Here is a 54274-nt window from a genome sequence, read left to right as displayed (position 1 = left end):
GTTCGCCATCACCCGCGCGCTGCGCATCGCCGACGGTCCGGACGAGGTGCACCTGCGCACCGTGGCGCGCCGGGAGCTGGCCAAGTACAAGGAGGAAGCGGCATGACCGTCCTAAAAGGTCGGGTCGCGGTCATCACCGGCGGGTCCCGCGGCATCGGGCTGGCCATCGCGCACGCGTACCGGGCGGCCGGCGCGCACGTGGTCCTCGCCGCCCGCAAGGCCGACGGCCTCGCCGCCGCCCGCGCCGCACTGGAGGCGGTCGAGGCGCCCGGTGGCGTGCACACGGTGGTCGCCAACGCCGGCGAGCCGGACCAGGCGCAGTCCTGTGTGGACGAGACGATGGCCCGGTTCGGCCGCCTCGACATCCTGGTCAACAACGCGGCCACCAACCCGTACCACGGCGACCTGATCGACCTGGACCTGCCGCGGGCGGAGAAGACCGTGCGGGTCAACCAGTACGGCATGCTCGCCTGGATCCGCTGCGCCTGGAAGGCGTCGATGGCCGAGCACGGCGGCGCCGTCGTCAACATCGCCTCGGTCGGCGGGCTGATCGTCGACCCGCACATCGGCTACTACAACGCCACCAAGGCCGCCATGATCCACATGACCCGGCAGCTGGCGTACGAGCTGGGGCCCAAGGCCCGGGTCAACGCCATCGCGCCCGGCCTGATCAAGACCGAGCTGGCCCGCGCGGTCTGGGAGGTACGCGAGCCGATCCTGACCGCGAAGCTGCCGCTGCGCCGGCTCGGCACGCCGGAGGACGTCGCGCACGCGGCCGTCTTCCTGGCCTCGGACGCCTCGTCCTGGATCACCGGCCAGACCCTGGTCATCGACGGCGGCGCGCTCGCGCTGCCCATCGGCGTCGAGTCATGAACAGTGAGCTCTTCTCGCTGTGCGGCCGCACAGCGGTGGTCACCGGCGCGTCGTCGGGGCTCGGCGCCCGCTTCGCCGCGGTCCTCGCCGCCGCCGGCGCGACCGTCTTCGCCGCGGCCCGGCGGGTGGAGCGGCTGGCCGAGGTCGCCGCCGCCGACGCCCGCATCCACCCGGTGGCGTGCGACGTGAGCAGCGAGGCGGATCGCGCCCGGCTGGTCGAGACGGTCCTGGCGGCCACCGGCCGGTTCGACGTGCTGGTCAACAACGCCGGCATGTCGGGCGCCCCGCGCGCGGCCGACGAGACCCCCGACGACTTCGCCGACGTGCTCGCGGTCAACCTCGTCGCCCCGTTCCATTTGGCCCGGCTCATGGCGGAGGCGGCGGGCCCGGACACCAGCCGCAGCATCGTGAACGTCGCCTCGATCCTCGGCCTGGTCTCCGGCGCCCCGATGGGCGGCGCCAGCTACGCCGCGTCCAAGGCCGGGCTGCTCGGCCTGACCCGCGAGCTGGCCGGCCAGTGGGGCCGCACCGGCGTGCGCGTCAACGCCCTCGCCCCCGGCTGGTTCCGGTCCGAGATGACCGAGGCGCTGTTCGCGGACACCCGCTCCAGCGCCTGGGTCGAGCGCAACACCATGCTGCGCCGCGGCGGCGAGGGCGGCGAACTGGACGGCGCGCTGCTGTTCCTCGCCTCCGACGCCTCCTCGTACTGCACCGGGCAGGTCCTGGTCGTCGACGGCGGCTGGACCGCGCGATGAGCGAGCCGGTCACCCTCGACGTGCGCGACGGCGTCGCGCACGTGCGGCTGCGCCGCCCGGACCGGGGCAACGCCATCGACCTGGCCACCGCCCGCGGCCTGCTCGCGGCCGCGACCGCGTGCCAGCAGCATCGGGTACGCGCCGTCGTGTTGCGCGGCGCCGGGCGATCCTTCTGCGTGGGCGGCGACCTGCGCGAGTTCGCGTCGTTCGAGGGTGACGCGCTGGCCCGGCATCTGGTCGAGGTGACCGGCGCCCTGCACGCGGCGCTGCGGGCCTTCGCCGCCTTGGACGCCCCGCTGGTGGCCGCCGTGCACGGCGCGGTGGCCGGCGCGGGCGTGGGCCTGGCCGCCGCGGCCGACCTCACGATCGCGGCCGACGACGCCACGTTCGTGTGCGCCTACACCGGCATCGGCTACACCCCGGACGCCGGCGTGACCTGGACGCTGCCCCGGCTCGTCGGCCCGAAGCGGGCGTTGGACCTGCTGCTGACCAACCGGCGGCTCGGTGCCCGGGAGGCGGCCGAGATCGGGCTGGTGTCCCGGGTGGTGGCGCTTTCGCTCCTCGACGGCGAGGTGGAACGGGTCGCCGCGGCGCTGGCAACCGGCGCCACCGCCGCTTTCGGCGCCACCCGCCGGCTCGTCGCGGCCGGCCTGTCCGCCGATCTGGACGCACACCTGGACCGCGAGGCGGAGGCGCTGGCCGCCGCCGCGATCTCCCCCGAAGGCCGCGCGGGCGTGGCGGCCTTCCTGAACAGACGCAAGGAGTAACCGATGCCGGAAGCCTTCATCGTCGACGCCGTCCGCACCCCGGTGGGCCGCCGGGGCGGCGGGCTCAGCGGCGTACACCCCGCGGACCTCGCCGGGCACGTGCTCGCCGCGCTGCTGGACCGGACCGGGGTCGACCCCGGCGCGGTGGACGACGTCTACCTCGGCTGCGTCGGCCAGATCGGCGCGCAGACCGGCAACATCGCGCGCACCGCCTGGCTGGCCGCCGGACTGCCGCAGCACGTGCCGGGCACCACCATCGACCGGCAGTGCGGGTCGTCGCAGCAGGCGGTGCACTTCGCCGCCCAGGCGGTCATGTCCGGCGCCGCCGACCTCGTGGTCGCCGGCGGGGTGGAGGTGATGAGCCTGGTGCCGATCGCCAGCCCGGCGATCCTCGGCGCCCGCGAGGGGATGGGCAACCCGTACGACGGGACGGGCTGGCGCACCCACTTCGGCGACCAGGAGGTGTCCCAGTTCCACGGCGCCGAACTGATCGCCGAGAAGTGGGACGTGTCCCGCCCGGATATGGAGCGCTTCGCGCTGGCCAGCCACCAGCGGGCGGCCGCCGCGTGGGCCGCCGGGGCGTTCGCGGACGAGGTGGTGCCCGCGTTCGGCGTGGCGGCCGACGAGGGCCCGCGTCCGGACACGTCGCTGGACAAGATGGCCGCCCTGAAGCCGCTGCGCGACGGCGGCCGGCTCACCGCGGCGGTGTCGAGCCCGATCTCCGACGGCGCCGCCGCGCTGCTCGTCGCCTCCGCCGACGCCGTACGCCGCCACAACCTGGCGCCGGTGGCCCGGGTGCACGCGATGGCGGTGGTCGGCTCCGACCCGATCTTCATGCTCACCGGCCCCATCCCGGCGACCGAGAAGATCCTGCACCAGTCCGGTCTCGCCATCGACGACATCGACCTGGTGGAGATCAACGAGGCGTTCGCGCCGGTCGTCCTGGCCTGGCAGAAGGAGCTCGGCGCCGACCCGGGGCGCACCAACGCGTACGGCGGCGCGATCGCCCTCGGGCACCCGCTCGGCGCGACCGGCGCCCGGCTGATGACCACGCTCGTGCACCAGCTGCGCCGCACCGGCGGCCGGTACGGCCTGCAGACCATGTGCGAGGGCGGCGGCATGGCCAACGCCACCATCGTCGAACGCCTCTGACGCGAGCCAACTGGAACCGAGTTCAGGTCGCGTCTACGCTGTCGTTCCAAGACGGACAACTCGGGGAGCTTAGATGCCTGCGACGCGGATCGTAGAACCGGACGAGGGGCCTCGCTCCAAGCGTGCCGCGATCCTGTCCGCGGCGATCAAGAGCTTCGGCAAGAACGGGTACGACGCGACGAAGTGGTCGGCGGTGGCGGACCAGGTCGGCATCGGCCAGACCGCGCTCTACCACTACTTCGAGTCCAAGGCGCACTGCCTGCTCACCATCATGCGGATGGAGTTGCAGCGCTCGCACGAGATGTTCGTCAAGGCGACCGCCGGCGAGACCGACCCGATGGCCGCGCTGCGGGCCGCCGTGCGCGCCGCGTACGACGTGTCCGGGCACGACGTGCTGCGCATGCGGATCCTGGAGAACAACGTCGACCTGCTGGCCAACCGGCGCGCGTCCGCCCGGGAGGAGACCGAGCGCGCGGCAGCCCGGGAGCTGGTGCAGCAGATCGAGACATCGTGGACCGAGCTGGTGCAGCGGGGGATGGACGCGGGCGTGTTCGTGCGCCGCGACGCCCGTACCCTCGCGCTGTCCATGCTCGGCATGATCGTCAGCGTGTGGCGCTGGTACCGCCCGCGCGGCACCACCCCGCTGGCCGAGGTGCGCGACCTGATCGAGGACGCCTGCGTCCGGGTTGTGCGGCCGTAGCAGCGGCGTTACAGTCCTAGTAACTGAACTGAACTCAGTTACGGGAGGCTCCGATGGTGCTGCGCGAGTACCTGGCCTGCATGGACAGCTCCGATCCGGACAAGGCCCTGGACTGGGTCGAACCGGACTTCCAATTCCTGATCGCGCTGCCGGGGCGCGAGGTGACCGGCCGGTCCCGGGACGACTTCGCCGCCTACATCGCCGGTCGGGCCGCCACCGAGCGCGTGCACCACGTCCTGCGCGCCGCCGCCGACGGGGACTTCGAGACGGTGTACGGCGTCGTGACGGACGCCGGCGAGCGGGTCGGCGCGTTCCACTCCGCGGCCGTCGTCTCGCCCGCCGGGCGGATGGCGCGCTACCAGGCGTACTTCAGCACGTCGTTCGAGCTCTTCGAGTAGGGGCACGAAGTGCGACAGGTAGTGAGCGAGTTCCGGCGGCGGGACCCGGACGCCGTGGCCGTGATCGACGACTCCGGCTCCCACACCGCGCGGGACCTGCTGCGGCACGCGGACGCCGGCACGCTCTCCGGCACCGTGCTGCTCCAGGCCGACAACTCCTGGCGTACGGTCGCGGCCACGCTCGCGGTCGGGATGAGCGGGGGGACGCTCGCCCTCGTCAACCGGCACAGCACGGCCGCCGAGTTCGCCGCCGCGTTCGAGGACATCCAGCCGGACGTCGTGGTGGCCGAGCCGGCCGCGTTGGCCGAGTGGGCGGTGCCGGGGGACCGCGACGCTCCGGCGCTCGACGGCTGGGTGGCGCGTACCACGGCGGGCCGGCGAGATGTGTCGCGGTGGGGCGGCGGTGTCCTGATCGGGCTGACCTCCGGCTCCACCGGCCGGGCCAAGGGCGTCGTGCAGTCCGAGGCCGCGCTCCGGTACGCCGCCGAGCAGACCATCGCCGTCAACGGACTGCGCCCCGGCGACGCGGTCGCGGCGATCGTGCCACTGTCCTCCACGGCGGCGTACTGCTTCGGCGTCTACCTGTCCCTGCTGCTCGGCGGCCCGCTGGTGCTGTGGGGCCGGTGGGACCCGGCGGCCACCCTGCCCCGGATGGCGCAGACCGAGGCCCGCTGGACCATGTGCGTACCCACGATGGCGCTCCAGTTGGGCGCGGCCGCGGCCGGATCCGGCGCCCTGCACGGCATGCGGGCCATGACGGTGGGCGGCGGCCCGATGAACGCCGGCGCGCTCGGCCGCGCCGAGCGGTCGCTGGGCACCCGGATCCTGCGGGTCTTCGGGATGTCCGAGTGCCTCGGGCACACCTCACCCGCGCCCGAGGACCCACCCGAGATCCGGCTCGGCCGGGACGGCCGCCCGTTCCCGGGCACGCAGCTGCGCGCGGTCGGCGGCGACGGCCGCCCGGTCCGCGCCGGCGAGGTCGGCCAGGCTCAGGTCCGCGGCCCGTCCCTGTTTCTCGGGTACGCCCGCGGCGGCAAGGTGGATCCGCCCGAGCTGACCGCCGACGGGTTCCTGCCGACCGGCGACCTGCTGGTGGTCGGCGACGACGGCACCGTCACGATCATGGGACGGGAGAAGGACGTCATCATCCGCGGCGGCCGCAACATCGACATCACCGAGGTGGAACGGGCGATCGCCAGCCACCCCGGGTCGCGCAGGTGTGCGTGGCCCCGTACCCGATGAGATCCTCGGCGAACGGGCGGCCGCGCTGGTCGTCGTCGCCGACGGCGGCGACCTGCCGCTCGGCGAGGTGACCGCGCACCTGCACGAGCAGGGCCTGTCCAAGGCCAAGTGGCCCGAGTACGTCTTCGCCGTTCCCGACCTGCCGCAGACGGCGGTGGGCAAGCTGTCCCGGGCCGGCGCCCGCTCGCTGGCCGCGTCGCTGGCCGACCGGGGCGCCGCGTGACGGAGCGCGCCGGCCGGGGGCGCTGGGCCGAGGCCGGCCCCGAGACCGTCCGGCCCGGCGTGCACCGGGTGCCGCTGCCGCTGCCCAACGACGGGCTCCGGGCGGTCAACGTCTACCTCCTCGAAGAGGACGGCGGCATCGTGATGGTGGACGGCGGCTGGGCGCTGCCGGCGTCCCGCCGGGCGCTCGAGGACGCCATGGCCGCCCTCGGGTACGACCTGGGCGCCATCACCCGGATCCTGGTCACCCACATCCACCGCGACCACTACACGCAGGCGGTGGCCCTGCGCCGGCTGCTCGGTGCGCGGGTGCTGCTCGGCGCCGGCGAGCGGCCCGGCCTGGAAATGCTCCAGCAGATCCGCACCCGCGCCCCGGTCACCTCGATGGACGTCCTGCGCCGCGCCGGCGCGCACGACCTCGCCGACCGGATCGGCAAGGCGCTCGACGGCGCCGACTTCGACGAGCGCGACTGGGAGGCGCCCGACGAGTGGCTCGGCGCGGGCGTGCTCGACCTCGGCGGCCGGGCGCTGCGCGTCATCCCCACCCCCGGGCACACCAAGGGCCACGTCGTCTACTTGGACGAGGCCGCCGGGCTGCTCTTCGCCGGCGACCACGTGCTGCCGCACATCACCCCGTCGATCGGCTTCGAGCTCGGCGAGCCCGGCCTGCCGCTGGCCGACTACCTGCGTTCGCTGCGCCTGATGACGACGTACGCCGACGCCCGGCTGCTGCCCGCCCACGGACCGGTGGCGGGCAGCACGCACGCCCGGGTCGCCGAACTGCTGGCCCACCACGACCGGCGGCTCGCGGCCACCCGGCGCACGCTGCGCGACGGGCCGGTCGACGGGTACGCGGTGGCGCGCCAGCTCACCTGGACCCGGCGGGAGATCCCGTTCGCCGACCTGGACGACATGAACCAGATGCTCGCCGTCTGCGAGACGGTCGCCCACCTCGACGTGCTGGCCTCCCGCGGCCAGGCCGTGTCCGACGGCGTGCGGTGGACGGACGGGGCGTAGGGTGACCCCGGTGACGTACGCTGACCCAGCGCAGTTGGCGCGCCAAGTTCACGACACGGCCGCCGAGCTTGCCCGCTGCCTGGCGACCGACGTGCGAGTCGACCCCGTGCAGGTGTTCGTGCCGCTGCTGAGTGCCACGCTGCGGCTCAGGGAAATCGCCGAAGAGCTGAGCCGCGCCGCGACATCCGTCGACGAGCCGGCCGCCCGTGCCGCGCACCGCGCCGGCGAGCTCTTCGCCGCGGCCGGTCACCAGCTCACCGTCGCCGTCTCCGGCCTGCGCGACCCCCGAGCGACCGACACCGGCTAGCCCAGGCGACCCGCGCGCACCCGGAGTCTGTCGGGATCGCGATAGGGGGCATTTCGCCGGCAACCGCTGGCGGCTGCGGGGCGGTTGCGCCATCCTCGCCCCGTGCTGGAGGAGCTGTGCGAGCGTCAATGCGGGGTGGTCACCCGCGCGCAGGCTCTGCGCGGCGGCATGACGCTGTCCGAGCTCCGCGCACGGCTGCGTTCGGGTCGGTGGCAGCGCGTATTCGACGGCGTGTTCGCGGCGTTCTCCGGGCCGCTGCCACGGATGGCGCGGCTGTGGGCGGTGCTGCTGCGGGCCGGTCCGGGTGCCGTGCTCAGCCACCACACCGCCGCCGAACTCGCCGGTCTGGTGCCCGCGCAGGATCCCGTCCATGTGACGCTGCCGCCGAGCCGGCGGGTGGCTCGGATTCCTGGCGTGGTGGTGCACGTGTCTCGCGCGGCCGGCGCCGGCCGCCATCCCACCCGGGTGCCTGCGCAGACCCGGGTCGAGGAGACCGTGGTGGACCTGACACAGTCGGCCCGTGACCTCGACGAGGCGATCGGTTGGCTGGCGCGGGCGTGCGGCCAGCGACTCACGACCGCGGCGCGTCTGAGCGAAGCCTTCGGCGCCAGGTTTCGGGTGCGGTGGCGCACGGAGCTGACGGCCGCGCTGCGGGACGTGGCTGACGGCTGCCACTCGGTGCTGGAGATGCGCTACCTGCGACGGGTGGAGCGCGCGCACGGCCTACCCCGTAGCACCCGGCAGCGGGCCCGGCGTCGGCCCGGCGGCCGGTGGTACGACGACGTCTACTACGCCGAGTACCAGGTCGTTGTCGAGGTGGATGGCCGGGCGGCGCACCCCGATGAGCGGCGCTGGCGTGACATGGAGCGCGACAACGCCGGGGTGGCCGCGGGGAGAGCGTCCTGCGCTACGGCCCAGCGGATGTGACGGGCCGGCCGTGCCGCGTCGCCGCACAGGTGGCCACGGTGCTGGCACGCAACGGCTGGACGGGCTCGCTACGCCGCTGCGGCCCTGGATGCGAGTTAACGTGAAGGATTTGAGTCGCTATAGCGACCCGATTCTTTCGCGTTAACGGGTGAGGGCGGTTTGGGCGGCGAGTTGGCCGAAGACTAGGGCTGCGGCTAGGCCGCCGGCGTACGCGTTGTGGTAGAGGCCGCCCGCGTCGGCGCCGGCCGCGAGTAGGCCGGGGATCACGCCACCCTCTGCGGCGCGAACGCGGGCGTCGGGGGTGATGAGGAGGCCGCCGAAGGTGAACGTGATGGCGGGGGCGGCCTCCAGGACGTAGAAGGGCGGCTCGGTCACCGGGCCGTCGAGGGCCTCGATCGCCGCCCGGATCTTCGGGCCGGGGTAGCCCCACTCGGGGGCATGTCGTCCAACTCGTCCAGGCTGTGCGCGACCGCGCAGCGGGCCCCGCGGCGGCTGGCGAGGGCGAACCTGTCCAGCTTCGGTGCGCCCTCCACATAGGACTGGGTGATGTGGTCCCGGTACGCGGCCGCGTCCGCGACGAGCAGTCCGCGCGCCTGCGGCTGGTGCACCAGGGCGATCGTGGTGAGGTGGTCGCCGAGCGTCTCGTCGATGAAGCGTTCGCCGTCGAGGTTGAAGAGCAGGGAGTGCTGGCTGAAGTACAGCGCCAGGTCGACGTACAGGGACGGGTCGCTGAGCGGGACGCCGGCGGGGATCAGGTGGCCGTAGAAGCCGGCCCCGTCGGTGCCGAACGCCGCGCCGGCCGCCTGGCCCAGCCGCAGGCCGTCGCCGGTGCTCCACGGGTTGCCGCGCAGTTCGATGTCGCGCGCCCGCGGGTGGATCAGGCTGGCCCGCAGGTCCGGGTCGCCCTGGTACCCGCCGGTGGCCAGCAGGGTCCAGCGGGCGTCGACCTGTTGGGTGGAGCCGTCCGGCAGGCGCAGGGTCGCCCCGGTGACCGCTGCGCCGGAGGACAGGAGCGACGTGACGCGGGTACGGGTCAGCACCTGCCCGCCGTGTTCCTTGATCCGCTGTTCGCAGCGTGCGATGTAGTGGTTCGTGTCGAACTGGTGGCCGCGGCCGTAGCCCAGGACGGTCACCGCGGGGCGGCAGTCGACGCCGAGCGAGCGGATCCATTCCACGCCGCCGGGAAAGCCGTCGACCAGCCGCGCGCCGAGGGCCTGGTCGCCGTCGGGGTTGACCTCGCGGAGCACGTCCACGGTCGGCGCGGTCCAGGCGTACCCGGCGTAGACGGCGGATCCGCCGGTGTGGTCGCCCTTCTCGGCGACCAGCACGCGGGCCCCGGCGGTGGCGGCGGTCGCGGCGGCGGTGAGCCCGGCCATGCCGCCGCCGATCACGAGCAGGTCGACCGTCATGATGAACCCCCAGCGTGTCGAGGCCCGCGTCCAGCAGGGCGGGTACGGCCGAGCCGACGGCGTCGAAGCCGGGGCCGACGGTCTGGCCGGCGAGGTGGCGGGCGTGGATGCCCTCGGCGATGACGGCCAGCTTCAGGTAGCCCAGCGCGCGGTAGAAGGAGAGCCGGCTCAGGTCGCGGCCGGAGCGGGCGGCGTACCGCGCGGCCAGTTCGGGGCCGGTCGGAAAGCCGGGGTTGGCGGTGGGGGCGTGGCGTACGCCCAGCACCGGCGCGCAGACCGGGTCCCAGTAGACGAGCATCAGCCCCAGGTCGGCGAGCGGGTCGCCGAGCGTGGCCATCTCCCAGTCCACGATCGCCCGGACCGTGCCGGGGTCGCCGGCGTCGAGGATGGCGTTGTCGAGCCGGTAGTCGCCGTGCACGATCGCCGCACCGCTCTCCGGCGGTGTCGCCCGCTCCAGCGCGCGGTGCAGAGCATCCAAGGTGGACAGTGAGCGGGTGGCGACCCGGGACCACTGGCCACGCCAGCGCCGCACCTGCCGTCCCAGGTAGCCCACCGGCCGGCCGAAGTCGGCCAGGCCCACCTCGTGAGGGTCGACCGCGTGCAGTCGGGCCAGCTCGTCGACCAGCGCCTCGGCGCACCGCCGGGCGTCGGCGGGGGCGAGCGTCGCGGCGAGGTCGCCGTCGCGCAGCACCGCGCCGTCCACAAAGGACATGACGGTGAACGGCGCGCCGATGACGTCGGGATCGGGGCAGTAGCAGACCGCCCGTGCCACCGGTACGCCACTGCGACCCAGCGCGGCCACCACGCGGTACTCGCGGGCCATGTCGTGCGCGGTCGGGGTGAGCGTGCCCAGCGGTGGCCGGCGCAGCACCCAGCGGCTGTGCCCGTCCGTCACCTCGTACGTGAGGTTGGACTTCCCGCCCGTGATGAGGCTGAGCGTGAGCGGGCCCCGCACGCCGGGGACGTGCGCGGCGAAGTACGACTCCAGCGCGTCCATCAGGTGAACGACCGCACCGCGCGCCGGGCGATGGCCCACCGGTGCGTCTCGGAGGGCCCGTCGTAGATGCGGAACGGCCGGACCTCGCGCAGCAGGCGGGACAGCGGCAGGTCCGCGGAGATGCCGAGGGCGCCGCACACCTGCACGGCCCGGTCCACGATCCGGCCCACCGCCTCGGACACGAACGTCTTGGTGATGGAGGTGTGCTGCGCGCCCGGCCGGCCCTGGTCCAGCTCCCAGCACGCCCGCCACAGCAGCGCCCGGCTGGCCTCGATGTCGATCTCCGTGTCGGCCAGCATCTGCTGCACCATGCCCAACTCGGCCAGCGGCCGGCCGAACGCGGACCGGCTCGCGGCGCGTTCCAGGGCGATGTCCCGGGCCCGGCGGGCGGCGCCCAGCCAGCGCATGCAGTGCGTCAGCCGGGCCGGGCCGAGCCGCACCTGGGCGTACGCGAAGCCCGCGTCGACCTCGCCGAGGACCTGCTCGTCCCCGACGAGACAGCCGTCGAAGGCCAGCTCGCTGTGCCCGCCGAACAGGCCCTCGTCGAGGGTCTCCAGGTTGCGGACGAGCTTCATGCCCGGGGTGCCGGCGTCGACGAGGAACATCGTCGCGCCGCCCGCGTCGCCGGGCGTACCACTGGTGCGGGCCATGCAGATCGCGAACGCGGCGCCGTCCGCGCCGCTGATGAACCACTTGCGTCCGTCGATCCGCCAGCCGCCGGCGACCCGGGTGGCGGTGGTGGCCAGGGCGCGCGGGTCGGAGCCGGCGCCCGGCGCCGGCTCGGTCATCGCGAAGCAGGACCGGACCTCGCCGGCGGCCAGCGGGCGCAGGTACCGTTCCCGCTGCTCCGCCGTCGCCACCGTGTGGAGCAGGTGCGTGTTGCCCTCGTCGGGTGCCGCGCAGTTCATGGCGAGCGGGCCGAGCAGCGAGTAGCCGGCCTCCTCGAAGACCACGGCCTGCCCGCGCAGGTCCAGGCCGAGGCCGCCAAATTCCCGGGGTACGTGCGGCGCGAACACGCCGGCGTCCCGGGCCGCCTGTTGCAGCCGGTGCCGCAGCGGCTCGGGGGCGTCGTGCACCGACCCGCCGCAGGCCCGCTCCTCGGGGATGACCACGTCCCGGACGAACTCGGCGGTGCGCCGGGCGATGCCGGCCACCTCGTCGCTGATGGAGAACGAAATGGTCATGTCACAACTTGTCGAAGATGTCGGAGCCGGCCACGGCCATCGCCACGAACACGCCGGCCCCCGTCACCAGCGTCATGACCAGGGCGATCGCGGCGACCAGGGGGTACGAGCCGTTGCCCCAGTAGTCGAACAGGATGGTGCCCATGACCTGCGTGGTGGGCGCCCGGACCAGCAGCGACGCGGTGAACTCGTGGGTCAGCAGCACGAACATCAGCGCCGCCGCCCCGGCGATGGTGGGGCGCAGCAGCGGCAGCATGATCTCCGTGGTGGTCCGCACCGGCCCGGCCCCGCTGGTCCGCGACGCCTCCTGGTACGCGTCGCCGAGCGCCACCATCCCGGCCAGCTGCATCCGGGTGGTGAACGGCAGCATGAGCGTCACGTAGACCAGCACGATCACCTCGCGGGTGCCGTACAGGATGAACGGCTCCCGGCTGTACGTGAGCAGGAAGCCGGCGCCGAAGACCACGGCGGGGATGCCCAGCGGCATGGCCACGATGAAGTCGACGGCGGCCCGGATGATCGGGAACTTGCGCCCCTTGAGCAGCAGCGAGGCGGCGACGAAGCCCACCGGGAGGGCGATCGCCACGGAGATGACCGAGATGGTGAGGCTGTTGACGATCGCGTCGGTGATGCCCGACTCGGCGAACACCTGCCGGAAGTTGGCCAGCGTGAAGCCGCCCGGGTCGACCGAGCCGCTCCAGAACGGGGACAGCGACACCAGCGCGAGCGCGCCGAGCGGCAGCCCGAGGGCCAGCACGCTGTAGGTGAGGATGCCGGCGACGGCCAGCCGCGAGGGCCGGCTCGTGGCCCGGAACGCCTTGCCGCCGTGCGTGACGAACCGGCTGTGGTCGCCCAGGATCACCTTCTGCAGGACGACCACCGCGATGCCGAACAACAGCAGCGGCGACCCGATCGCGGCCGCCCGGCCGTAGTCGATCGGGCTCTGCGAGACCGCCACGTACATGTCGGTGGTGAGCACGTTGATGCCGCCGGTGCGCCCCAGCAGCAGCGGGCCGGTGAACTGCCCCAGGCCCAGCAGCAGCGCGACGAAACCGCCGTACACCAGGCTCGGCCGCAGCAGCGGCAGCGTGACCCGGAAGAACACGCCGACCGCCGACGAGCCGCTCACCTGCGCGGCCTCGATCAGCTCGGAGTTGATGCCGGCGAAGCCGGAGCTGACGAACAGGTAGACGAACGCGGTCAGCCCGAAGCCGGTGATGACCACGATCCACGGCAGCGAGTAGACGTCGACCGGCCCCTCCTGCAGGTGGTTCCACCAGGGCAGGTTGCGCAGCAGCGCGTTCAGGTAGCCGGGGCGGGGGAGAACAGGAACGCCCAGCCGGTCACCGCGGCCACCGCCGGCACGACGATCGGCAGGATCGGCAGCGCCCGCAGCAGCCGCAGCCGCGGTGGCAGCCGGGTCGCCGCCCAGGCCAGCAGCGTGCCGAGGACCAGCGCGATGGCCAGCGAACCGAGCGCCAGGCCGACCGTCGTACGCAGCGTCTGCGCCACCTCCGGCCGGTCGAAGGCGGCCTCGTACCCGCGGGCGCCGTCCTCGAAGGCCAGCCGTTGCAGGCCGACGAGCGGCGCGATCACCAGGTAGCCGATCCCGGCGAGGAACGCGAGCGCGGCGAGCCGCGGCAGCAGCCGCCGCGTGCGGGTCAGCGCCAGGGGCATCGCGGGTGCGCTCATCACGCCCCCACTGCCGCGGCCGGCCGGTGCCCGGCGATCCGTTCGTCGCCGGCGCCGTAGTAGATGGCCGCCTGGTCGGCGTACCAGGCCGTCACCGGCTCTCCCGCCGCGAGGTGCCGGACCCAGGCGTTCCCGGCCAGGGGCGTCTTGGCGTGTAGGCGGGTGCCGCCGGCCGAGACCACCACGTCCATGTGCCGGCCGCCGAACTGCGCGTCGACGACCTGCGCGGGCAGGCCGATCGCGCCCGGGGGCGGCCGCTGGTCGGGCTGGGCCAGCAGCACGTCGTCGGGGCGCAGCCGGACCGCGACCTCGGCGTGCTCCCGCGGCACCGGAATGTCGCCGGTCACCGGCTCGTCGCCGGCGGCCCAGCCACCGCCGGTGCGGCGCAGGACCAGCCGGTTCGACATGCCGATGAACCCGGCGACGTACTCGGTGGCCGGCTCCTCGAACACCCGCTGCGGCGTGTCGAGCTGCTCGATCCGGCCCGCCCGCATGATGGCCAGGCGGTCGCCCAGGGCCAGCGCCTCGCTCTGGTCGTGGGTGACGAACACGGCGGTGAAGCCCAACCGCGCGTGCAGCTCGTGCAGCTGGGCGCGGACCTGGTCGCGCAGGCGGGCGTCGAGGTTGCTCATCGGCTCGTCGAACAGGACCAGGTCGGGCCGGGCCACCAGGCCGCGGGCCAGTGCGACCCGCTGCTGCTGCCCGCCGGACAGCTGCGCGGGGTAGCGGTCGAGGAGGCCGGCGCAGTCGACCAACCGCGCCGTCTCCTCGATCCACTCCCGCGACTGGTCGCGGCCCACCCGGCGGGCCCGCAGCGGGTACCCGATGTTGCGGCGTACCGTCATGTGCGGCCAGAGGGCGTACGACTGGAAGACCATCCCGATCCGCCGCTTGTTCGGCGGCAGGTTGACCTTTGCGCGCACGTCCAGCACGGTCTGGCCGCCCAGCGAGATACGTCCCTCGTCGGGCGTTTCCAGGCCGGCCAGGCTACGCAGCGTGGTGATCTTCCCGCAGCCGCTGGGGCCGAGCAGCACGACGAACTCGCCCGACTCGATCTCCAGCGACAGGCCGTCCACCGCGACCGCCGGCGGCTTGCCGGCGAACCGCTTGGTCAGGCCCTCGATCCGCACCTGGGACATCGGAATCCTTACTGGAAGAGGGACTTCCACTTCTTCTGGTACGCGGCCACGGCGTCCGGCGTGAGCTTGGACGGGTCCTGGAGGCGGACCTTGTCGTTCGTGATCAGCGTGCCCGGCACGTTGGCCAGCACGGAACCGGCCGACGGGGTGATCAGCTCCTGCCCCTTTTCGGTCACCATGAAGTTGGCCAGGAGCTGGGCGGCGTTCGGGTGCGGGCCGCTCTTGAGCACCATGCCGTAGTACCGGGAGCCCCAGGCGCCGCTCGGCGGCATCTTGAAGTCCACCGGTGCGCCCTTGGCCTTGGCGGGCACCAGCGCGATCGGCGCCACGAAGCTGCCGGCGGCGATCTCGCCGGACGCCATCGCCTCACCCATCGGCAGCGAGCTGGGGTAGATGCGCGGCTTCTGCGCGGCCAGCTTGGTCACGAAGTCGGCGCCGTACGTCTCCTCCAGCCACAGGTAGAAGTCGACGATCGACGGCGCGGTGGGCTCGATGACGCCGATCTTGCCGGTGAGCGCCGGGTCGAGCAGGTCCGGGTAGTCGGTCAGGCCCTTGGGGTACAGCTTGGTGTTCCAGCCGAACGTGAGCACGGCCGAGTTGGTCTCGAAGTAGTTGCCGTCGTGGACGTACTGCTTGGCGTCGTAGGTGCCCTTGCCGGTCAGCTCGGGGCCGGTCGGCGCGAGGAAGCGCCCCGCCTTGGCCTGCGTCTGGACCCAGGACAGGCTCGCGTTGACGTACATGTCGGCGATGCCCTTGCCGGTCTGGAACTCGGTCTCGACCTTGACGCTCAGGTCGCCGTCGACGCCGCGGACGGTCTCCACGTCGATCCCCGGGTATTCCTTCTCGAACTCGGCGGCGAAGTTGTTCAGCGCGTCCAGGCCCTGCGCCGAGTAGATGGTGACCTTGCCTTCCTTCTTGGCCGCGGCGACCAGCGCGTCGATGCCGGCGTCGGCCGACACCACGGTGTCGGACTTGTCGTCGTTGCCGCCGCCGCACGCGGCGACCATCAGGGTGGTTATCAGCAGCAGGACGAGGGGAAAGCCCCCGCGCCGTCTCGAATTGGCTCCCATACTCGGCTCCCTAAAGTGAAACCGGCTTAGCGTTCTTGCTGGACAGGGGCCCGGCTAGCTAAGATTTCGAGGAAGTTACCAAACTGAACTCGGTTTTGGCAAGGGTGGCGATGAGCGCTCGACTGGACGGCATGACCTTCGTAATCACCGGTGCGGCGCAGGGCATCGGGGCGGCCACGGCGCGGATGGCGGCGGCCCGGGGAGCCAGCGTCGTGGTGGCCGACGTCGACGACGGCGCGGGCGCGCGTACGGCCGAGGACATCGCCGCCGCCGGTGGCCGCGCGACGTACCGGCACTGCGACGTGACCGACCCGGACCAGGTGCGCGACCTGATGCGCGCGGCCGACGAGGCGTACGGCGGGATCGACGTGCTGCACAACAACGCGGGCGTCCACGAGACCGCGCTGGGCGTACCGGTGTCGATCGAGGAGATGCCGCTGGACGCCTGGGACCGGGTCGTCGCGGTCAACCTGCGCGGGCCGTGGCTGTGCGCCAAGTTCGCCGTGCCGTACCTGAAGAAGAGCCGGCACGGCCCCTCCATCATCAACGCCGGCTCCACCGGCTCGTGGGTCGGCGGCATGTCCAGCCTCGCGTACGGCGCCAGCAAGGGCGGCCTCGCGCTGCTCACCAAGAACCTCGCCGTCGAGCTGGCCCCGTACGGCATCCGGGTCAACTGCTACTGCCCGAGCGCCACCGAGACCCGCATGGTCGAGGACTACCTCGCGGCGGGGGACGACCGGGAGGCGCGGCTGCGCACGCTCGCCCGGACCCAACTGGTTTCCCGCATCGGGCAGCCGGACGACATCGCGCACCTGGTCTGCTTCCTGGCCAGCGCGGAGGCCGCGTACGTCAACGGCGCGGTCTGGCTCATCGACGGCGGCTCGCTCGCCTGGAGGGGTACCCGATGACCATCATGGACAGTGACGCCGGCCCGCGGTCCAAGCGCGCCGCGATCCTCGCGGCCGCCGTCGGCTGCTTCGGCGAGTTCGGGTACGAGGCGACGAAGTGGTCGACCGTGGCCGACCGGGTCGGTATCGGGCAGACGGCGCTCTACCACTACTTCGAGTCCAAAGCGCACTGCCTGCTGACCATCATGCACGCCGAGTTGCACCGTTCCCACGAGCGCTTCCTGGAGGCGACCGCGGGCGTCGACCCGGCGGACGGCCTGCGGGCGGCGCTGGCCGGCGCGTTCGACGTCACCGAGCGCGAGGTCCTGCAGATGCGCATCCTGCAGAACCACATCGACCTGCTGGAGATCCCGCGCGCCTCGGCCCGCGAGGAGGAGTCCCGGCAGGCCGCCCGCGCCCTGGTGCACGACATCGAGATGGCCTGGACCGGGCTGCTCGACCGCGGGATGGCGGCCGGCGCGTTCCCGGCCCGCGACCCGCACACGCTCGCCCAGGCCGTGCTGGGCCTGCTGGTGAGCGTCTGGCGGTGGTACCGCTGGGGCGGGCGGCTGGACCTGGCGGCGGTCCGCGATTTCTACGCCGGCTGCGCCTTGCGCATGGTGCTATCTTGAACTGAATTCAGGAAGGGAGTGCCCGCGGTGCTGGTCCGCTGGTTCGAGATCATGGACAGCGATGTACCCGACGACGTCCTCGGCCTGCTCGCCGAGGACTTCCAGTTCTCCGTCGTCTTCTCCACCGGCGACGACACCACCGCCCGCGACTTCGCCGGCGGCCGGGACGCGATGGTGGGCTACCTGGAGCAGCGCGAGAAGGGCACCCGCGTGCACCGGCTGCTGGCCACCGGCGCGAGCGGCGAGACCGAGTTCGCGCTCGGCGAGGTGATCCGGCTCGGCGAGTGGGAGGCGAGCTTCGTCGCCTCCGCGCTGCTGGACGGCCAGGGTCGGCTCCGCCGGCTCATCATCGGCCGTTCCCCCGGCGTCGCGTTTCCGGCGGGGAGTGACCGCCGTGTACAACCTCGTCGTGCTCGCGTCGCGCCCGCCGGAGTGGAGCCATGAGCAGTTCATCGCGTGGTGGCGGGGCGAGCACGCCGGCGTCACCCTGGCCCTGCCCGGCCTGCGGCGATGGCGGCACATGGCCGTCGACCGGGCGCTGGAGCCGCGCTCCGAGGGCTGGGACGGGCTGTCGGTGCTGAGCTTCGACACCGCCGAGGACCTCGACCTTGCGCTGGCGAGCCCGGAGTGGAAGGCCGCGATCGCGCATGTCGGCCCGATGCGGGGCCGGCGGATCGCGGTGATGGGGCCGGAGGCCGAGCTGTTTACCGCGTGATCCGTACCAGGGTCTTGCCGGTATTGTCGCCACGCAACAGGCCGGCGAGCGCGGCCGGCGCCCGCTCCAGGCCGTCGACGACCGTCTCGCGGTAGCGCAGCCGCCCGGCGCGGATCCAGGCGCCCACCTCCCGGGTCATCTCGGGTATCAGGTGCGCCATCGCGCTGGCCCGGAACCCGCGGATCGTCAGGCTCTTGGTGACCGCCAGCATCAGGTTGTCCGGGCCTGGCGCCGACCGCTCCGCCGCGTACTCGGAGATCATGCCGCAGATCGCGACGCGGCCGTGCGGGCGCAGCGCGCCGATCGCGGCGCGGAGGTGGTCGCCGCCCACGTTGTCGAAGTACACGTCGACGCCGTCCGGTGCCGCCTCGGCCAGCAGGTCGGGGAGCGGGCCGGCGCGGTAGTCGAACGCGGCGTCCACGCCGACCTCGTCCAGCAGGTAGCGCACCTTCGCGGCGGAGCCGGCGCTGCCGATGACGCGGTGGCCGCGCAGCTTCGCGATCTGGGCGACGAGGCTGCCGACGGCGCCGGCCGCGGCGGAGACCCACACGACGTCGCCGTCGCGCAGCCCGGCCACGTGCAGCAGGCCGGCGTACGCGGTGAGCCCGTTGGCGCCGAGCGCCCCGAGGTACGCCTGCGCCGGCGCGGCCCGCACGTCGAGCCGGCGCAGCGTGCCCACGCCGCCGAGCGCGGGCTGACCGGCCGCGACGACCGCGTAGTCCCGCCAGCCGGCGGCGTGCCACACCGTGTCGCCCGCGGCGAAGCCGTCCGCGTGGGAGGCCACCACCTCGCCGACCGTCATGACTCCGTCCAGCGGTCGTCCCAGCGGGAACGCCGGGAAGTACCCAGGCGGTGCCGTCTCGCGCAGCCGCAGCCGGAGCGCGGCGTCGACCGAGGTCCACGTGTTGCGGACCAGCACCTCGCCCGTACCCGGCTCGGGCACCGGCACGTCGACCAGCCGGAAGTCCGCCGGCCGCACCTCGCCCCGCGGGTACGCGACCGGCCAGACCTCCCGGCTGGTCACTGAACCCAGGGTCACCGGGCCGTCCAGCCGCCGTCGACGTAGAGCTCGCTGCCGGTCATGAACGTCGCGTCTTCGCTGGCCAGGAACGCGATCGCCGCCGCCACCTCCTCGGGCCGGCCGAGGCGGCGCATCGGCGTACCGTCCACCATCGCCCGCTCCCGCGGGGTGCCGCTGGTGCGCTCGATCAGCGTGCCGGTCGCGATGAACCCGGGATGGACCGAGTTGACGCGGACGCCGCGCTCCGCCCAGTGCAGGGCGGCGTTCTTGGTCATCACCCGGACCGCGCCCTTGGCCGCGTGGTACGAGAAGCTCGACCCGAAGCCGCCGACGGTGCCGAAGATGGAGCAGACGTTGACGATGGCGCCGCCGCCGGTGGCCTCGATGACCGGGCCGGCGTGCTTCATGCCCAGCCACACACCGCGCTGGGTGACCGCCTCCACCTCCTGCCAGGTCTCCAGCGTCTCCGACTCCACGGTCGTGAAGTGGCCGATGCCGGCGTTGTTGACCAGCACGTGCAGGCCGCCCAGGGAGGCGACGACCCGCTCCCACGCCCCTTCGTCGGAGACGTCCAGCGCGTACGGCTCCGCGCTCGCCCCGGACTCGCGCAGTTCCTTGGCGAGCGCGGCGCACCGCCCCGCGTCCAGGTCGGTGACCACGACCGCCGCGCCCTCGGCGGCCAGCCGGCGCGCGGTCGCCGCGCCGATGCCGCCGGTCGCGCCGGTGACCAGCGCCGTCTTCCCGGTCAGTCGCATGGGTCCTCCAGTTTCCTGCCGAAGAGCCGCTCCAGCGCGGCGATCGTGTCCGCGGTGTTGTCGTGGCGCACCGTCGCCATGCCCAGCCGCGCGGCCGGCTTGAGGTTGCCGCCGAGGTCGTCGACGAACACGCAGTCCCGCGGCGGCAGCCCGACCGCCGCGGCGCCGAGCCGGTAGATCTCGGGGGCGGGCTTGCGCACGCCCGCCTCGGCGGACAGCACCACGCCGTCGAACAGCTCCGCGAGCAGCGGCTGGTCGTACCCGGAAAGGCCCCAGGAGTTCGAGACCAGCCCGGTGCGGATGCCGTGGCGGCGGGCCTGCCGCACGGCGGCGGCCATGCGGCGGTCGACGGTCGCGCCGGCCATCATCCGCGCGATGAGGTCGCCGGCCGGTACGCCCAGCAGCGCCGCGAACTCCGCCTCGAACGACGCGGCCGGCAGCGTGCCGTCCTCCAGGCCGGCGAGCAGCGGCTGAGCCGGCCCGCGCAGCAGGTCCACGACCCGGTCGTCCGGCAGCCCTTCGGCCCGGCAGAAGGCCGCGAACGACGCGAAGACGCTCGTGGTGAGCACGCCACCGTAGTCCACCAAGAGCCCTCGCACCGGACAGCCTCCAGTCAACCTCCACCTAACTGAACCAAGTTTGGTTTGGTTGGTCGGCGCCGTCAAGCCACGGATCTTGGATGATCAGCAGGTGCTGCCGGTCAGCTGCCCCTTCTGGAGGGTCACGTCCTTGCCGCTCAGCGTGATCCGCAGCCCTTCGGGGAGGACCTCGACCGCGCGGTACTCCAGGTTGGCCGGCAGGGCCTGCAGCGGGTACGAGGTCTCCCGCGCCCGCACCTGGGACAGCACGTTGTCGGCCGGGAAGAGGAAGCCGAACATCTCGATCTGCTGCGGCGCGATGTCGAGCTTCGCGCCGGCGATCGTGGGCTTGGCGTAGAGGACGATGGGGGTCGGCGTGCCGTCCGGGTTGCCGCCCTTGGTGGTCGCGGTCAGCAGCCCGCCCTCTGCGCCGAACGTGGTCGGCCGGCCGTCACCGGTGGACAGTTCGGAGAACGGCTGGACGGTGACGCCGCCCACGGCCACCTTGACGCCGCCGCTGTCGACGCTCACCGACCGGTACCGCACCCCACTGGGCAGCGCGGGCAGCTCGCGACTGAGCGACTCCTGCTTGATCTGGCTCAGCACCAGCCTGGCGAGCAGGTCGTCGGGCGGGCGGTTGGCGCCGAGGATCTCGACCGACTGCGGCACCAGGTTCAGCGTGCCGCCGCTCAGCCGGGGCGCGGTGTGGATGGTCAGCGGGATGTTGACGATCGGCTCCACGCTCAGCGCGGTGGAGATGCCCAGCAGCCCGTTCGCGGCCTGGTAGGTGACCGCGCGGCCGTCCACCTCCTTGGGGAGGTTGGTCAGCGGCTCGACGGCGACGCCGCCGAGCTCGACGTGTACGCCGTCCGCCTTCGGGGTGATCGACTTGTAGGTCACCCCGGCCGGCAGCGCGGGCAGCTCCTGCTTGCGTTCCCCGCCGGCCAGGCTGGCGACCTGGTTGGCCGGCAACGTCTTGCCGAACAGTTGCAGCCGTTGCGGCACCGCCACGACCGACTCGCCGCGCAGCTCCATCTTCAGGAAGAGCTTGGCCGTGACGTTCTTCGCGTTCTCCGCCGGAGACACCGTCTTGACGGTCAGCTGGCCGTCCGGAGCCTGCCCGTACGTGGTCGGCGGCTCGCCCGGCGTGGTCGGCATGTTGGCGAAGCCGACCGTGATGGACGCGTCCATGCTGCCGACGCGGGTGGTGCCCGGCTCGGGCTGGCTGACGTCGCGCAGCGTGGCGTCGAAGGTGGCGTGCTGGGTGTCGCCGATGGTCACGTCCGGCACGGTCAGCCGCACCTCGGACATACGCTGGCGCAGCAGTTGCGGGACGAGGCGGCCGCCGCCGACCGTGACCGTCGGCGGCTGCGCGAGGCTGCCGGGGCAGGCGACCTGGCTGGACACCCGCTCGGTGACCAGGCCGGCGAGGTAGCCGTCCAGGAAGGGCAGCGGCAGCAACAGCACCGCCAGCGGGAGGGCCAGCAGCGGTACCAGGCCGAAGGCCAGCAGCTTGGCGCGCCGCCCCCGCAGGAAGCGGCTACCGGCCGCGTGTGCCCGTTTCGCCCTCGTGGTGCCCGTGGCAGGTATGAGCGTCTCCACGCGCCACCTCCCATCCACCGGCGTCGACAACGTCGTAATTACCGGCCAGTACGGTGTGCGGCGTGCAGCAGTTCAACTACCTACCGAAGCTGGCACGGCTCACCCGTGCAGCAGGTGGCGCGCCATGACGACGCGCTGGATCTGGTTGGTGCCCTCGTAGATCTGCGTGATCTTCGCGTCGCGCATCATCCGTTCGGCCGGGAAGTCGCTGGTGTAGCCGTAGCCGCCGAGCAGCTGGACCGCGTCGGTGGTGATCTGCATGGCGGCGTCGGAGGCGAAGCACTTGGCGGCCGCGCCGAAGTAGCGCAGGTCGGCCTCGTCGCGCTCGGACTTGGCCGCGGCGGCGTAGGTGAGCTGCCTGGCCGCGGCGAGCTTCATGCCCATGTCGGCGAGCATGAACTGGATGCCCTGGAACGTCGCGACGGTCTTGCCGAACTGCTCGCGCTGCGTCACGTACTCCAGGGCCAGGTCGAGGGCGCCCTGGGCGATGCCGACGGCCTGGGCGGCGATCGTCACCCGGGTGTGGTCCAGGGTGCGCATCGCCGTGCGGAAGCCCTCGCCGGGCGCGCCGATCATGCGGTCGGCCGGCAGGCGTACCCCGTCGAAGTAGACCTCGCGGGTCGGCGAGCCCTTGATGCCGAGCTTCTTCTCCAGCGCGCCGAAGCCGACGCCGGGATCGGACTTCTCCACGACGAAGGCCGAGATGCCGCGCGAGCCGGCGCTCGGATCGGTCGTCGCGAAGACCGTGTAGTACTCCGAGACGCCCGCGTTGGTGATCCAGCGCTTGACGCCGTCGAGCACGTAGCCGTCGCCGTCGCGGACGGCGCGGGTGCGCATGGCCGCCGCGTCGCTGCCGGCCTCGGGTTCGGACAGGCAGTACGAGAACATCGCGTCCCCGCGCGCGACCGGCGGCAGGTAGCGCCGCTTGAGCTGGGCGGACCCGGCCAGCAGCAGCGGCATGGTGCCGAGCTTGTTGACCGCGGGGATCAGGGAGGACGCCGCGCAGGCCCGAGCGACCTCCTCGATCACGATCGCCGTGGCGAGGGCGTCCGCGCCGGCGCCGCCGTACTCGGTGGGGATGTGCGGGGCGTGGAAGTCGCCGGCGCGCAGCGCGTCGAACGACGCCTGCGGGAACTCGCCCTTCTCGTCGGTCGCCGCCGCGTTCGGCGCGACCTTGTCCACGCACAGGTCACGCACCGCGGCCCGGATGGCCTCGTGCTCCTCCGGAATCCGATACGCATCGAAGGTCATTGTCTCCCGCGCCTCCCGCTCGGCAACGTCACGCCGTGCCAAACCGTACGGCACTGAGTGCCAATCTGAAAGGGATGGTGTTACGGTTCACGGCGTGACCGGCAAGCCTCGGGTCCGCGAGGATCTCACCGCCGCGGCCATCGCGCTGTTTCTCAAGCGGGGGTACGACGAGACCACCGTCGACGAGATCGCCGAGGCCGCCGGCGTGGCCCGGCGTACCTTCTTCCGGTACTTCCGGACCAAGGAGGACGCGGTCTTCCCCGACCACGACGACTGCCTGGCCAGGGTCGAGGCGGTGCTCAACGTGGCCGCCCCGGCACGCCGCCCCTCGCGGCGGTCGGCCAGGCCGCGCATCTCGTCCTCGCCATGTTCACCGACGATCCCGCGACGGCCGTCAAGCGGTACGAGCTGACCCGCGGCGTGGCGCCCCTGCGCGAGCGGGAGATCACCGCCACCAGCCGCTACCAGCGCGTGTTCACCGACCACCTGCACAAGCGGTCGCGCGGCGGCGAACAGGCGCGGCTGCGCGACGAGGTGGTGGCCGCCGCCGTGGTGGCCGCGCACAACCACGTCCTGCGCCAATGGCTGCGCGAGGGCGGCAAGGACGACGCCCACGCCCGGCTGGACGTGGCACTCGGTGCCGTCACCGATGTCCTGAGTGGCTGGCTGGACGGCCGCGCCACCGGGCCGGACGACCCGGACGGCGGCGACGTGGTCGTGGTGGCGGTCCGGCGCGGCGCGCCGATGTGGCGCGTGGTCCAGCAGATCGAGGCCGCCACCCTCCCGTAGCCGCCAACGTTTCGGCCTTGTTGCAAAGACTATGCAGCTACCCCTCTTGCCCAATATGCTGGTCAGCGACGGCGTGGGGGAGGGGATCATGGAAACAGTGGCGATGCACATCGCCAACGGCATAGTCAACGCGCAGGTGTCCGCGGTGTTCCTGGTGATCGCCGTGATCGCGCTGGCGGTGTGCGTGACGCGCGGTCGGGCGGACCTCGACGACCGGTTGGCGCCGATGGCCGGGCTGGTGGCGGCGTTCATCTTCGCCGTGCAGATGCTCAACTTCCAGGTGCTGCCGGGCGTGTCCGGGCACCTGCTGGGCGGCACCCTCGCGGTGATGCTGGTGGGCCCGTGGGTCGGCGCGCTATGCGTGTCGACGGTTCTGATCATCCAGTGCCTGCTCTTCGCCGACGGCGGTCTGACCGCCCTCGGGCTGAACATCACCAACATGGCGGTGCTCGGCACGGCCGCCGGGTACGTGCTGGTGGCCGGCCTGCTGAGGGTGCTGCCGAAGACGCCGACCGGGCTGGCGGTGACCGGATTCATCGCCGCGGTGATCGGCGTGGTGGTCGCGTCCCAGGGCTTCGTGCTCCAGTACTGGCTCGGCGGCACCACGGACCTGTCGCTGCCCACGATCTCCGCGACGATGGCCGGGGTGCACGTGCTGATCGGGATCGGCGAGGGGTTGATCACCGCGACGACCGTGGCCACGGTGGCCCGGGTCCGTCCGGACCTGGTGTACGCGCTGCGCCGCTTCCGCACCCGGGCCGCCGCGCCCGCGCCGGCGGCGACGTCCGTGGTGGGAGGTGCCGCGTGAGCACCAAGCGACCGCTGTGGTGGTTCCTGGCCGGTGGGCTGCTCGTCGCCCTGCTGCTCGCCGGGCTGGTCAGCAACGTCGCCTCGGGCAGCCCGGACGGCCTGGACTACACCGCCCGGGACGGCTGCACCACCGACGCCGACGGCACCATCACCGGGGGCACCTGCATGGCCCAGCAGGAGCAGGAGCACCAGACGAAGGACAGCCCGCTGGCGGACTACGGCATCAAGGGCATCGACAACCCGTACCTGTCGACCGGGCTGTCCGGGGTCCTGGGCGTGCTGGTCACGTTCGCGGTCGGCGGCGGCGTGTTCTGGCTGGTCCGTCGCCGCGGTCCGGCCCGGACCCCGGCCGAGACGGGCACCGGGAAGGGCTGATGGGCGCCGGCCACGCCCATCCGCTGCACCTCGACCACGACAGCGTGGTGCATCGGCTGCCCCCGCAGGTGAAGATCGTCGCGACGCTGCTCTACACCATCGTCGTGGTGGTCACCCCGCGCACCGAGTTCGCCGCGTTCGCCGGCTACGCGGTGCTGGTGGCGGTGGTGGCCGTGCTGGCCCGCGTCCCGGCGCGCTGGCTGGCTAAGCGCGCCACCATCGAGCTGCCGTTCGTGCTGCTGGCGGTCGCGCTGCCGTTCGCCGGCCACGGCGAGCGGGTCACCTGGTTGGGCATGTCGCTGTCCGTCGACGGGCTGTACGGGGCGTGGAACATCTTCGCCAAGGGCACGCTCGGCGTGCTGGCCTCGCTGCTGCTGGCCGCGACCACCACCATGCGTGACCTGATCCTCGGCCTGGACCGGTTGCGCTGCCCGCGGGTGTTCACCCAGATCGCCACGTTCATGCTGCGCTACATGGACATCCTGGCCGACGACGCGCGGCGCATGCGGATCGCCCGGCTCTCGCGCGGGTACGACCCCCGGTTCCTGTGGCAGGTCAAGGCGTTCGCGGTGAGCCTCGGCGCGCTGTTCCTGCGGGCGTTCGAGCGCGGCGAGCGGGTCTACCTGGCGATGGTGTCCCGCGGGTACGCCGGCCGGCTGCCGGCACCGGACGGCGCGGGCGCCACCACCGGCCAGTGGGTCGCCTCCGCCGCGCTCCCCGCCGCGGCGGCGTGCATCGGGGTCGCGGCGGTGCTGCGATGACCGACTCACTCGACCTACGCGGCGTGCACTACGCGTACCCGGACGGCTCGACCGCGCTGCGCGGCGTGGACCTGCGCGTCGCGCCCGGGGAGCGGGTGGCCCTGCTCGGCCCCAACGGCGCCGGCAAGACCACGCTCGTGCTGCACCTCAACGGCATTCTGCACGGCGGCGCCGGCCAGGTGACGGTCGGCGGGCTGGCCGTCGACCCGGCCGACCGCGCCCGGCTGGTCGAGATCCGCCGCCGGGTCGGCATCGTCTTCCAGGACCCCGACGACCAGCTCTTCATGCCCACCGTCGCCGAAGACGTCGCCTTCGGCCCGGCCAACCTCGGCGTACGCGGCGCCGAGCTGCAGGAACGGGTCGACGAGGCGCTGGCCGCGGTGAAGATGACGGACTACCGGTCGCAGACCCCGCACCACCTCTCGTTCGGGCAGCGGCGGCGGGTCGCCGTGGCCACCGTGCTCGCGATGCGCCCGGAGATCCTGGTCCTGGACGAGCCGTCGTCCAACCTCGACCCCGCCAGCCGGCGCGAGCTGTCCGAGATCCTGCGGGCGCTGCCGGTCACCCTGCTCATGGTCACCCACGACCTGCCGTACGCCCTGGAGCTGTGCCCGCGCGCGGTCATCCTGGACGCGGGACAGGTCGTCGCCGACGGGCCCACCATGGACCTGCTCGCCGACTCCGACCTGCTACGCCGGCACCGGCTGGAGCTGCCGTACGGCTTCGACCCGACGCTCGCCGCCGCGCAGCTCCGCGCGCGCCGGGCTCCGCTGTGATGATCCCGAGCGTCCGGGCGCTCGTCGAAGCCGTGCTGCTGAGCGCACGGGACGGACAGCTGTGCTTCCGTGCGGTGTCCCGGCACCTCGGCGACGGGGTTCACCCCGGCCCTGGCTGGGCACCTGCTCACCACCTAGCTTCCGGCGCTCTTCACCGTACGGATGATGGGCGCGGACTCGACGTGCCGGATGGCCGGCAGCGTCCCCAGCCGCTCGGTCAGGTACCGGTACAGGGCCTGCACGTCCCGGCAGACGACGGTGGCGACCAGATTGGTCGGCCCGGTGGTGGCGGCGGCGAAGGCGACCTCGGGGGTGCGCGGCGACGGCGCGGCCCACCTCGACCAGGTCGGACGGCGCCACCGACAGCCACAGGATCGCCATCGCGTCGAAGCCGAGCGGCCGGGGATCCAGGTCGAGGTCGAAGAAGACGACGTCGGCCTCGCGCAGATACTCCGTGCGGCGCTTCGCGGTCGACTCGGACCACCCGGTCGCGGTCGCCAGCTCGGCGTAGCCGGCCCGCCCGTCGTGCCCCAGGGCCCGGATCAGGAGCCGGTCCTCGTCGGTCAGCCGGGGCGCTCAACACCGCCCGCCAACTCGGCCTCGCGCTCGGGATCGCCGCCCTGGGTACGGCGTTCACCGCCCGCGCCGACGCCGCGTCCGCGCTCAGCCTGGTCATGGTGATCGCCGGAGTCGTGGGCCTGGCCGGCGCCGCCTTGGTCGCCGTCCTACTCCGCGAAGGCCCTCCGGTAGCCCCCCACCCACCCGCCGCCCCGCATCCCCTCCCCGCCCGCCCGGCGCTGTGAAGCGGCCTGCTCTGCCGCGCATCGGCCCCCGGCCCGATTGCTGAGGTGATCCCGCTCTGCTCCACTCACGCGCCGGGCGGCAGCGCGCCCTGGGCCCGGCGGCAGCTCGGCCGGGGCTCACGCCTGCGGGCGACTGTGGCGATGAGTTGCCCCGCGGAGGGCAAGAATTCGCCACAGTCGCCGGCTCCGCACGGCCTGCGCCCCGCCTCGCCGATCAAGGACTTTCGCGTCGATCAAGGGCAAACGGTCGCGGATTGGAGATCGAACCACGGCCTTATGCCCTTGATCGACGTTGCGTCCGGGGCGGGGCGGGGCGGGGCGGGGCGGGGCGAGCGCGGCGCGGCGGTGGGGTGGGGTAGGCGGGCCATAGCATCGGGGGATGAGGGGCGGGGTGGGGAGCGCGCGATGCGTGCGCTGGTCCTGATCGGACCGCGCCGGGCTGAGGTGCGGGAGGTGGCCGCGCCGGTGGCGGGCGCCGGGCAGGTGGTCGTGGACGTGGAACGGGTCGGCATCTGCGGCACCGACGTCGAGCTCTTCACCGGGGAGATGAGCTACCTGCACACCGGGGCGTCGTCGTACCCGTTGCGGCCCGGCCATGAGTGGTCCGGGGTGGTCGGCGCGGTCGGGCCGGGCGTGGACGCGGCCTGGCTGGGCCGGCGGGTCACCGGCGACACCATGATCGGGTGTGGGCGCTGCCGCCGTTGCCGCGACGGCCGTCACCACGTGTGCGCCGACCGCCACGAGCTCGGGATCCGGGACGGGCTGGCGGGCGCGCTCGCCGAGCAGGTGGCCGTGCCCGTGACGGCGCTGCACGTGCTGCCCGACGGGGTGGATGCCACCCTCGGCGCGCTCGTCGAGCCGGGCGGCAACGCGCTGCGCAGCGTCCGCGCCGCCGACCTCGCCCCGGGTGAGCGGCTGCTGGTCCTCGGCACGGGCACGATCGGCCTGCTGGTGGCGATGTTCGGCCGCGCCCGCGACCTTGACGTACACCTCATGGGCCGCGACGAGCGCCAGTTGCGGCTGGCCGGAAAGCTCGGATTCGAGAACGCCTGGACCCGGCACACCCTGCCACCGTTGCCGTGGGACGGGATCGTCGACGCGTCCACCGCACCGGCCTTGCCCGCGCTGGCGGTGGAGCTGGTCGAGCCGGGCCGACGGATTGTCTACATCGGACTCTCCGGCTCACCCAGCACGGTGGACAGTCGCGAGATCGTCTTCAAGGACGTCACCACGGTCGGCATCCTCGGCGCGTCCGCGGGCCTGGCCGGCACCATCGACGCGTACGCCAGCGGAGCCGTCGACCCCCGCCCGTTGGTGGCCGCCACGGTCGGCCTCGCCGACGTCGCCGAGGTCCTGGCCGGGCGGCGCCCCGACGGTGCCGGGCCGGGCCCCAAGGTCCACGTCGACCCGCGCCGGTAAGGCCCTAGCCGCCCATCGGGAAGTTGGCGCGGAAGACGTTGTGCGGGTCGTACCGCTGCTTGATGGCGCGCAGGCGGGCCAGGACGTCCGGGCCGAAGGCGTCGGCCGCGGTCTCGTCGGGGCCGAGGAAGGTGAAGGGCTTGCGGCCGCTGACGGGCAGGCTGCCGGCGAGGTCGCGTTGTTTGGCGGCGACGGCCTCGGCCGTGGCCGGGTCGGCGGGGATCCCGAAGAGGTAGAGCGCGTAGGGCTCGGTCAGCGGGCCGTGCGGACTGTCCGACGCGCGCGCGAAGCCGCCGCCCAGGTGCCGAACCTGCACGCTCAGCAGCGGCGCGATGGGGTCGGCCAGCAACGCCTTCAGCGTGACGTCGTCCAATGTGGTCAGTAGTTCGCCGCGCGACCGGCCGGCGCTCGGGTCGGTCGGCTCGGCGGTGATGGACCCGAGCTCGGCGACGGACATGACCCGCCTGCTGTCGGACAGCGGCGCGGGCAGGCGGTCCAGCGGTGCCAGCAGGTCGCGGGCCTCGTCCTCGCCACCGAGGTAGGTGGCGTCCACCGCGACCATCGGGTCGGCGCCGGGGAAGTGCAGCAGTTCCAGCCAGACCGTCAACTCGTCGGGGGCGGTCGCCGTGATCTGCCGGTAGGCGTCCGCGACGGCCGTAGCGTGCTCGACCGTCCACAGTGTCCGGCCGCCGTACAGCCGGGGAGCGGGGTGCAGGGCGAGCTCGAGGGCGGTGACGATGGCGAAGTCGCCGCCCGCGCCGCGCAGGGCCCAGAACAGGTCGGGGTCGGTGTCCGCGGTGACGTGCCGCTGGTCGCCACCGGCGTCTACCACGTCGAACGCGGTGACGCTGTCGGCCACCCAGCCGTGCGCCCGGCCGAACCAGCTCAGCCCGCCGCCGAGGGCGACGCCGGTGACGCTGACGACGGGGGAGCTGCCGGGCAGGCCGGTCAGGCCCAGCGGTGCGGCGGCGGCCTGCAGCCGGCCGGAGGGCACGCCCGCACCGACGCGCGCGCGGCGAGCGACGGGGTCGATCCGCAGAGCGTCCAGTCCCCGGGTACGCAGCAGCACGGTGCCCTCGGTGCGGCCGGTGGCGCCGTGGCCGTTGGGTTGGGTGGCGATGCCGAGCCCGGCGGCGCGGGCGTGGCGCACCAGCGTGGCGACGTCGCCGGCGTCGGCGGCCTCGACCACGGCCGCGACCGGTTGCTCGATGGCCAGGTTCCACGGGCGGCGGGCGGTGTCGAAGCCGGGGTCGCCGGGTAGCCAGACACGGCCGCGGACGGTGGACGTCATGGAGTTCAAGGCGTTCATAATCCTGGACACTACATATCCAGAATGGGTCACGCAAGTCGCTCCGGCCGGGTCCGCGTCCAACTGGCCCAGCCACGCTCGCGCATCAGGTCGAGCATCCGCACCGCCCGCGGGTCGGACTCGACGGCGAGCGCGTCCAGAAGGTCGAACGGTAGGTCGTCGTGCGCTTCCTCGGCGGGGTTGATCTCGCCGGATGTGTACGCCTGCGCGAGCAGGCCGGCCATGATGTCGGCGGCTTCCTCCAGGCGCGGGTCGTCGGCGCTGGCGTCGCTGTCGAGGATCTCCGACCCGAGACGATAGAGGCGAACGAGTTGCGGGTCATCGAGCTGCGCGTGTTTGTAGGGCATGATCTCGCGGATGCCATCGGGCCAGCGAGCCGCGATGAGGATCCACCCGTCCCGCTCACTGTCCACCATCCGCTCTGACACCCCGATCTCCCGGAGTCGATCGAGATAGGAGGTCACCTCCGGGGGGAGCGCCAGGCTGTCCCCAGAGGTGAGCTGCGCGATCTGCTTGCGGCTGGTCTCCAGCCGTTCGATCTCGTCGCGCAGGTGGCTGTCGATCCGGCGGACCGCTTCGGCGAAGGTCGACGCGTCGGCGTCGAGCATCTGACCGATCTGGGACAGCGGCACGCCGGCGTTGGCGAGGGTGCGGATCTTGATGAGAGACACGACCGCCGTAGCGCCGTACCGCCGGTAGCCCGAAGCGTCCCGCTCCGGCTCGGGCAGCAGTCCGATCTGGTGATAGTGCCGCACCGCCCGCACCGTGACACCGGCGTGCGCCGCCAGTTGACCGATCGTCAGCATGCTCTGATCCTGCCGGTTCAGGAGATCCGGCGGCGGTAGGTGATGTTGGCGAAGAGGTAGGCGACGACGAGGATGCCGACGCACCAGGCGAGGGCGGTCCAGATGCCGGTGCCGACCGGTTGCTGGGTGAACAGGTCCCGGATCGCGTTGACGATGGAGGTCACCGGCTGGTGTTCGGCGAAGGCGCGCACCGGGCCGGGCATGGTGTCGGTGGGTACGAAGGCCGAGCTGATGAACGGCAGGAAGATCAGCGGGTAGGAGAACGCGCTCGCGCCGTCCACGCTCTTCGCGGTGAGGCCGGGGATCACGGCGATCCAGGTCAGCGCCAGGGTGAACAGGACCAGAATGCCGGCGACCGCGAGCCACCCCAGCACGCCCGCCCCCGTGCGGAAGCCCATGAGGAGGGCGACGCCGACGACGACCACGAGCGAGATCAGGTTGGCGACCAGCGAGGTCAGCACGTGCGCCCACAGCACGGAGGAGCGTGCGATCGGCATGGACTGGAATCGCTCGAAGATCCCGCCCTGCATGTCGGTGAAGAGCCGGAACGCGGTGTAGGCGATGCCCGACGCGATGGTGATGAGCAGGATGCCGGGAAGCATGTAGTTCACGTACGAGGCCGTCCCGGTGTCGATCGCGCCGCCGAACACGTAGACGAACAGCAGCATCATGGCGATCGGTGTGATCGCGGTCGTGATGATGGTATCCAGGCTGCGGGTGACGTGGCGCAAGGTCCGTCCGGTGAGGACGGCGGTGTCGCCGAAGAAATGTGTGGCCATCATTGTTCCCTACTTCTCTTCGCCGGCGGAGCCGACGACCGCGAAGAAGACGTCTTCGAGGGAGGGCTGCTTCTCGACGTATTCGACCTTGGCGGGTGGCAGCAGCGCTTTGAGCTCGGCCAGGGTGCCGTGGACGATGATCCGACCCCGGTGGAGGATCGCGATCCGGTCGGCGAGCTGTTCGGCCTCCTCCAGGTACTGGGTGGTGAGCAGCACGGTCGTGCCGCCCTCGGCGAGCTCCTTGACGGCCTGCCACACCTCGATGCGCGCCTCCGGGTCCAGCCCGGCCGTCGGCTCGTCGAGGAAGATGACCGGCGGATGCCCGATGAGGCTCATCGCGATGTCCAGGCGGCGGCGCATGCCACCGGAGTACGTCGCCACCCTCCGGGCGCCCGCCTCGGTCAGCGAGAAGCGCCTCAGCAGGCTGTCCGCGATCGCGCCCGGGTCCTCCAGGTGCCTGAGCCTGGCGACCAGGACGAGGTTCTCCCGCCCGCTGAGGATCTCGTCGACCGCCGCGAACTGGCCGGTGAGACTGATGGACTCGCGTACGTCGGCGGCCTGGGTCGCGACGTCGAAGCCGTTGACCCGGGCGGTCCCCGCGTCGGCCTTGAGCAGCGTGGACAGGATCTTCACCATCGTGGTCTTGCCCGCCCCGTTCGAGCCGAGCAGGGCGAAGATGCTGCCCCGGGCCACGTCGAGGTCCACGCCGCGCAGCACACGCAGCTCCTGGTACGACTTCTCCAGGCCCCGCACGTGGATCGCGGGCCCCTGGACCTGGTTGGTTGGTGGCGGGATGCGCATGACCGCCAGCATGGAGGGTTGACGCTGCGTCAGGGTCAAGTCCCGACCACCGGCGCGAAGCGGTGCGGCTCAGATCCAGCCGTTGCCGCGGGCGATGCGGACCGCTTCGTGCCGGTTGGCCGTACGCAGCTTGCTGACCGCCGAGGACAGGTAGTTGCGGACGGTCCCCGGGGTCAGCGCCGCCCGCCGGGCGATCTCCTCGACGGGTGCGCCCTCGGCGGCCAGGGCCAGCACGTGCGCCTCACGGGCCGTCAGCGGGCTGTCCCCGGCGCTGATCGCCTCCGCCGCCAGCTGCGGGTCGACGTACCGGCCGCCACTGTGGACGGTCCGGACGACGGTGGCGAGGACGTCGGCGGAGACCGTCTTGGGCAGGAAGCCGCGTACCCCCGCGGTCAGCGCGCGCTTGAGGTGGCCCGGCCGGCCGTGACTCGTGACGATCATCGTCTGGCAGCTGGGCACGTCGGCGTGCAGCGTCTTGGCCACCGCGACGCCGTCGAGGTCGGGCAGTTGCAGGTCGAGGACGGCGACGTCGGGCCGCAGGGCGCGGGCCATCGCCAGCGCCTCGGCGCCGGTGGCCGCCTGCGCCACGACGGACAGGTCGCTCTCCAGCGCCAGCAGGGCCGCCAGGGCGCCCCGGATGAGGTGCTCGTCGTCGGCGAGCAGGATCCGGATCGGCGCGCTCATGCCGGCGTGCCGATCGGGAGCCGCGCCGTCAGGCGGAACCGGCCGGGTGGCTCGGGCGCGGCGGTGACGGTGCCGCCCAGCGCGGCGATCCGTTCGGTGAGCCCGACGATTCCGGTGCCCCCGCCGGCGGTCCGGCCGGTCACGCCGTCGTTGACCATGGTGAGCGTGACCGTGCCGTCGTCGCCGGGGCGCAGCGTGATCGTGCAGGTGGTCGCCTCGCTGTGGCGCAGCATGTTCGTCGCTCCCTCCCGGACCACCCAGCCGAACCCGCTCTGCACCGCCGCGGGCAGGCCGGCGCCGTCCCCGACGACGCGGCAGCCGATGCCCGCGGAGTCGAGCAGGGACCGTGCCCCGGCCAGCTCGACGTCCAGCTCGGCGGTGCGGTACCCGCCCACGACGGCGCGCAGTTCGGTCATCGACTCCTCGGCGATGCGGCGTACCTCCAGCATCTCGTCGATCGCCTCGGCCCGGCCGCGCCGGGCCAGCTGCGCGGCCAGCTCGGCCTTGAGCGCCACGGCCGACAGGGTACGGCCGACGACGTCGTGCAGGTCGCGGGAGAAGCGCAGCCGCTCCTCGGCGACGGCGAGGCTGGCCTGCAGGTGGCGGGCCCGGTCGAGCTCCCAGACGACGGCCAGTGTCCACATCGACGCCCGGCCGATGCCCACCACGAAGAGGACCGCCGCGGCCATGCCCAGGACCCGAGCGAACGGGTTGCTGGCGCCGTGGGCGGCGGCGAACCCGTACAAGGCCGCGCATCCCACCGCGCCCGCCCCCAACGCGACCCGGGGCGGGGCGGCGATGGTCAGGGCGGCCACGTACGCCACCACGATGACGGTCAGCAGGGCGTTGCCGGGGCTGTCCGGGCCGGGAAAGGCGAGAACGGTGGCGACCGCCCCGGCCACGGTCATCGCGCCGGCCACCGCGATCAGGACCGTGGGCCGGGAGCTCCGCCCGAGGTGGTGCGCCAGCCCGGCCCGTACCAGCAGAATGCACGCTCCGGTGTGGACGGTGGTGAGCGCCCCGGCCACCCAGGGCGCCGCACCGTCGAGATCCGCGTCGACCGCGCCCGCGGCCAGCATCGGGAAGACCAGGAAGTTGACGTAGAACGACGCGCGGACGTAGAAGTCGAAGCGGGCCGCCTGGCCGCGTGAGCGCCACCATCGCAGCAGATTCACCGTTTGCGCCCTCCTGTTCACCGCCTACCGCCTGGGCGCCCAGCGAAACCAGCGCCGCACCGCCGCGACACCCACCGCCGCCCACGCCGCCAGGATCGCCGCCGGCACCGCCGCCGGGCCGAACACCCCGGCGAAGTCCGCCGGCGTGCCGTCGCCCGTCGTGCCCAGCCAGCCTAGGCGCATCAGGTCGACGGCCGGGGTGAGCGGCAGGAAGCGCAGCACCGCGGCGATCGGCTCGGGCAGCATCTGCGTCGGTACGACGATGCCGGAGCCGACCGTGCAGAGCAGCAGGACCGGCAGGGTGGTGACCTGAGCCATCTCCACGGTGTGGGTGAACGTCGCCGAGGCGGCGGCCAGCAGGACGAACACGACCACGCCGGCCAGCACCCCGAGCACCAGCACGGGCACGTTGACGGGTACCGGCAGGCCCACCAGCGCGGCGCCCACGCCGACGCAGAGGACGACCTGGGCGACCGCGATGACGACGGTGGGGCTCGCGGTGCCGGCGAGGATCTCGGCGTCGGTCACCTCGCCGGTCCGCAGCCGCTTGAGCACCAGCTCCTCGCGGCGGGCGACGTAGGTGCTGACCAGGTTGTAGTAGACGACGCTGAGCAGGATGAGGCCGAGCAGTCCGGTGACGAACGTGGCGTTGTCGGCGCGTTCGATGGCGTCGCCGGCGTTGACGGCGGCGACCAGCGCGACCGCGCCGACCGGCAGCAGCACGGCGTTGACCATCGCGGTCCGGTTGCGCCACAGCAGCGTCAGCTCGGCCCGGCCGATCGCGCGGACCCGGGGCGTCACCGGGCCCCCTGCCGGGCAAGGGGCCGCTCGGGCGTCGCCGCGATCGACAGGAACGTCTCCTCCAGCGAGGCCGACCGGGCGTCCAATCCGGACAGTTCCACGCCGTGGGCGTCGGCCCACGACATGAGGGCGGTCAGGGCCGGCTGGAGCGCGTCGGTCTCGATGGTGACCCACCCGTCCGGCCCCGCCTCGACCCCGGGGCCGGCCCGGGCCGCGTCCCGGGCAGGTGGGGCAGGCGCGCCGGGTCGACGCGGTCGGGCAGGACGAACCGGATCCGGGCCGGGAACCCGGCGACCACGTCGGCCACCGAGCCGGTCGCGACGATCCGGCCGTCGTGCATGATCGCGAGCCGGTCGGCCAACTCCTGCGCCTCCTCCAGGTAGTGCGTGCTCAGCAGCACGGTGACGCCGTCGCCCAGCAGCCGGCGGATCAGGTGCCAGGTGGCGCGCCGGCTCTCCGGGTCCAGCCCGGTGGTGGGTTCGTCGAGGACGAGCACCTCCGGCCGGCCGAGCAGCGCCAGCGCCAGGTCCAGGCGGCGGCGTTCGCCGCCGGAGAGCTGCTTCACCCGTACCGCGGCCCGGTGGCTCAGGTCCACCAGGGACAGTGCCTCCGGCACCGGGCGCGCGGCGGTGAGCGTGCCGGCCCACATGCGTACGGTCTCGGCCGTGGTGAGGTCCGGCGGGAACCCGCCCTCCTGGAGCATCACGCCCATCCGGGACCGTGCCGGCGAGCGCTGCCCGTACGGGTCGTGGCCCAATACGCGTACGCGTCCGGCGGTGGGTCGGTCCAGCCCTTCGACGACCTCCAAAGTGGACGTCTTGCCGGCGCCGTTCGTGCCCAGCAGCGCGAAGAGCTCGCCGCGCCCGGCCGAGAACGAGACGCCCCGAACCGCCTCGTACCCGGCCGGCCCGCCGTAGCGGCGACTGAGGTCGGTCACCTCGATCGTCGCGGTCATCAGGCCACGATCCGCATCTCGGGGTAGCGCCGCGACGGGCCGGTCAGCAGCCGGCCGTCGCCCCACCGCAGGTACCGGTCGAAGAACGCCGCGACGTACGCCCGCTGCACGGCGACCGAGCGCTCGCCGTCGATCGTCCCCAGCAACGGCTCCAGATCCTCGGCCGGCACGCCCGACTGCGGCAGCAGCACCTGGTAGTCGCTGAACGACAGGTGCCCCGAACCGAGCAGTTCCAACTGGTGACGGGGGCCCCGCAGGTTCGCCCAGAGGGTGACCCACGTCTCGTCGGGCTCGTCCTCCGCCTGCGAGCCGAGGAGCAGGAACGGCCGGTTCAGCCCGGCGGTGACGACCCGGCCGAAGACGGTGCCGTCCATGTTGAGCCCGGCCCGGACGCGGCGGTCCTCGTACATCGTCTGCGCGGTGGCGGCGCCGCCGAAGGAGTGGCCGAACATCCCCACCCGGGACATGTCCAGCGCGCCGCGCAGGCCGCGCGGCAGCGGGCGCCGGGCGGCGTCCGGGTTGCGACCCTTGTTGATCGCGGCGAGCTGGTTCACCGTGAAGCGGGCGTCGGCGACCCGTACGGCCAGCGCCCTGGTGAGGATCTGTTCCTCTTCCTCCGGGGTGGTCGGCACCGGGATGGCCGCCACCTCGACCCGCCCGCCGGGAAACTCGACCAGCGGGGCTTCGTGGGTGTGGTCGATGGTGACCACGATGAAGCCCCGGCTGGCCAGGTCCTCCACGAGCGCCGTGCTGGCGGCGCGGTCGATGCTGAAGCCGGGGGAGTAGACGACCACGGGGTGGCGGCCCGGCCGCACCGGCGCGCCCACATGCCCGTGCGTGACCGGCAGCAGCACCCCCGAGCCGGGCGGGTTCAGGACCTCCGCGACGGCGGGCGAGACCCAGGGCGCCTTCGGGTACGCGCGCACGTTCGTGGCCGGGTACCAGAGCTGCACCATGATCTCGCGGGTCCGCTGGGCCGGCACCCACGGGTCCGGGCGGGACGAGTCGACCAGATGCAGCGAAACGGTGCCGATGCGGTGGGCCCGGTGGGGGCGGGCAGGGTGAGCTGGATCGGGGCGGGGTCGGCCGTACGGGCCGCGACCGGCGCGACGCCGACCAGCCCCATGACCGTACTCAGCCCCATGACCGAACTCAGCAGGATTGCGAGTGTGCGCCTCATGCCTTTGAGTGTTTGGCCGGCGGCGCGGCCGATGTAGTGCCGCCGCCCATCGGTTCCGATGGCGGTCTCACGCCGCACCGATGACAAATGTCATCGGGCAAGTTACTTGCTGGTAGCCTCGTGTGATGCCGACGCTGGACCGTCAGGAGAACGTCTTCGTCCTCGACCTCGGGGACACCGAGAACCGCTTCCACCCCGACTGGATCGCCGCGGTGCACGCCGCGCTGGACGAGGTGGAGAAGGCCGAGGGTCCGCGTGCCCTGGTGACGGCCGCGACCGGCAAGTTCTACTCCAACGGCCTGGACCTGGAGTGGCTGGGCGCCCACGGCGACCGGTCCCAGGAGTACGTCGGCAGCGTCCACGACCTCTTCGCCCGGCTGCTGGCCCTGCCGGTCATCACGGTCGCCGCCCTGCAAGGGCACACGTTCGCCGCCGGGGCGATGCTCTCCCTCGCGCACGACTTCCGGGTGATGCGCGCCGACCGCGGCTTCTGGTGCCTGCCCGAGGTCGACATCGGCATCCCGTTCACGGTAGGCATGTCGGCGCTGATCCAGGCCCGGCTGAGCAAGCGGACCGCGCACGAGGCGATGACCACCGCCCGCCGGTACGGCGGCGCGGACGCGCTCGCCGCCGGCGTCGTCGACCACGCCGTGGACGAGGACGCGGTGCGCCGCACCGCCGTGGAGCTCGCCGGGGCGGCGGCCGGCAAGGCCGGTCCCACGCTGGGCGCCATCAAGGCCCGCATGTACGCCCCGGTCCTGGCCGCACTGCGTAGCACCGACTAGCCCGGCGCGGCACCGACTAGCTTTCGGCCACCCACGGGCTCGTGGCGATGGTGCCGGTGGTGCCCAGGTCGAGGCCGCCCGCCGGGCTGAGCACCTGCGCGGGTTGACCGGCCGCCGGCGCCACCTCCAGGTGGGTGCCCGTGGTCGCCGGCGTGTTGCCGTCGGTGACGGTGTTCCGCCACACCACCACGGCGGCCGCGCGGTCGCCGGGGGCCAGCGTCACCGGCTGCGGCGGCTTGTCGAACCCGGCGATCGACGAGATCCGGGCCGTCCCCTCGGCCGTGGTGACCGCCAGCGGCGCGCGGTCGGCGCCGAGCACCCGGAGCGCCGGATAGCCGTCCACCGTGTACGGCTGGCTGCCGCAGTTCGCCATCTCGACGCGCATGGCCCGCAGCCCCGCCGCGGCGTCCACCGGTCCGGCCGTGAGCGCCACGCCGGGCGCCGGGCACGCCGCGTTCCCGCTGGTGGTCGGGGCGGGCGGTGTCGGTGTCGGCGCGGGCTCATCGGTGCAGGCGGCCAGCAGGACGAGCGCGGCGGTCGCCGCGACGACGCGGTAGGCGGATGACGTACGCATCCGACGATTGTGCAAGATCAGCGATCAGCGCACGCAGCCGCCGTCGCGTTCGGGGCGGACGTGCGGGCGGGCCAGGTCGGCGAGGCCGAGATAGGCGTACGGGTCGGTGCCGGCGACCATGACGATGTCGCGGTAGTCCCACTTGGCGAACGAGACGCCTTCCGGGGCCTTGACCCACGGTAGTCGCGAGGTCGCGCTCATGTAGTGGTTGACCAGGGCCCGGCGCAGCCCGTGCTTTCCGGTGTTGGGCAGCGAGCGGTGCAGCAGGTGGCCGTTGAACAGGACGGCGCTGCCGGCCGGCAACTCCAGCGGCACGGCGTCCTCGTCGCGCCACGGGAACGCGTACGCCTCGACGGCGCAGTCGAAGCGGTCGTCGTGCTGCTCGCGGTCGGGGTAGATGATCCCGCTGCGGTGCGATCCGGGCAGCACCCACAGGCAGCCGTTCTCGACGGTGGCGTCGTCGAGCGCGATCCACGCGGCGGTCAGTGACCGGTCCCGGGTCGGGATGAACATCTCGTCCTGGTGCCATGCCTGGCCCGGCTTGCCCTCGCCCTTGGTGAAGAGCATGGACTGCATGGCCTTGACGTCCGGCCCGACGACCTGGGTCAGCGCGTCCACGATGGACGGATGGGCCAGCGCGCCGGCCATCAGCGGGGACAGCTTGTGCGGGTAGTGGACGCACACGTAGCGCCGCACGAGCGTGTCGTCGGTGTCGCCGGGCCGCGGCGGCATGAGCCCGTCGACCTGGCCCAGCTCGCCGCGGCAGATCCGCAGCGTCTCGGCGCGCAACTCGTCGACCTCCTGCGGCGTCAACGCCTCCGGCACGACCGCATACCCGTCCTTCTCGTACTGGGAAAGCGTGAAGTCCATGCGGTTCAGCCTGCCGCGACGGGTGGGTGTTGACCATGGACGGGCGGCGCGTGAACATGGCTGATTGTGATGTCGCATCGGGCGCGGTTGACGTTCGGCCGTCCGGCCGTGGGGAACTATCCGGCGGGCGCGTCGTTTGGCCCGCGTACGTTGCGCGACTTCGAGCTGGTGTGGATGCTCGCCGGCAGCGCGCGGTGGCGCCGCCTCGACATGGCGGATGAGCTCACCCTGCGCCCCGGCACGCTGCTGTTGCTGCGGCCGGGCATGCGGGACGAGTTCCGGTGGGATCCGGACCGCCCGAGCAGCCACGGGTACGCGCACTTCGGCCTGCCCGCGGGCCGCTTCGACGGGTGGCCGCTGCACCGGCCGATCACCGGACCGCTGGACGCCTGGCTGTCGTACCTGGTCTGGCTGGGCGCTTCCGGCGCCACCGACGACTGGATCGAGCAGATGCTGACCACCGTGGTCCGCACGTTCGTGTCCGGTCCGCTGCCGCCAGTGCGCGATCCGGCCGAGCCGCCACCGCTCGCGGCGGCGCTCGACCACGTACGCCGGCAGTGGGCGACCCGGGTCCGGGCCGTACCGGTCGGCGAACTGGCCACGGCGGCGCGGGTGTCGCGGGCGCACCTGTCGCGGCTGTTCCGGCAGGCGTACGGGCACGGCCCGGTCGCCGCCCTGGAACTGGTCCGGCTGGCCCGCGCCGAGGCGCTGCTGGTGCGCAGCAACCTCAGCGTCACCGAGGTCGGCCGCTCCGTCGGGTTCGCCGACCCGCTGCACTTCTCCCGCCGCTTCCGGGCCGCGTACGGCCTGTCGCCGCGGGCGTTGCGGGCCGCCGCGGGAACGACGCCGGCCCTGCCACCCGCGGTCGCGGCGCTCGCCCGCCGGCTGCGGCCCGGGTGAGGCTGGAACGCTCAAGCGCCGGTTCGGGCGGCCTCCAACCCGGCGACGATGGCCTCTACCTGCGATCGCTTCGCGGCCGCGGTAACGAACCCGACGAACGGCCCATCCGCGAACCGCAGCGTCACCTGGACCAGTTGTTCCCGCTCGCTGCCGAACAGTCGTACCCGTCGATCAATGTCTTTCCAGGCCGCGTCGAGGAAGGACGACGCCGGTAGGCGGGTCTTGGATTGCCCGCCGCGCAGCTTCTCGAACCACTCGCCATCGAGCACCAGTCGCTCGTTGGCCTGCCCATCCACGAATAGCATCGGCGGAGCGTACCGGACGCTGTCCAGCCGGCTCCGCGCCCTCGTCGACAGGCTCGCCGAGCCGGACGCCCTGGCGGTCACCCTCGAGGTCGACCAGCGCCGGGACGACCTCACCGTGGAGTGCGCGGACGACTCCCTCATCACCGGGCGCGCCCTCGAACGCGGCGGCGCCAGCGAGGTGCGGGTCGGCGACGGCGGCACGACGATGCTCATCCGGCTCGTGCCGGAGTTCGAGTCCGAATGGCAGCTCGCCCGGCGCGCGCTCGAACGGCAGACCGGCTAGGCGCCGTCTCAGAAGGCGGTGTAGCCGCCGTCGATGACCAGCACCGATCCGGTCATGAACGCGGAGGCGTCGCTGGCCAGGTAGATCAGGCTCGGCGCGATCTCCTCCGGGGTGGCGTACCGCTTCATGGGCACGTCCTCGATCCAGTGCTGCCGGAACTCCGGGCGGTCCACCGGCGCCATCTCGGTCTTGATGTAGCCGGGGGCGAGGGCGTTGACCCGGATCCCCAGCGGTGCCCACTCGGCGGCGAGCGACTTGGTGAGCTGGTGCACGGCCGCCTTGGAGGCGTTGTAGGCGGGCTGCCACTGTGGACGGTTGACGATCAGGCCGGAGATCGAGCCGACGTTGACGATGGTGCCGCCGCCGTTGCTCGCCATGTGGCGGCCGAACGCCTGGCAGCAGTTCCACACGCCGGTGACGTTGGTGTCGACGACCGCGTGCCAGTCGGCCTCGGTGACGTCGAGCGCGGGGGCGTGGACGCAGGTGCCGGCGTTGTTGACCAGGATGTCCACGCCGCCCATCTCGGACACGATCTCCTCGACCGCCCGGTCCACCTCGGCGCGCTGGCGGACGTCGGCCGCGAAGCCGCGCACCGCCGTCCCGTCCGGCAGCTCGGCGAGCACCTCGGCCGTCTTGGCGGTGTCCCGGGCGACGATCGCGACACTGGCTCCGGCCTGCGCGAGCGCGTCGACGAACGCCCGCCCGAGCCCCCGGTTTCCGCCGGTCACCACCGCTACCCGTCCGGTCAGAGCGAACGCGTCAAGCACAGACATTCCACGATCATCGCACCCCGCCGGCCACGCGGGTCAGAGCAGGTCGGCGAGCAGGTCCGCGGCGCGCGCGGCGCCGTCCGTCTCCACCGGGCGGTACGCCGTGTCGCGCCCGATCTGCGCCGCGATGGCCGCGCCGAGGGTGTCCGGCGTCAGGTCGTCGTAGTCGAGGCGGTACCCGGCGCCGTACTGGTCGAGCCGGTGCGCGACGTGGAAGTTCTGCTCGAAGTGGTGGCGCAGTGGGATGTAGATGAACGGGCGCCGCGCCGCGGTCAGCTCCATGCACGTCGTCAGTCCACCTTGGACGATCGCGAGGTCGCTCGCGGCCAGGTGCCGGTAGAGGTCCGGGACGAAGGCACGGACGTCGAGGCCGTCCGCGGCGGGCACGGACCGCGGGTCGATGCGGGGCCCGGTGACGACGACCATCCGGAGCCCGGGTACGCGGGCGGCCGCCGCGCCGTACCCGTCGACCACCCGGCGCAGCAGGTGGCCGCCGACCCCCGAGCCGCCGACGGTCACCACGCAGACCCGCTCGTCGGGGCGGTAGCCGAGGTCGGCCCGCAGCGCCTCGCGGTCGGCGACGGCGGCGGGGTCGAAGCCGGTGACGTACCCCGCGAAGGCGTAGTGCTCGCGGGTCCAGTCGCGGATCCGCGGCAGCCCGGGGCCGAAGTGGGCGTCGACCACGTCGTCCGGGTTGCCGACGAAGACGGCGCGGTCCCGGATCCGCGGGTACCGGGCGATGTGGTCGATCATCTCGGCGTTGTAGTCGGCGGTGACCAGCGCCTCGCGCGGGCCGCCGTCGGGCATCGGCAGGTTGCCGACGAAGTCGGTGAGCCAGGCGTACGCGAAGCGCTTGAGCTCCGGGTTCTCGTGCAGGAAGTGGTCGACGTCCCAGCTCTCGTCGCCGACGACCAGGTCGTACGGCGTGTCCCGGACGACGTCGTGGAAGACCATGAAGTTGGCCAGCAGCACCTCGTCCATCCGCCGCAGCGCCTCGAAGCAGTGCGGGTCGTGCTCGCCGGCCTCGCCCTCGATGTGCGCGGACTCGTTGGCGAGCCAGCGGCTGGCCGGGTGCACGTGCTCGCCGGCCGCCTCCAGCACCCGCGTCACCGGATGCTGGGCGAGCCAGTCGATCTGGACGTCGGGGTGCCGCTCCCGCAGCGCCGCGGCGATGGCGACGTCCCGGCGGGCGTGGCCGAGGCCGATCGGCGAGGAGATGTAGAGCACCCGCTTGGGCCGGTGGCTCCAGCGCGCCCAGGTACGCCGCGCGGCGCTCGCCGGCCCGAGCCGCTGGGCGAAGTCGTGGATCAGGAGGTTGACGCGTACCGGATCGCGGGCGAGCGGGATGTGCCCGCGCCCTCCAGCGTGACCAGCTCCCCGCCGGTCAGGTCGGCGAGCAGTTCGCTGCGGCGTACCGGGCTGATCCGGTCCTTGTCGCCGTGGATCAGCAGGACCGGCTGCGTGACGCGCGCGCACCAGGCGGCGAGCGTGTCCGCGTCCGGCCGGGAGCCGTGGCTGTCGGCGACGAGCACCGCTCCGGTGGTCTCCCGGCCCCAGCGCACGCCGTCCTCGATCTGCTTGGTCGAGTGCCGTTCGGAGAAGCACTGGCCGAGGAAGAACCAGACGAAGTCGTCGTAGTCCTCGCGCCAGTAGGCACGGTTGTACTTCGCCCACTGCTCCGGCGGGTCCTTCTCGACGAGCGGCACCCGCGACGGCTCGACGTCCGGCCGCGGTCCGTCCAGCGCCGAGTGAGCGAGCCGTACCGCGTCGGTGTCGGCGACGGCCACCGTCGGTCCGATGAGGACGGTGCCGCGTACGCGCTCGGCGTGGTGGGCGGCCAGATCCAGCGCCCAGTTCGCGGCCTTGGACAGCGCCACCTGGACCACCGGGCCGCCGCCCACGGCGTCGAGCACCTTGAGCGCGTACGCCACCTGCGCCTCCTGCCCGTAGGCGGACGGCTCAAGCGGCCGGTCGGACCGACCGTTGCCCGGTCCGTCGTACGTCACCACCCGGTGATGGCGGGCGAGGAACGGGATCTGCCCCTTCCACAGTCGCTTGTGGACGATCGTCCAGGTGGGCATCAGCAGCAGGGTCGGCTCCCCGTCCCCGTACACCTCGTAGTGGATCTTTACGCCGTCGTGCTCGACGAAGCCCTCGGTGTCCGCTTCTCGCGCCCGCATCGCAATCCCCTCCGCCCTTAGTGTGCGCGGCTGTCGTGGACCGCGGGGCCGCGTCCGGCCAGCGCGCTCGGCCGGGGATGAACCGGGGCACCCGCTCGGCGTACCGCTCGTACGGCTCACCGATCTCGCGGCGCAGGTCGTGCTCCTCGAACCGGACGGCGACCAGGATGTAGCCGGTGGCCGTGCCGACGAAGAGCAGCCGCCCGACGCTCATCTGCGGCGTCGCCCAGAACGCGATCAGGAACCCGACCATGATCGGATGGCGGACGAGGCGGTAGAGCACCGGCTCGTGGAAGCCCGGCTCGGTGTAGGGGGTGCGCCGGAAGCGGGCCAGGACCTGGCGCAGCCCGAAGAGGTCGAAGTGCCCGATCAGGAACGTGCTGAACACCAGCACGCCCCAGCCGCCGAGGCCGATCGTCCAGAGCGTCGCCCGCGTCCAGGTCGCGTCCACCGACCACACCATGTCCGGCAGCGGCCGCCACTGCCACAGCACCAGGGCCACCACGAGGCTGGCGGCCAGCACGTAGGTGCTGCGCTCCAGCGCGGGTGGCACGATCCGGGTCCACCACCGCTTGAACCACGGCCGGGCCATCACGCTGTGCTGCACGGCGAACAGGCCGAGCAGCGCCACGTCGACCAGCACCGCCACCCAGGCCGGGCCGGAGGCGCCGTCGTCGACGTCCTTCGGCACCCCGGAGCCCGCCAGGAAGCCGATGGTGTAGCCGATGACGGCGAGGAACGCCAGGTAGGCGAACACCCCGTACCCGAAGATCATGATCCGTCGGCCCATGGCCGTTGCCCCCTTAATTTCGCTTTTGCCGCTTTCGCTCGGTCGACCGACCGAATTGGGGTACGCTATCATTCGGTCGACCGACCGACAAGGTCTGATACCTGACAGGAGCGCCTCATTGGCTACCGATACCGCGATCAAGATCATGGAATCGGCCCGGTCGTGCCTGCTGGCGGACGGCTACGCCAACCTCTCCACCCGCAAGGTGGCCGAGGGGGCCGGCGTGCCGCTGAGCCAGATCCACTACCACTTCGGCGGCAAGCGCGGCATGGTCCTCGCGCTGCTGGACCACGAGAACCGCCGCCTGATCGGCCGGCAGCAGCAGATGTACGCCGCCCAGGTCCCGCTGTCGAAGCGGTACGAGGAGGCGTGCGACCTGCTCGACGACGACCTGGCCTCCGGTTACGTCCGCGTGCTGCAGGAGATGGTCGCCGCCGGCTGGTCCGACGACGAGGTGGCCCGGCAGGTGCTCGCGATGCTCCAGGGCTGGATGGACGTCCTGGAGGACGTCGCCCGCGAGGCCGAGGAGCGCTTCGGCTCGCTCGGCCCGTTCACCGCCGCCGACGTCGCGGTCCTGGTCGGGCTGTCGTTCCTCGGCGGCGAGACGATGATCCTGCTCGGCGACGACGGCTGGACCCAGCGCGTCCGCGGGGCCCTGCGCCGCGTCGGCGACCTCATCCGCGCCGCGGAAGGCTCGTGAGGATGACCAACCGCTGGGTCGCCCGGGTCATCGCGACGTAGCGGTCGACCGCTCCTTCGATGCCCTCGCCGAACGCCTCCGGATCGACCAGGACCACCAGGTCGAACTCGAGCCCCTTCGACAGCTCCGGGGTCAGCGACCGGACGCGGGACGTCGGCTGGAAGGTGGGATCGCCGATGACGCAGGCGATCCCGTCGGCGTGCGCCGCGAGCCAGGTGTCGAGGATCGAATCCAGCTCGGCGGCGGATCCGTGTACGACGGGGATGCCGCTGTCACGGATGGAGGTCGGCACGTTGGCGTCCGGGAGCACGGCCCGGATGACCGGCTCGGCTTCCGCCATGACCTCCGACGGCGTCCGGTAGTTGATGCTCAACGAGGCCAGGTTGATCCGGTCGAGCCCGATCCGTTGCAGCCGTGCCTGCCACGACTGCGTGAACCCGTGCCTGGCCTGGGCCCGGTCCCCGACGATCGTGAAGCTCCGGGACGGGCAGCGCAGCAGCAACATCTGCCACTCGGCGTCGGTCAGCTCCTGGGCCTCGTCCACGACGATGTGCGCGAACGGGCCGGCGAGCCGGTCCGGCGCGGCGGCCGGCGACACCGTCTCGTCGACCAGGGAGTCCCGCATGTCCTTTCCGTGCAGCATGATCAGCAAGCCTTCGCCGTCGTCATAGGTGTGGGCCGCGAGCAGGTCGTCGACGACCCTGTCCATGTAGGCGCGTTGGGCGGCGAGAGCGGCGTCGTGCCGGTGCTCACGCCGTGACTCCTCCGGGTCGCCGAGCCGCTGCCGGGCCGCGTCCAGCAGCGGCAGGTCGGACACCGTCCAGGCCCGGGCGTCCGCGCGCTGCAGCTTCCGGACGTCGTCGGTGCCGAGCCAGGGAGCGCACTTGCGCAGGTAGGCGGGGACCGACCACAGGTCCGCGACGAGGTCTGCCGCCTCCAGCAGCGGCCACGCGCGGTTGAAGGTCGTGCGGAGCTCCTTGTTCCGCAGCAGCGACGCGCGCAGCAGGTCATCCGGTTCGTCGCCGCTGTGCTTGTCCATCAGGATCGTGAGCAGCTCCTGCCAGATCAGCTCGCGCGCCTCGTTGTGCGGGGTGCCGGGTCCCGCCGCGTCGAACGCGTCGGCCCAGTCGGCGGCGCTCAGCCAGACGTCGGACTCCTCGGTCGCGACCCGCATCCCCTTGGTGGGCGGCTCCTCGTAGAACCTGACCGCCGCCTCGATCGCCTTCACCAGGTCCGCGGACGACTTCAGCGCGGCCACCTCCGGGTCGCTCTCGACCGCGGCCGCGGCACCCTCCGGGACGAGGTCCCGCAGGGTGCAGATCTGCACGTCCTCCTCGCCGAGGCTGGGGAGCACGTCGGCGACGTAGTTCAGGTACGGCTGGTGCGGACCGATGAACAGCACGCCGCCCCGGCGGTGCCCGAGACGCGGGTCGGAGTAGAGCAGGTAGGCGGTGCGGTGCAGCGCGACGACGGTCTTCCCGGTACCCGGCCCGCCGTCGACGACGAGGGCGCCGCGGGATCCCGCCCGGATGATGGCGTCCTGGTCGGCCTGGATCGTGCCGAGCACGTCCCGCATCCGGGCCGACCGGTTGCCGCCCAGGCTGGCGATGAACGCGGACTGGTCGTCGAGCGCGGCGTGCCCCTCGAACCCGTCCGCGGTGAACACCTCGTCCCAGTAGTCGCTGATCCGCCCGCGCGTCCAGCGGTACCGCCGGCGGCTCACCAGACCCATCGGGTTGGCGTGGGTCGCGGCGAAGAACGGCTCGGCCGCGGGGGAGCGCCAGTCGTGCAACAGCCGGCGACCCGTGCTGTCCGTGAGGCCGAGCCGTCCGACGTACACGGGCTCGGAGCCGTCCGCGCTGACCATGCGCCCGAGGCACAGGTCCACACTGAAACGACGCAGGGTACGCAGGCGCGCGGTCAGCCGGCGTACCTCCTGGTCCCGGTCCAACGCCTGCCGGCCCTTGCCGGCGGGCGCCCTGCGCTCGGCGTCCAGCCGGTCGGACAGCTCGGCGGTCACCCGCTCAAGGCTCTCCGCGATGGCCGCGAAGTGCTGCTCGTCGCGGGCGATCAGCGTCGGGTCGGCCTTGGCGCAGAGGCGGTCGGGAAGGTCGAACACGCTGGTGCTCAGATCGTTCACGTCATCGCTCCACTGTCGGGTCGTTTGCTTCGGGGCCGTTTGCTTCGGGGCCGCTTGCTTCCCGCGCGCGGCGCTCGTCGCCGGTGAGGGTGGACAGCGGCTTTTCCCTGATGAAGACCACCGACAGAACGGCGAGGAATGCGATCGGCGCCGCCACCAGGAACAGGTCCGAGGTCGCCGTGCCGTAGACGTCGCGGATCACGGCGAGGACCGGCGCGGGCAGCGCCCGCAGGTCGGGCACCTTGGCGCCGCCGCCCCCGGTCGCCGCCGCGCCGAAGTGGTCGACGTAGAGCGAGGTCACCCGGTTGGTGAGCACCGCGCCCAGCGCGCTCACCCCGATCGCGCCGCCCATGCTGCGGAAGAAGGTGATCGTCGATGTGGCCGCGCCCAACTCGGCGGCGGGCACGTCGTTCTGCGCGGCGAGCACGAGGTTCTGCATGAGCATGCCGACCCCGACCCCGAGCACCACCATGTACGCCGCCAGCAGCACGACGCCGGTGTTCGCGTCGATCGTGCTGAGCAACAGGAACCCGCCGGTCATCACGACCGAGCCCACCACCAGATACGCCTTCCACCGCCCGAACCGCGTGACAAGCTGTCCCGCGACCGTCGAGGACACCAGCACGCCGAAAATCATCGGCAGGCTCATCAGGCCGGCCACCGTCGGGGACTTGCCGAGCGACACCTGGAAGTACTGCGACAGGAACACCGTGCCGCCGAACATCGCCACGCCGACCAGCGTGCTGGCCACCACCGCGAGCGTGACCGTACGGTTGCGGAAGATCCTGAGTGGGATGATCGGCTCCGTGGCCCGCGACTCGGTCCACACCGCGAGCGCGAGCAGGAGCCCGCCACCGCAGACGAACGCCCCGGTCTGCCACGAGCCCCACGCGAAGTGGTGCCCGGCCAGGCTGGACCAGATCAACACCGTACAGACGCCGGCCATGATCAGCAGCGCGCCCAGCCAGTCGACCCGCACCGGCCGGCGGACGACCGGCAGGTGCAGCGTCCTCTGCAGCAGGGCGATCGCGGCCAGCGAGAACGGGATGCCGATAAAGAAGCACCAGCGCCAGCCCAGCCACGAGGTGTCCACCAGCACCCCGCCGATCAGCGGGCCGGCGATCGTGCCCGCGCCGAACACCGCGCCGAAGACACCGGAGTAGCGACCCATCTCCCGCATCGGGATCATCGCGGCCATCACGATCATCGCGAGCGCGCCCATGCCGCCGGCGCCCACGCCCTGCGCGATCCGGCTGACCAGCAGCACCGTGACGTTCGGCGCGAAGCCGGCGATCAGCGAGCCGACCACGAACAGGCTCAACGAGAGCTGGATCAGCAGCTTCTTGCTGTAGAGGTCGGCCATCTTGCCCCAGAGCGGCAGGGTCGCGGTCATCGACAGCAACTCGGTGGTGACCACCCAGGTGTAGACCGACTGGGTGCCACCCAGGTCGGCGATGATGCGCGGCAGCGCGTTGGAGACGATCGTCGAGGCCAGGATCGTGACGAAGATGCCGAGCATGAGGCCGGACAACGCCTGGATCACCTCGGCGTGCGACATCCGCCCGAACTGCTCGGCCGGCACCTCGGCAACGGGCCCGCCGGCCACGGCCAGCTCGGATTGAACGGTCATCAACTCTCCTTGGTGCTAAGGGTGCGTGCGGCGGCGTGCGCGCACGCGTCGGCGCGCGACCAAACGTGGTCGCGGACGCGGGTGTTGAACGCCTTTAGGTCCTGGTTGTCGATAACGTCCGGCGGCGACGGGGGATCGTCACCCGCGCTGCCCTAGCGAGACTTCACGACGTGCTGCCCGATACGCATTTTCGCGACCCCCATTTCGCAGGCATTGGCCTAGGACGACGATTCTGCGGTACGACCCGGGTCTTGCCGCAAGCCCCCAGGTGCGGTATATGTTGTTAATGGAGAGCAGTGGTGCTCTCCTTTTCTGTTTCTAATACCGACAACCCGTGGCCGCGGTGCTGGCGGCTGCACGCCTGCGGTGGCGCACCGGCCCGGCATACGCCAGGTATACCGCGATCTGCGCGTTCTCGATCCGGCCGGCCGTGCCGGTGTAGTGCCCTTGCGTGCCAACCGTGAAGCCGCCCTGCTCGGCCAACTGCCAACACGACCGCGAGTCCACATCAGACAACAGGCTCAGCAGGAACGCCCGCGCCTGCCGGCGCGGCTCCGCCCGCCCGAACCGGCCCGCGACCGCCGCGAACCGGGCTGCCCTACTAGCCGGCGGCCTTGCGACGGATGGGTCGCGCGTGCCGGAAGGCGACCAGCAGGGCGGTGACGAGGCCAGCCACCAGCAGGATCCTTATCACGTTGAATAGCACCATGTCGCCCGTGGAGTGGGGCGGGAAGATGTCCTTGACGAGCCAGCCGGCGCCCATCCCCAGCCCCAGGCAGGCGTGCATCGCCGCCCGCATGCGCGGGAAGGGCTGCGAGCGGCGGAAGATCCGGGGCACTGCCCTGCCGCCACGGCTCCCGGCGAGCAGCAGGGCTGCGACGGCCAGGTTGGCTGCGGCGACCACGACGGCCAAGACCACGTCCACGGATCCCATGGGGCCACAGGCTATCGCACGGATGCCCGCGGCCGGGATCAGCGGAGGTTGAACTCCTCGTAGTGGATCGACGCGGCCGCTGATCAGGCCGCCGGCAGCACGGTGCGCCCGGGGATGATCGAGTCCACGCTGGCGACAACGGGCCAGTCGCGCCCACTGCGCCGTCGGACATCTCGTGGTCATTCGCGGCGGTGGTATGTGTTCCGCCGTGGCCGCCGCTCCAGGTCCACGTACGCGGGTGGGATGAACTCGGGTATCCCGTCCGCGGCGATCTGGACCGTCCAGTGTCCACGATGGATCAGCCGGTGGTGGTGGCCGCAGAGCATGACGCTGTTGTCCAACGTGGTCGGACCACCATCAGCCCACGACCGGATGTGGTGCCCGTGACACCAGCGCGGTGGCCGGTCGCAGCCGGGGAACGCGCAGCCCTTGTCCCGTAACTCCAGCGCCCGGCGCAACGGTCCGCTGATGAGCCGGCGGGTGCGGCCGAGGTCGAGGATCTGCCCGTCGCCACCCAGGATGGCGGGGATGATTTTGGCGTCGCAGGCCAGCCGGCGCACCTGCTCCGGACTGAGCCGCTCACCGGTGTCCAGGGTGCCCACACCGAGAGCGAGGCGCAGCATGTCGAACGACACCGTCACCACCACGTGCGGCCGCTCCCCACCGCTCTCCGGCAAGTCCTCGGTCCGCATGGCCAGGTCGCAGATCTCGACCAACGCATCAGCCCGGCGCTGGGCCGGGGTACGGACGTCCACGTCATGCCGCGGTGCGCACAACGGATCCAACGCGGCGTTCACCGTCGCCGCGCCGTCTTCGTCCAGCCAGCCGGTCAACCGCACCCGCCCGTCGCCGTGCCGGGTCAGGTGGAACGCCCGCGTCTGCCGGGCACGCGCTTCCATCCGTTCCAACGCTTCGGCGTCGGCGGCTTCGGCGAGCTCGGGGCCACGTAGGCGAGGATGCCTTCGCCGTAGCGGCGAAGCGTGTTCGGCTCGAACTCGGCGGCCCGACCGATCATCGCCTTCTCCGCCTTACCCACCACCTCAGCGGGAAGACGCTGTAGCGCGGCCGCGATCACCTGAGCCTGCTCGGTGTTGACCAGACCGTCGGCGACCGCCTTGGCCAACACCGGCCGCGCGTCCAACGCCTGGGCCAGCTCCAGCATCCGCTTGGCCGCGTGCGGACTGATCCGTAGGTGCTCGCGCAGCCACGCTTTGGTGCTGGAGGCGTGCCGCGTGATGGCCAGGCCCCGGCTGTCGATCTCCCGAACCAGCCGCGACTGCAACGCCGCCACCGCCTGCGTGATCGCGTGCACGGCGTCCAAACACTCGACCAGATCCTCGTCGCGCAACGACCAGGTGGGCGTGTTGACGCCAGCGTCGGCCGTGGCCTTGAGCTGCGTCAACACATCTGGCATCACCCATCTATTGTCGTACAGGCGTGCGAAGATCGTTGTCCCGTCCGGCGGTATGAGGCCAGTGTTCCGAATGTCCCTTCAGTCGCCGAGTGAGGAACGGCATCCTCCACATCGGACAGTTGGTCGTGGACGAGGTCTACGCGCGTGACGTCCACATCGGACAGCGGGTTGGGCTGATCGCGGGCTTGTCTCGCGGACCTGGCAGCGCGGGTCGGGGATTTCGGCTCGCTCCGCGAGCCGCCGACCTGCGCGGTGCCCGCGGGAGCATGCGGCCCGCAGGTGATGCGGACCGGGGTAAATCTGCCTGAGAAGCGTTACGACGCGCCGGACCCGTCATCGGCCGGGCCCTCGACTCCGAAAGAGGGCTAGACCGCGCTCGGCTCCGGTACGGCAGGGTGTTGCGGCGGGGTCCGGCCGTCCTGGGCCGGCGTGAGCAGCCGGCGCGTCGACAACGCCAGCACGGACGCGACCAGGCAGCCGCCGACGACCAGCAGCACCCACACGTCGCCGCGGCCGGCCCCGATCAGCGGGCCGGCGCTGATCGGGCCGATGATCCCGCTGAGCCCGAAGACGACGGAGTTCATCGCGTTGTACCGCCCGCGCAGTTCGTCGGTGGCCAGCGCGTTGGTCAGCGCCGGCATCACCGGGGAGAGCAGGGTCTCGCCGAGCGAGAAGATCCAGGCGCAGCCGATCACGCCGGCCGAGGCGAGCAGGGTGTTGTCGTCGGCGACCAGTCCGGCGCCGCCGAGCACCAGCCACGCGCAGGCGAAGATGACGCACACGACGGCCAGGATCCGGGTACGGCTGCGGCCGTCGATCGCGCGGAGCACGAACAGCTGCGCGACCACGATGGTGAACGCGTTCGCCGCCAGCGCCCAGCCCACCACCCGGGGACTCACCTGCGCCGCCACGGTGGCGAAGGCCGGGAAGCCCACCTCGATCTGGGCGTATCCGCAGGTGGTCAGCACCAGGGCGAAGACGATCAGGCGCCGGAACGGGCGGTGCCGCAGCACCTGGGCGTATCCGCCGCGGATCTGGTGGGCGGCGGCGGGCGCCGGCCTCGCGATGCGGCCGCCCACCGCGGGCATGGCGAGCAGGATCGTCGCGGGCACCAGGTAGGAGGCCGCGTCCAGCAGGTAGATGAGCTGGAACGTGCTCGGCCGGGCCACGTCGACCAGCACTCCGGAGATCAGGCCGCCGACGCCGATGCCCAGGTTGATCATCGTGAAGTGCAGGCCGAAGGTGCGCTGGCGTTCGCCTTCGCTGGTCAGCGTCGCCAGCACGGTGCTCTGGCCCGACCAGACCGCGGCGTTGCCGACGCCGAAGACGGTGAGCACCGCGAACGCCTGCCATGCGCTCTGCACCAGCGCGAGGCACACCGACCCGGCGATCAGCAGCGCCCAACTGGGCAGCAGCACCCGGCGGGCGCCGAACCGGTCGATGAGGGTCCCGCCGACCAGCGACAGGGCCAGACCGACCGCGCCCATCCACCCCACTGCCAGACCGGCCGTCCCGCCGGCCAGGCCGCGTACCTCGGTCAGGTAGATGTACAGGAACGGCAGCGTCAGGCCGCGCCCCACCGCGCTCAGCAGGGTGCCGACGAGGATCCAGCGTGCCTCGCGGCGGGCCGGCAGGACGGTGGAAAGCATGGCCAGAGTCTGCCGGCCCCGCCAGCCGGTCGCGATCGATTAAGCCCCGTGGGTCAGCCGTTGGGGCGCGACGCGATCGCCTGCAGCGACCAGCTGTTGCCGTCGGGGTCGCGGAAGTAGACGAAGTTGCCCCACGGCTGCGCGTCGACGTCGCTGGCCTCGACGCCGGCGTCCACCAGCTGCCTGCGGGCCGCCTCCGCGTCGGCCACGACGACCTGGATCTCCTGGGTGCCGGGCGTCTTTTCGGTGATGCCGTCACCGAGCACGATGGAACAGGCCGAACCGGGCGGAGTCAGCTGGACGAAACGCAGGCCCTCCTGGACCTTGTGGTCGTGGTCCGCGTTGAAGCCCACCTTCTCGTAGAACGCCTTCGCCCGGTCGACGTCGGTGACGGGCACGGGAATGAGCTCAATCTTCCAATCCATGGCCTCACACTAGGACGAGGGTCCGACGTTTCGCCGCGAATCGTGAAGCCGGTACTGTGACGGTTGGCGTCCGTCCACGCCCAACCTCCGGCGACCCGCCCCAGCCGGGTCACCCCCAGGAGGCAAAGGGAGGTCCACCTCTCGGCCGGGCCGTCGTGTCGTCGATCGTGCGCCCGCCGTACCGGTCGCTGGGGGATCCGCGGACGGGCCGCGGGAGATGACGATGACGAAGCAGGCCGACTTCAAACGGCGGGTACGCGCCCGCATGGCCAAGACCGGCGAGTCGTACGCGACCGCCCGCAGCCAGATCCTCGGGGAAGAGCCGGACTCGCCGGCCGCCGTCGGCGCCGACGACTGGATGACCATGGCGTTGCACGTCAGCAACGGCGACGCCACGGATCTACCCGGCA

65 protein-coding genes and 3 pseudogenes (2 of these 68 cut by a window edge) are annotated in these 54274 nt (G+C 72.5%); 28 read left to right on the top strand and 40 right to left on the bottom strand.

Annotated features, from left to right (window positions below; all coding sequences use genetic code 11):
• The 12 genes from Prum_RS00575 to Prum_RS00525 all read left to right on the top strand — a co-directional run.
• Window positions 1-106, top strand: partial view of an acyl-CoA dehydrogenase family protein gene (locus tag Prum_RS00575; RefSeq protein ID WP_173072974.1) — the final stretch only. Its footprint begins 1109 nt before the window's first position; 106 of the gene's 1215 nt are visible here — the last part of the coding sequence; its start codon lies off the left edge, out of view; the stop codon is at window positions 104-106.
• Window positions 103-873, top strand: coding sequence for an SDR family oxidoreductase (locus Prum_RS00570; protein WP_173072972.1), 771 nt, complete (start codon window positions 103-105; stop codon window positions 871-873). Before Prum_RS00575 ends, Prum_RS00570 begins: the two co-directional genes overlap by 4 nt.
• Window positions 870-1628 carry an SDR family NAD(P)-dependent oxidoreductase gene (locus tag Prum_RS00565; protein WP_173072970.1) on the top strand — a complete coding sequence of 253 codons (759 nt, stop codon included), beginning with the start codon at window positions 870-872 and terminating at the stop codon, window positions 1626-1628. Before Prum_RS00570 ends, Prum_RS00565 begins: the two co-directional genes overlap by 4 nt.
• Entirely contained in the window at window positions 1625-2395 is a 771-nt protein-coding gene (locus Prum_RS00560; protein WP_173072968.1) for an enoyl-CoA hydratase/isomerase family protein, read from the top strand. The genes Prum_RS00565 and Prum_RS00560 overlap by 4 nt, the downstream gene beginning before the upstream one ends.
• 3 nt (window positions 2396-2398) lie before the next feature.
• The gene (locus Prum_RS00555) at window positions 2399-3547 is read left to right on the top strand and encodes an acetyl-CoA C-acetyltransferase (protein ID WP_173072966.1); all 1149 of its coding nucleotides are present in this window, start codon (window positions 2399-2401) and stop codon (window positions 3545-3547) included.
• A 73-nt stretch (window positions 3548-3620) separates the two neighbouring features.
• Window positions 3621-4247, top strand: coding sequence for a TetR/AcrR family transcriptional regulator (locus Prum_RS00550; RefSeq protein ID WP_173072964.1), 627 nt, complete (start codon window positions 3621-3623; stop codon window positions 4245-4247).
• A gap of 53 nt (window positions 4248-4300) precedes the next feature.
• The gene (locus tag Prum_RS00545) at window positions 4301-4645 is read left to right on the top strand and encodes a nuclear transport factor 2-like protein (protein WP_173072962.1); all 345 of its coding nucleotides are present in this window, start codon (window positions 4301-4303) and stop codon (window positions 4643-4645) included.
• Between the two features lie 9 nt (window positions 4646-4654).
• On the top strand, window positions 4655-5887 hold the full coding sequence (locus Prum_RS00540) for a class I adenylate-forming enzyme family protein (RefSeq protein ID WP_218576924.1): 1233 nt from the start codon (window positions 4655-4657) through the stop codon (window positions 5885-5887).
• Window positions 5865-6110, top strand: coding sequence for an AMP-binding enzyme (locus Prum_RS49005; protein WP_218576923.1), 246 nt, complete (start codon window positions 5865-5867; stop codon window positions 6108-6110). The genes Prum_RS00540 and Prum_RS49005 overlap by 23 nt, the downstream gene beginning before the upstream one ends.
• A complete protein-coding gene (locus Prum_RS00535) occupies window positions 6107-7126 on the top strand; it encodes an MBL fold metallo-hydrolase (RefSeq protein WP_173072960.1) in 1020 nt (339 codons plus the stop codon). The genes Prum_RS49005 and Prum_RS00535 overlap by 4 nt, the downstream gene beginning before the upstream one ends.
• Window positions 7127-7136: 10 nt before the next feature.
• Complete coding sequence (locus tag Prum_RS00530; RefSeq protein ID WP_173072958.1) at window positions 7137-7433, top strand: hypothetical protein; 297 nt, start codon at window positions 7137-7139, stop codon at window positions 7431-7433.
• A 102-nt stretch (window positions 7434-7535) separates the two neighbouring features.
• Entirely contained in the window at window positions 7536-8360 is an 825-nt protein-coding gene (locus Prum_RS00525; protein WP_173072956.1) for a hypothetical protein, read from the top strand.
• Window positions 8361-8501: 141 nt separating this feature from the next.
• Here Prum_RS00525 and Prum_RS49000 read toward each other — a convergent pair whose 3' ends face one another.
• From Prum_RS49000 to Prum_RS00495, 8 genes and pseudogenes are all read right to left on the bottom strand, one after another.
• Entirely contained in the window at window positions 8502-8735 is a 234-nt protein-coding gene (locus Prum_RS49000) for an FAD-binding protein (protein ID WP_246278507.1), read from the bottom strand.
• Entirely contained in the window at window positions 8732-9769 is a 1038-nt protein-coding gene (locus Prum_RS00520) for an FAD-binding protein (protein ID WP_218576922.1), read from the bottom strand. Before Prum_RS00520 ends, Prum_RS49000 begins: the two co-directional genes overlap by 4 nt.
• A 334-nt stretch (window positions 9770-10103) precedes the next feature.
• Window positions 10104-10766: pseudogene (locus Prum_RS00515) on the bottom strand (phosphotransferase family protein); the annotation flags it as partial.
• Window positions 10766-11950 (bottom strand): acyl-CoA dehydrogenase family protein, encoded by a 1185-nt coding sequence (locus Prum_RS00510; protein ID WP_173072954.1) that lies wholly within the window; start codon window positions 11948-11950, stop codon window positions 10766-10768. The gene Prum_RS00510 and the pseudogene Prum_RS00515, both read right to left, overlap by 1 nt.
• Before the next feature lies 1 nt (window position 11951).
• Window positions 11952-13187, bottom strand: a complete 1236-nt coding sequence (locus Prum_RS00505) for an ABC transporter permease (protein WP_281369110.1) — start codon at window positions 13185-13187, stop codon at window positions 11952-11954.
• 65 nt (window positions 13188-13252) lie between these two features.
• On the bottom strand, window positions 13253-13642 hold the full coding sequence (locus Prum_RS48995; RefSeq protein ID WP_218576920.1) for an ABC transporter permease family protein: 390 nt from the start codon (window positions 13640-13642) through the stop codon (window positions 13253-13255).
• Entirely contained in the window at window positions 13642-14781 is a 1140-nt protein-coding gene (locus Prum_RS00500) for an ABC transporter ATP-binding protein (protein WP_173072952.1), read from the bottom strand. Before Prum_RS00500 ends, Prum_RS48995 begins: the two co-directional genes overlap by 1 nt.
• A gap of 8 nt (window positions 14782-14789) precedes the next feature.
• Window positions 14790-15851 carry an extracellular solute-binding protein gene (locus Prum_RS00495; protein ID WP_173072949.1) on the bottom strand — a complete coding sequence of 354 codons (1062 nt, stop codon included), beginning with the start codon at window positions 15849-15851 and terminating at the stop codon, window positions 14790-14792.
• Window positions 15852-15982: 131 nt separating this feature from the next.
• Between Prum_RS00495 and Prum_RS00490 the strand changes: the two genes are divergently transcribed.
• The 4 genes from Prum_RS00490 to Prum_RS00475 are packed head-to-tail and all read left to right on the top strand — an operon-like array spanning window position 15983 to window position 18085.
• Window positions 15983-16759, top strand: a complete 777-nt coding sequence (locus Prum_RS00490; protein ID WP_173072942.1) for an SDR family NAD(P)-dependent oxidoreductase — start codon at window positions 15983-15985, stop codon at window positions 16757-16759.
• Entirely contained in the window at window positions 16756-17370 is a 615-nt protein-coding gene (locus tag Prum_RS00485; protein ID WP_173072940.1) for a TetR/AcrR family transcriptional regulator, read from the top strand. The genes Prum_RS00490 and Prum_RS00485 overlap by 4 nt, the downstream gene beginning before the upstream one ends.
• A 27-nt stretch (window positions 17371-17397) precedes the next feature.
• On the top strand, window positions 17398-17814 hold the full coding sequence (locus Prum_RS00480) for a hypothetical protein (protein ID WP_218576919.1): 417 nt from the start codon (window positions 17398-17400) through the stop codon (window positions 17812-17814).
• Window positions 17780-18085 carry an EthD family reductase gene (locus tag Prum_RS00475; RefSeq protein WP_218576918.1) on the top strand — a complete coding sequence of 102 codons (306 nt, stop codon included), beginning with the start codon at window positions 17780-17782 and terminating at the stop codon, window positions 18083-18085. The genes Prum_RS00480 and Prum_RS00475 overlap by 35 nt, the downstream gene beginning before the upstream one ends.
• Here the strand turns inward: Prum_RS00475 and Prum_RS00470 are convergent.
• From Prum_RS00470 to Prum_RS00450, 5 genes are all read right to left on the bottom strand, one after another.
• Window positions 18075-19118 carry an NADP-dependent oxidoreductase gene (locus Prum_RS00470; RefSeq protein ID WP_173083248.1) on the bottom strand — a complete coding sequence of 348 codons (1044 nt, stop codon included), beginning with the start codon at window positions 19116-19118 and terminating at the stop codon, window positions 18075-18077. The two genes, Prum_RS00475 and Prum_RS00470, sit on opposite strands and share 11 nt — an antisense overlap.
• A gap of 2 nt (window positions 19119-19120) precedes the next feature.
• Entirely contained in the window at window positions 19121-19861 is a 741-nt protein-coding gene (locus tag Prum_RS00465) for an SDR family NAD(P)-dependent oxidoreductase (RefSeq protein WP_173072936.1), read from the bottom strand.
• Window positions 19852-20460 (bottom strand): HAD family hydrolase, encoded by a 609-nt coding sequence (locus Prum_RS00460; RefSeq protein ID WP_173072934.1) that lies wholly within the window; start codon window positions 20458-20460, stop codon window positions 19852-19854. The genes Prum_RS00465 and Prum_RS00460 overlap by 10 nt, the downstream gene beginning before the upstream one ends.
• A gap of 84 nt (window positions 20461-20544) precedes the next feature.
• Window positions 20545-22041, bottom strand: coding sequence for an LmeA family phospholipid-binding protein (locus tag Prum_RS00455; RefSeq protein WP_173072932.1), 1497 nt, complete (start codon window positions 22039-22041; stop codon window positions 20545-20547).
• Between the two features lie 99 nt (window positions 22042-22140).
• Window positions 22141-23292, bottom strand: coding sequence for an acyl-CoA dehydrogenase family protein (locus tag Prum_RS00450; RefSeq protein ID WP_173072931.1), 1152 nt, complete (start codon window positions 23290-23292; stop codon window positions 22141-22143).
• A 94-nt stretch (window positions 23293-23386) separates the two neighbouring features.
• Between Prum_RS00450 and Prum_RS48990 the strand changes: the two genes are divergently transcribed.
• The 6 genes from Prum_RS48990 to Prum_RS00425 all read left to right on the top strand — a co-directional run bounded on the left by Prum_RS48990 (window position 23387) and on the right by Prum_RS00425 (window position 26803).
• Window positions 23387-23704 carry a TetR family transcriptional regulator gene (locus tag Prum_RS48990; RefSeq protein ID WP_246277550.1) on the top strand — a complete coding sequence of 106 codons (318 nt, stop codon included), beginning with the start codon at window positions 23387-23389 and terminating at the stop codon, window positions 23702-23704.
• Window positions 23659-24081, top strand: a complete 423-nt coding sequence (locus Prum_RS48985; RefSeq protein ID WP_218577663.1) for a hypothetical protein — start codon at window positions 23659-23661, stop codon at window positions 24079-24081. Before Prum_RS48990 ends, Prum_RS48985 begins: the two co-directional genes overlap by 46 nt.
• 88 nt (window positions 24082-24169) lie before the next feature.
• Window positions 24170-24889, top strand: a complete 720-nt coding sequence (locus tag Prum_RS00440) for an energy-coupling factor ABC transporter permease (protein ID WP_173072929.1) — start codon at window positions 24170-24172, stop codon at window positions 24887-24889.
• Entirely contained in the window at window positions 24886-25266 is a 381-nt protein-coding gene (locus Prum_RS00435; RefSeq protein ID WP_173072927.1) for a PDGLE domain-containing protein, read from the top strand. Before Prum_RS00440 ends, Prum_RS00435 begins: the two co-directional genes overlap by 4 nt.
• Window positions 25266-26027, top strand: coding sequence for a cobalt ECF transporter T component CbiQ (gene cbiQ, locus Prum_RS00430; RefSeq protein ID WP_173072925.1), 762 nt, complete (start codon window positions 25266-25268; stop codon window positions 26025-26027). The genes Prum_RS00435 and cbiQ overlap by 1 nt, the downstream gene beginning before the upstream one ends.
• Complete coding sequence (locus tag Prum_RS00425) at window positions 26024-26803, top strand: energy-coupling factor ABC transporter ATP-binding protein (protein WP_173072923.1); 780 nt, start codon at window positions 26024-26026, stop codon at window positions 26801-26803. The genes cbiQ and Prum_RS00425 overlap by 4 nt, the downstream gene beginning before the upstream one ends.
• Before the next feature lie 134 nt (window positions 26804-26937).
• Here Prum_RS00425 and Prum_RS53500 read toward each other — a convergent pair whose 3' ends face one another.
• A complete protein-coding gene (locus tag Prum_RS53500; protein ID WP_281369109.1) occupies window positions 26938-27210 on the bottom strand; it encodes an Lrp/AsnC ligand binding domain-containing protein in 273 nt (90 codons plus the stop codon).
• 31 nt (window positions 27211-27241) lie between these two features.
• Window positions 27242-27370, bottom strand: a pseudogene (locus Prum_RS54815) (Lrp/AsnC family transcriptional regulator); the annotation flags it as partial.
• A 641-nt stretch (window positions 27371-28011) separates the two neighbouring features.
• Between Prum_RS54815 and Prum_RS00415 the strand changes: the two are divergent.
• Window positions 28012-29025 carry a zinc-dependent alcohol dehydrogenase gene (locus Prum_RS00415; protein WP_173072916.1) on the top strand — a complete coding sequence of 338 codons (1014 nt, stop codon included), beginning with the start codon at window positions 28012-28014 and terminating at the stop codon, window positions 29023-29025.
• Between the two features lie 4 nt (window positions 29026-29029).
• On the opposite strand, the gene Prum_RS00410 is transcribed toward Prum_RS00415, so the two are convergent.
• Genes Prum_RS00410 through Prum_RS00370 form a run of 10 tightly spaced genes read right to left on the bottom strand, consistent with a single transcriptional unit; the run spans window position 29030 to window position 37318 of the window.
• On the bottom strand, window positions 29030-30334 hold the full coding sequence (locus Prum_RS00410; protein WP_173072914.1) for an FAD-binding oxidoreductase: 1305 nt from the start codon (window positions 30332-30334) through the stop codon (window positions 29030-29032).
• A 29-nt stretch (window positions 30335-30363) separates the two neighbouring features.
• A complete protein-coding gene (locus tag Prum_RS00405; RefSeq protein ID WP_173072912.1) occupies window positions 30364-31140 on the bottom strand; it encodes a helix-turn-helix domain-containing protein in 777 nt (258 codons plus the stop codon).
• Window positions 31141-31157: 17 nt separating this feature from the next.
• Window positions 31158-31919 (bottom strand): ABC transporter permease, encoded by a 762-nt coding sequence (locus Prum_RS00400; RefSeq protein WP_173083244.1) that lies wholly within the window; start codon window positions 31917-31919, stop codon window positions 31158-31160.
• 9 nt (window positions 31920-31928) lie between these two features.
• The gene (locus Prum_RS00395; RefSeq protein WP_173072910.1) at window positions 31929-32732 is read right to left on the bottom strand and encodes an ABC transporter ATP-binding protein; all 804 of its coding nucleotides are present in this window, start codon (window positions 32730-32732) and stop codon (window positions 31929-31931) included.
• Between the two features lie 57 nt (window positions 32733-32789).
• Window positions 32790-33404, bottom strand: a complete 615-nt coding sequence (locus Prum_RS00390) for a response regulator transcription factor (RefSeq protein WP_173072903.1) — start codon at window positions 33402-33404, stop codon at window positions 32790-32792.
• On the bottom strand, window positions 33401-34579 hold the full coding sequence (locus Prum_RS00385) for a sensor histidine kinase (protein ID WP_218576915.1): 1179 nt from the start codon (window positions 34577-34579) through the stop codon (window positions 33401-33403). Before Prum_RS00385 ends, Prum_RS00390 begins: the two co-directional genes overlap by 4 nt.
• A gap of 24 nt (window positions 34580-34603) precedes the next feature.
• A complete protein-coding gene (locus tag Prum_RS00380; RefSeq protein ID WP_173072901.1) occupies window positions 34604-35380 on the bottom strand; it encodes an ABC transporter permease in 777 nt (258 codons plus the stop codon).
• A complete protein-coding gene (locus Prum_RS53495; protein ID WP_281368825.1) occupies window positions 35377-35505 on the bottom strand; it encodes a hypothetical protein in 129 nt (42 codons plus the stop codon). The genes Prum_RS00380 and Prum_RS53495 overlap by 4 nt, the downstream gene beginning before the upstream one ends.
• 8 nt (window positions 35506-35513) lie before the next feature.
• Complete coding sequence (locus Prum_RS00375; RefSeq protein ID WP_246277549.1) at window positions 35514-36335, bottom strand: ABC transporter ATP-binding protein; 822 nt, start codon at window positions 36333-36335, stop codon at window positions 35514-35516.
• Window positions 36335-37318 (bottom strand): alpha/beta hydrolase family protein, encoded by a 984-nt coding sequence (locus tag Prum_RS00370; protein WP_246277548.1) that lies wholly within the window; start codon window positions 37316-37318, stop codon window positions 36335-36337. Before Prum_RS00370 ends, Prum_RS00375 begins: the two co-directional genes overlap by 1 nt.
• Before the next feature lie 322 nt (window positions 37319-37640).
• Here Prum_RS00370 and Prum_RS00365 point away from each other — a divergent pair, with 322 nt between their 5' ends.
• Window positions 37641-38300: an enoyl-CoA hydratase-related protein gene (locus Prum_RS00365; RefSeq protein ID WP_173072899.1), complete on the top strand. Its 660-nt coding sequence runs from the start codon at window positions 37641-37643 to the stop codon at window positions 38298-38300.
• Between the two features lie 16 nt (window positions 38301-38316).
• Here Prum_RS00365 and Prum_RS00360 read toward each other — a convergent pair whose 3' ends face one another.
• Window positions 38317-38874, bottom strand: a complete 558-nt coding sequence (locus tag Prum_RS00360) for a DUF4232 domain-containing protein (protein WP_173072897.1) — start codon at window positions 38872-38874, stop codon at window positions 38317-38319.
• 24 nt (window positions 38875-38898) lie between these two features.
• Window positions 38899-39744, bottom strand: coding sequence for a phytanoyl-CoA dioxygenase family protein (locus Prum_RS00355; RefSeq protein ID WP_173072895.1), 846 nt, complete (start codon window positions 39742-39744; stop codon window positions 38899-38901).
• A 108-nt stretch (window positions 39745-39852) separates the two neighbouring features.
• Between Prum_RS00355 and Prum_RS00350 the strand changes: the two genes are divergently transcribed.
• On the top strand, window positions 39853-40644 hold the full coding sequence (locus Prum_RS00350) for a helix-turn-helix transcriptional regulator (protein ID WP_218576914.1): 792 nt from the start codon (window positions 39853-39855) through the stop codon (window positions 40642-40644).
• Between the two features lie 11 nt (window positions 40645-40655).
• Here Prum_RS00350 and Prum_RS00345 read toward each other — a convergent pair whose 3' ends face one another.
• A complete protein-coding gene (locus Prum_RS00345; RefSeq protein ID WP_218576913.1) occupies window positions 40656-40940 on the bottom strand; it encodes a hypothetical protein in 285 nt (94 codons plus the stop codon).
• Between Prum_RS00345 and Prum_RS00340 the strand changes: the two genes are divergently transcribed.
• Window positions 40924-41232 (top strand): hypothetical protein, encoded by a 309-nt coding sequence (locus Prum_RS00340; protein WP_173072889.1) that lies wholly within the window; start codon window positions 40924-40926, stop codon window positions 41230-41232. The genes Prum_RS00345 and Prum_RS00340 overlap by 17 nt on opposite strands.
• 8 nt (window positions 41233-41240) lie before the next feature.
• On the opposite strand, the gene Prum_RS00335 is transcribed toward Prum_RS00340, so the two are convergent.
• From Prum_RS00335 to mddA, 4 genes are all read right to left on the bottom strand, one after another.
• Window positions 41241-42005 carry an SDR family NAD(P)-dependent oxidoreductase gene (locus Prum_RS00335; RefSeq protein ID WP_173072887.1) on the bottom strand — a complete coding sequence of 255 codons (765 nt, stop codon included), beginning with the start codon at window positions 42003-42005 and terminating at the stop codon, window positions 41241-41243.
• Window positions 42006-42038: 33 nt separating this feature from the next.
• Window positions 42039-43229: a glycosyltransferase gene (locus Prum_RS50630; RefSeq protein ID WP_246277547.1), complete on the bottom strand. Its 1191-nt coding sequence runs from the start codon at window positions 43227-43229 to the stop codon at window positions 42039-42041.
• A gap of 80 nt (window positions 43230-43309) precedes the next feature.
• Complete coding sequence (locus tag Prum_RS50625; protein ID WP_246277546.1) at window positions 43310-44008, bottom strand: alpha/beta fold hydrolase; 699 nt, start codon at window positions 44006-44008, stop codon at window positions 43310-43312.
• Entirely contained in the window at window positions 43962-44972 is a 1011-nt protein-coding gene (gene mddA, locus Prum_RS00325; RefSeq protein ID WP_246277545.1) for a methanethiol S-methyltransferase, read from the bottom strand. The genes Prum_RS50625 and mddA overlap by 47 nt, the downstream gene beginning before the upstream one ends.
• A gap of 118 nt (window positions 44973-45090) precedes the next feature.
• Here mddA and Prum_RS00320 point away from each other — a divergent pair, with 118 nt between their 5' ends.
• On the top strand, window positions 45091-45672 hold the full coding sequence (locus Prum_RS00320) for a TetR/AcrR family transcriptional regulator (protein WP_173072885.1): 582 nt from the start codon (window positions 45091-45093) through the stop codon (window positions 45670-45672).
• Here Prum_RS00320 and helR read toward each other — a convergent pair.
• From helR to Prum_RS00290, 8 genes and pseudogenes are all read right to left on the bottom strand, one after another.
• Window positions 45647-47803, bottom strand: a complete 2157-nt coding sequence (gene helR, locus Prum_RS00315) for an RNA polymerase recycling motor ATPase HelR (RefSeq protein WP_218577661.1) — start codon at window positions 47801-47803, stop codon at window positions 45647-45649. The two genes, Prum_RS00320 and helR, sit on opposite strands and share 26 nt — an antisense overlap.
• A gap of 10 nt (window positions 47804-47813) precedes the next feature.
• Window positions 47814-49442 (bottom strand): MDR family MFS transporter, encoded by a 1629-nt coding sequence (locus Prum_RS00310; RefSeq protein ID WP_173072881.1) that lies wholly within the window; start codon window positions 49440-49442, stop codon window positions 47814-47816.
• 601 nt (window positions 49443-50043) lie between these two features.
• Window positions 50044-50376, bottom strand: coding sequence for a hypothetical protein (locus Prum_RS00305; RefSeq protein ID WP_173072879.1), 333 nt, complete (start codon window positions 50374-50376; stop codon window positions 50044-50046).
• A 179-nt stretch (window positions 50377-50555) separates the two neighbouring features.
• Window positions 50556-50834 (bottom strand): HNH endonuclease signature motif containing protein, encoded by a 279-nt coding sequence (locus Prum_RS54350; protein ID WP_246278504.1) that lies wholly within the window; start codon window positions 50832-50834, stop codon window positions 50556-50558.
• A 33-nt stretch (window positions 50835-50867) separates the two neighbouring features.
• Window positions 50868-51311 (bottom strand): annotated as a pseudogene (locus Prum_RS54345) (DUF222 domain-containing protein); the annotation flags it as partial.
• Window positions 51236-51790 carry a DUF222 domain-containing protein gene (locus Prum_RS54340; protein WP_308785322.1) on the bottom strand — a complete coding sequence of 185 codons (555 nt, stop codon included), beginning with the start codon at window positions 51788-51790 and terminating at the stop codon, window positions 51236-51238. The gene Prum_RS54340 and the pseudogene Prum_RS54345, both read right to left, overlap by 76 nt.
• Before the next feature lie 365 nt (window positions 51791-52155).
• Window positions 52156-53439, bottom strand: coding sequence for an MFS transporter (locus Prum_RS00295; RefSeq protein WP_173072877.1), 1284 nt, complete (start codon window positions 53437-53439; stop codon window positions 52156-52158).
• 53 nt (window positions 53440-53492) lie between these two features.
• Complete coding sequence (locus Prum_RS00290; RefSeq protein ID WP_173072875.1) at window positions 53493-53864, bottom strand: VOC family protein; 372 nt, start codon at window positions 53862-53864, stop codon at window positions 53493-53495.
• A gap of 223 nt (window positions 53865-54087) precedes the next feature.
• Between Prum_RS00290 and Prum_RS00280 the strand changes: the two genes are divergently transcribed.
• Window positions 54088-54274: the start of a DUF1835 domain-containing protein gene (locus tag Prum_RS00280; RefSeq protein ID WP_246277544.1), read on the top strand. The gene runs 929 nt beyond the window's last position; only the first 187 of its 1116 coding nucleotides appear in the window; the start codon lies at window positions 54088-54090; its stop codon lies beyond the right edge, outside the window.

Source organism: Phytohabitans rumicis (genome assembly GCF_011764445.1).
Classification (GTDB): domain Bacteria; phylum Actinomycetota; class Actinomycetes; order Mycobacteriales; family Micromonosporaceae; genus Phytohabitans; species Phytohabitans rumicis.
The sequence above is the reverse complement of the archived record's forward strand: the minus strand, read 5'-3'. Positions and strand labels throughout refer to the sequence as shown.

Excerpts from the sequence above, each read along its gene's own strand:
- Prum_RS00440 (WP_173072929.1), top strand. The coding sequence starts at position 24,170 with ATGGAAACAGTGGCGATGCACATCGCCAACGGCATAGTCAACGCGCAG.
- Prum_RS48995 (WP_218576920.1), bottom strand. The coding sequence starts at position 13,642 with ATGAGCGCACCCGCGATGCCCCTGGCGCTGACCCGCACGCGGCGGCTG.
- Prum_RS00570 (WP_173072972.1), top strand. The coding sequence starts at position 103 with ATGACCGTCCTAAAAGGTCGGGTCGCGGTCATCACCGGCGGGTCCCGC.
- cbiQ (WP_173072925.1), top strand. The coding sequence starts at position 25,266 with ATGGGCGCCGGCCACGCCCATCCGCTGCACCTCGACCACGACAGCGTG.
- Prum_RS00425 (WP_173072923.1), top strand. The coding sequence starts at position 26,024 with ATGACCGACTCACTCGACCTACGCGGCGTGCACTACGCGTACCCGGAC.
- Prum_RS48985 (WP_218577663.1), top strand. The coding sequence starts at position 23,659 with ATGTTCACCGACGATCCCGCGACGGCCGTCAAGCGGTACGAGCTGACC.
- Prum_RS00290 (WP_173072875.1), bottom strand. The coding sequence starts at position 53,864 with ATGGATTGGAAGATTGAGCTCATTCCCGTGCCCGTCACCGACGTCGAC.
- Prum_RS00465 (WP_173072936.1), bottom strand. The coding sequence starts at position 19,861 with ATGCGACTGACCGGGAAGACGGCGCTGGTCACCGGCGCGACCGGCGGC.
- Prum_RS00560 (WP_173072968.1), top strand. The coding sequence starts at position 1,625 with ATGAGCGAGCCGGTCACCCTCGACGTGCGCGACGGCGTCGCGCACGTG.
- Prum_RS00405 (WP_173072912.1), bottom strand. The coding sequence starts at position 31,140 with ATGCTGACGATCGGTCAACTGGCGGCGCACGCCGGTGTCACGGTGCGG.
- Prum_RS00360 (WP_173072897.1), bottom strand. The coding sequence starts at position 38,874 with ATGCGTACGTCATCCGCCTACCGCGTCGTCGCGGCGACCGCCGCGCTC.
- Prum_RS00545 (WP_173072962.1), top strand. The coding sequence starts at position 4,301 with ATGGTGCTGCGCGAGTACCTGGCCTGCATGGACAGCTCCGATCCGGAC.
- Prum_RS00295 (WP_173072877.1), bottom strand. The coding sequence starts at position 53,439 with ATGCTTTCCACCGTCCTGCCGGCCCGCCGCGAGGCACGCTGGATCCTC.
- Prum_RS54340 (WP_308785322.1), bottom strand. The coding sequence starts at position 51,790 with ATGCCAGATGTGTTGACGCAGCTCAAGGCCACGGCCGACGCTGGCGTC.
- Prum_RS00415 (WP_173072916.1), top strand. The coding sequence starts at position 28,012 with ATGCGTGCGCTGGTCCTGATCGGACCGCGCCGGGCTGAGGTGCGGGAG.
- Prum_RS00490 (WP_173072942.1), top strand. The coding sequence starts at position 15,983 with ATGACCTTCGTAATCACCGGTGCGGCGCAGGGCATCGGGGCGGCCACG.
- Prum_RS53495 (WP_281368825.1), bottom strand. The coding sequence starts at position 35,505 with ATGTCGTGGGCCGACGCCCACGGCGTGGAACTGTCCGGATTGGACGCC.
- Prum_RS00395 (WP_173072910.1), bottom strand. The coding sequence starts at position 32,732 with ATGCTGGCGGTCATGCGCATCCCGCCACCAACCAACCAGGTCCAGGGG.
- Prum_RS00410 (WP_173072914.1), bottom strand. The coding sequence starts at position 30,334 with ATGAACGCCTTGAACTCCATGACGTCCACCGTCCGCGGCCGTGTCTGG.
- Prum_RS00550 (WP_173072964.1), top strand. The coding sequence starts at position 3,621 with ATGCCTGCGACGCGGATCGTAGAACCGGACGAGGGGCCTCGCTCCAAG.
- Prum_RS00485 (WP_173072940.1), top strand. The coding sequence starts at position 16,756 with ATGACCATCATGGACAGTGACGCCGGCCCGCGGTCCAAGCGCGCCGCG.
- Prum_RS00355 (WP_173072895.1), bottom strand. The coding sequence starts at position 39,744 with ATGGACTTCACGCTTTCCCAGTACGAGAAGGACGGGTATGCGGTCGTG.
- Prum_RS00495 (WP_173072949.1), bottom strand. The coding sequence starts at position 15,851 with ATGGGAGCCAATTCGAGACGGCGCGGGGGCTTTCCCCTCGTCCTGCTG.
- Prum_RS00555 (WP_173072966.1), top strand. The coding sequence starts at position 2,399 with ATGCCGGAAGCCTTCATCGTCGACGCCGTCCGCACCCCGGTGGGCCGC.
- Prum_RS00450 (WP_173072931.1), bottom strand. The coding sequence starts at position 23,292 with ATGACCTTCGATGCGTATCGGATTCCGGAGGAGCACGAGGCCATCCGG.
- Prum_RS00390 (WP_173072903.1), bottom strand. The coding sequence starts at position 33,404 with ATGAGCGCGCCGATCCGGATCCTGCTCGCCGACGACGAGCACCTCATC.
- Prum_RS00375 (WP_246277549.1), bottom strand. The coding sequence starts at position 36,335 with ATGACCGCGACGATCGAGGTGACCGACCTCAGTCGCCGCTACGGCGGG.
- Prum_RS00335 (WP_173072887.1), bottom strand. The coding sequence starts at position 42,005 with ATGTCTGTGCTTGACGCGTTCGCTCTGACCGGACGGGTAGCGGTGGTG.
- mddA (WP_246277545.1), bottom strand. The coding sequence starts at position 44,972 with ATGGGCCGACGGATCATGATCTTCGGGTACGGGGTGTTCGCCTACCTG.
- Prum_RS00500 (WP_173072952.1), bottom strand. The coding sequence starts at position 14,781 with ATGTCCCAGGTGCGGATCGAGGGCCTGACCAAGCGGTTCGCCGGCAAG.
- Prum_RS00400 (WP_173083244.1), bottom strand. The coding sequence starts at position 31,919 with ATGGCCACACATTTCTTCGGCGACACCGCCGTCCTCACCGGACGGACC.
- Prum_RS00520 (WP_218576922.1), bottom strand. The coding sequence starts at position 9,769 with ATGACGGTCGACCTGCTCGTGATCGGCGGCGGCATGGCCGGGCTCACC.
- Prum_RS00365 (WP_173072899.1), top strand. The coding sequence starts at position 37,641 with ATGCCGACGCTGGACCGTCAGGAGAACGTCTTCGTCCTCGACCTCGGG.
- Prum_RS00565 (WP_173072970.1), top strand. The coding sequence starts at position 870 with ATGAACAGTGAGCTCTTCTCGCTGTGCGGCCGCACAGCGGTGGTCACC.
- Prum_RS00305 (WP_173072879.1), bottom strand. The coding sequence starts at position 50,376 with ATGGGATCCGTGGACGTGGTCTTGGCCGTCGTGGTCGCCGCAGCCAAC.
- Prum_RS00510 (WP_173072954.1), bottom strand. The coding sequence starts at position 11,950 with ATGACCATTTCGTTCTCCATCAGCGACGAGGTGGCCGGCATCGCCCGG.
- Prum_RS00310 (WP_173072881.1), bottom strand. The coding sequence starts at position 49,442 with ATGACCGTTCAATCCGAGCTGGCCGTGGCCGGCGGGCCCGTTGCCGAG.